A 57671-nucleotide genomic window follows, 5' to 3' on the forward strand; every position below is an offset into this window, starting at 1 on the left:
GTGCCGGTCGTCGCCCAGTACGGAGACGCTCTCGCGGGCAAGGTCATCGTCGACATCAGCAATCCCTTCAATTCCACGTTCGACGGGCTGGCCCACCGCGAGGAGACCTCGATCGCGCGGGAAGTCGCCAAAGCGGCCCCGGCCGGCGCCAGCGTGGTGAAGGCGTTCAACACCATCTTCCGTCATGCCCTGGAGAAGGGCCGGCCCGACGTCTTCATCGCCGGCGATAATGCGCAGGCCAAGGCAAGTGTGGAGACGTTCATCGAAAGCCTCGGGCTACGCCCGCTGGACGTCGGCGGCCTGAAAATGGCGCACTGGCTGGAAGGAGCGGGCGTGGTCACGGTGGGCCTCGCCAACCACGGGGTGGGGAACTTGGACTTCGCCCTCAGCATCACCGAACTTCCCGTCTGAGCCGCTCCGGGAAGCGGATCACCGAAAGGACTCCCCGATGAAGCTTGGTTTCACACTTCCCATAATCGGGCCCGCTATCAGCAGCGCCACCGGCCTGAGCGCGTTCTGCCGCGGGATCGAGGACCTTGGCTACGACACGCTGTGGGTCGGCGATCGCCTGGTCCAGCCGGTCGATATGCATAGCATCTATCCGGGCAAAGAGCAACCGTACCCGCCGCAGATGAAGCGTTACCTCGACCCGGTGCTGCTGTGGACCGTCGCCGCGACGGCGACCAGCCGGGTACGGCTGAATGCCAGCACGCTCAGCACCTTCTACTACGAGCCGCCGCACCTGGCCCGGATGCTGACCACGCTCGACGTGCTCAGCGACGGCCGTCTCGAGGTCGGCGTGGGACTCGGGTGGATGAAGGACGAGCACGACATCTCCCGCAGCGCGGACTGGAGCCGGCGCGGGCGGATGCTCGATGACCTGCTGGCGTTCCTGCACGAGTGGTGGACGGCCAACCCGGTGTCCTGGGACAGCGAGTTCTTCTCGCTGCCGCCGGTCCACGCCGACCTGCGCCCGGTGCAAGCGGGCGGACCGCCCATCTGGATCGGCGGCGCCAGCGAGGCCGCGATGCGCCGGGTCGGCCGCAGCGCCACCGGCTGGCTCGGACTCGACTTTCTGCCGGACGAGGTCGCCGACCGATTGTGGTCGCTCGCGCGCCAGGCGGCGCAGGAGGCCGGCCGCGACCCCGACACGCTGAAGAAGGCCATACGTATCAACCTCGAACCGGGCACGTCCGTTGATTCGCTGGCCGACAAGCTCAAGCGCCTCGCCGAGTCCAGTGCGGACGAGGCGTTCGTGGACGCCTTCGCACTGTTCTCCGACCTTGACCAGATGCTTGACTTCGCCGGCCAGGTGATCGCGCGCACCGGTCGGTTGTGACCACCCAAGAGCCGGACAACCTTGACGCAATGAAGCCATGACCGAGTTCATCCCGCACCGCGCCACCTCTGTTTCTACGAACAAGTTCTGGTACCGACTTCGAACGAGCATTGGTACCAGAACTCGTTCGTGACCATGAACCGCGAATGCCACATTCTCAGCGGCGAGACCCACGCGCGCATCGCATGCCGCGGCACCGCTGCCGCCAGATGAAGGAGCACCATCGCTGACCAGCAAATCCGTACCAGCGCTCGATCCTGCCGCCGCTGAGATAGCAAGGTCCTCGGCCCGGCGGCATGCGAGCGTCAGACGTTGGGCGTGGGCGGGCTTGGCAGCTCAGGCCGCCTTCGTCGCGAGCTGGCTCGTCGCCACTTCCTGGCAGGGCCCGCGCTACAGCTCCCTGGCCCACACCATCAGCGACATGTACGCGGTCACCGCGCCGGGAGGCATGTTCCTGGTGGTCGTCTTCACGTTGTGCGGCGCCGCGACGATCGGGTTCGCGCTGCGCTCCGTATGGCCCACACTGCGTACCGGCGGCTGGGCGGCGGTGGTGGGTTCCGGCCTGCTCGTGCTGTCCATCGTCGGTCTCGGCAATCTGCTGAGCGCCGGCGAACGGCTGGCCTGCCGCATGGCCGACCCGGAATGCACTGCCACCCGGCAGTTGTCCAACACCGGCGGACAGCTCGACAACATCATCAGCTCGGCCGGCGTGCTGCTGCTCATCATCGCTGGATTCTTCCTGGCGGCCGCCATGCGGCGGATACCCGGCTGGCAGGCGTGGTCATGGCCGACGCGCTGGACCACGATCCTGATTCTCGGCTTCGCCGTGGCCACCGTACTCACTCAGCAGGCCGGTCTGGGCGGCCTGTTCGAGCGCTCGATCGCCGTCACCGGCGCCGTAGCCCTCGCCGTATTCGCGGGCGGGATCCTACGGCGCGCGTGAGACGCGCGCCGTGCCCATGCAGGGGGAACGCGGAGCGCTGACGATCTTGTGGCCGTGCTCCTCCTTGTCGATGTGCCGGTGGGCTCTCTGGCCAAGGATGCGCGCTGCCACGGTGCGGCGGCAGGGTCGACAGACCCTTCTCGGCGGGGCCGTACGGCCTCTGTGGGGTGGCCGTGCCGCGTCAGCAGCGCCACTGCCGCGCGTTGGGGACTTCGTACAGGGGGCGGCGTGACACGGCGGGGACCGGCGGGCCGTAGCCCAGCCGCAGCAGCATCTGCACCTGGCCATGTGCCCCGTCCCGCCGACCGCCGAACCGGTCGTCCTCGAGATCCAGCGGCTGGCTGAACATCGACGCCGACACACCGTGGGCGGTGGCGGTGAGCAGCACCCGTTGCAGGGCCTGCCCGGCCACCAGCCAGTCGTGCGGACCATCGCCGCCGGTCAACAGGGCCGCGATCTGCGGATCGTCTTCGAAGACTGCCACCTGCGTGCCCGTCCCGAGGCGGGAGTCGCGCATCGGCAACCCGCCGTCCCAGGGACGCGGGCCGAAGGCATCTCTCGGCACCCCGTCGTCGCGCAGGCCGTCTGCCGTCCAATGGGCCAGCTCGGCACGGTAGGCCTCGTCTCCGGACAGGGTCCGGTCGGCATAGGCGACCAGGGAGAGCACCCGGCGGGTCGCCTGGCCGCGCAGCATGGTGAGGGTCGCCCCCTCCCGGCCGGCCGCGGCGGCGAGGTCGCCGACGACCTCCGCAGGCAGCGCGTGCCCGTCGAAGGGGAAACGGTTGGTGCGCCGGTGCGGGATGGCGGCATGCAGCCGCCGCTCCTCGGGCGACGGCGACTCCCCTTGAGCGGTACGGACGACGGCGAGGAGATCGGGCGCGGAGCGTGGAGCGGGCAACGTCAGGACACGTGCCTCGTATCCGGTCATCCTGATGGCCAGCCTCATGTTGAACAGCGCCGCTCCACAGCTCATGCCGAGGCTACGCCCGAGGGGGTCCGCGACCTTCAGGCGCCGGCGAAGGTCGGCATACACGGACACGCTGTCCCTGAGGTGGTAGAACGGCCACGGCTGGGTGTTGTGCATGGAAGGCGCGGCGATCGCGGCCTCGATGACCCGGCGCACGCCGGACCGGGTGGCGAAGGGCTTGGTCACTCCTCGAGCCTCGTGCCACACTCCCGGGTTGGGCGAAGGTCTTTGGTCCCGAAAGTACGACCATTCGTCACCGGATGACCTGAGACCGGTCGGAGAATCTTCGGGCTCTCCGGTCAGAGTGGTGGCAGACTGTGACGATGCCGCCACCCCTAGCGAGATACTTCAACACCACCGGTCCCTGCGATCCGCGGCTCCACTACATGCTGCCCCCCACACCACGGCTTCCCGAGGCGCGGGCGCTGATCGAGATGGACCGCTACTTCGTGCTGCACGCGCCCCGGCAGACCGGGAAGACGACCACGCTGCGCACCCTGGCCTCCGAACTCACCGCCGAGGGTGACATCGCCGCCCTGATGTTCTCCTGCGAGCGCGCCAAGTCGGCCGGTGACGACCTCGGCTGGGCGGAGTCGCTGCTGCTGGATTCCCTCCGTCAAGCCGCCGCGCGATCGGGATGGCCGGAGGAACTGCTGCCACCGGATCCCTGGCCTCAGGTCACGCCGGGCAGCCGGTTCAACGAGGCGCTGAGCGAGTGGTGCCGCCGCTGCCCGCGCCGGGTGGTGCTGTTCCTCGACGAGATCGACGCCCTGCAGGGCAACAGCATGGTCAGTATCCTCAGCCAGCTCCGCGACGGCCACAACGCGCGGCCAGAAGGCCAGCCGTTCCCCACCTCCATCGTGCTGTGCGGGTTGCGGGATGTGCGTGACTACAAGGCCGCCTCCGGCGGCGACCCCAGCCGATCCAACCCGGCCAGCCCGTTCAACATCATCCGCAAGTCGCTACGCCTGGGCGACTTCACCGCCGACCAGATCGCCGAACTCTACGACCAGCACACACAGGCGACGGGCCAGGAATTCACCAAGGACGCGGTGGAGCGGGTCTTCGAGCTGACACGGGGGCAACCGTGGCTGGTCAACGCCCTCGCCAACGAGGTCGTGGTCGACATGGAGGTGCGCGGCACCATCGACACCGCGCAGGTGGAAGACGCCAAGGAGCGGCTGATCCGGGCCCGCGCCACCCACCTGGACGCCCTGGTGGCCCGCCTGCACGAACCTCGGGTCAAGCGAGTGATCGAACCGATCGTGGCCGGCACGTCTCCAGGCCTGGACATCGCCTTCGACGAGGCCGCCTCCTACGTCCACGACCTGGGCCTCATTCGCGGAACCAGGGACCTGGAGATCGCCAACCCCATCTATCGGGAAGTCCTGCTCCGGGTGCTGGGCGATCGCACGGAACGGTTCGTACGCGCCGATCCGCACACCTTCGTACTGCCGGACGGCCGTTTCGACCTGCCGCGCCTGCTGCAGGAGTTCGTCGTGTTCTGGCGCGAGCACGCAGAGGTCCTCATCAACCAGGAGGGCTACCACGAGGCCGCCTGCCAGATCGTCCTCATGGCCTTCCTGCACCGCCTGGTCAACGGCGGAGGCCACCTCGACCGCGAATACGCCGCCGGCACCAAACGGCTGGATGTCCTGGTCCGCTGGCCCTACGCCGGCCCAGAAGGCGAACGGCTGACGCAGCGGGAAGCCATGGAGCTGAAGGTCTGGCGATCAGGCGAAACTGACCCGACACCCGATGGACTCGCCCAGCTCGACCGGTACCTGGACCGCCTCACCCTCACCACCGGCGTACTGGTGATCTTCGACCGGCGCCCCGAAGCCCCACCCTGGAAGGAACGCGGCGGATTCGAGCAGGCGACCACACCGTCCGGCCGACAGGTAACCGTTCTGCGTGTGTGACGCAAGCTCACCGAGAGCGTCTCCGTCTATGTCGCCGAGGCGGTAGACGCCAGCTGCGGCATCAACTCCTTCGTGCCGAACTGCTGCGTTACCAAGAGGAGCGCTGGGAGACCCGGCCCTCACTCGGCTGCTCTACCAACCGCTGTGCAACGCCCTGTCCAGCCTCGAACACCACCGCTGAGGACACCGACTGGCACCACCCCCAGGCACGGACGAACTCACCGGGCTGCACCTCTGAGCAGCGCCCCCCAGACCCGCTCCGCCTCGGCCGCCATCGTCCACGCCGTCTCGTGGGTCACGCCATCAGTGGAACGCCGGACGAACGTCAGCCAGCCCGCGACGCAGAACTCGTACCAGGGCACGCAACGACTACACGTGTACTGGCGCACCCGAACCCGCCCGCACCGAGCGGCCGGGCTCATCCATGCGAGCTGCTCGTGATCCCTCCGTAGAGGGGCCACGTGGAGGCCGTGATACTCCTCCAGCGGGTCCAGAGCCCTGTTCATCGGCATCGGGCGAACGGCTCCGGCGTCGACCACCATGCAGACCACTTCGACCGAATCGACCCGTAGCACCAACTCGTACGGCGCGTCACCGTACGAAACCGCGTTGGTGACCAGCTCGCTGACCATCAGCACGGCATCCTCCACGAGATCGGCCTGCAGACCTACCAGCAGGAGCGTGCGCCGGACGAGGTTCCGGGCATCACCCACCGCCCGAGCGTCGTCGCGAAGCCGCCAGACCATGCATTGCCCAACAGAGCTTGAGTGCTCTGCCACAGTCGTCTCCGCCATGTTCACTCTCGCTTTCGTCCACACAGGCGCCGCGTAGCCATCGACGGATCGATCGAATCGACGACATCGGTGGCCCAGCGGCAATTCCGGGAATCGGGCCTGTTCAACGTGCTGACAGCACATCTGCAACGCCTCATTTGCTTGCAACGAGCAGCAAAGACCACGGGAGGTGCACCTCGGGACGGGGCTGTAGCACACGGGCTCTACCATCCTCCAGCGACCGCGACCAATCAGCCCTCGCCTCTCCTCGTCCGAGCGCACCCGGGGCCCACCTCGAATTGGCCGCTACGGCTGGATCTTCACGCCCAGTACTTCACCAGCCATGGATTCGCTGTCGCGGACATCGACTATCGAGGGAGTACCGGATACGGACGCGCATAGCGGCTTCAACTGCGCCATCGCTGGGCAGGATCGACGCCACGGACTGCGCCGATGCCGGCCTTCACCTGGCGGCGGCAGGGCTGGCCGACCGCGACCGGACCGCCATTTGGGGCGCCAGCGCGGGTGGATTCACGGTGCTGTCCGCGCTGTCCTCGACAGAGGTGTTCCAAGCCGGAATAGCCAGATCCGCGATCATCGACCCGAATGTCTGGGGCCAGAGTGCGCCCAAATTCCAGGCACATCACGCGGCACCCCTGGCAGGCCACCTCGACGATTTCGCCTCCACGCGCCCGCTGCTCTTGATCCATGGAGATGCGGACGCCGTCACTCCCCTCAATCAGGTCCGCGCACTCTCCGACCGGAACCCGGACATCACACGTTTGATGGTCATTCCGGGGGCCGGCCACTCGTTCCGCCGGGCAAGAGACATTGCGCGCATTCTCGCCGCTGAACTCGACAGCCTGTTTCCCCTGCCGCAACCGGCATTCAGGTCAAGACCGCTATCTAGCCTGCCTTCCGAAGCGGCTGAAGACGAACACTGAGACGCAGGTCGAGACAGCTCGTTCCCTCTCGAGGCGACCCGGCTCAGGTTCACCCAGCTCGTAGACGCCACGCCGACCGATGGTTGCTCGTACGCGTTGGATCTGCCCTGAAGATCAATCCTGGATCAGTCGATGCCGAGACCGACAACGCGCTCTTGCTCAGCGCCGACGGCCGTCAGACCGCTCGGGCGATGCAGATGCGTGCGTTCAGTCGTGGTCCCGCCTCGTAGAACATGTACTCCACACCGTCCTGGGTGCCGAACGACGGCGCCGCCACCCTGCCGTTGTCCGAGGGGATCGGGGAGTGGAAGACGCCGAGGTGCGTCTCCCTGTCGAAGGCGTTGCCGACCTCGGTAATCCGCATTCTGCCGTCGTTGCCGTGATAGGCCACGTAGGTGGTTCCGTTGCGCTTGACGAGGGTGGCGCCGGAGATGTCGGTCACGCCGTCGGGCTCGGGGTTCACCAGCGGGGTCGCGCTGAACTGCCAGCCGTCCCATCCGTTGGGCGACCAGCCGTAGAAGATGCGACGGCCGTTGCGCAGCCCCATGAAGATCATCACGTACTTGTTGTTCCGGCCGGGCAGCTGATGCTCGAAGACCCGCGCGTATGAGGTCTCGGAGGTACCGGGCACCAGGCGGGTGCTCAGGATCGGGGTCTCGTCGGTGAAGGTGACGCCGTCGGTGGAGCGGGCTACGCGGGTGGTGAAGTTCTCGCCGTGGAAGTAGCAGAAGAACTGCCGGGTGGCGGCGTCCCAGGTCACGTGAGGTGAGGACACGTGTGAGACCGTGGTGGTCGGCAGGCGGTTGTCGATGAGCGGGTTGCCCGAGTAGTCGTCGAAGGGGCCTGCCAGGGAGTTGGCGAAGGCCACGCAGATGCCGCCCGGATTCTCGTGAGGGGCGTAGTAGAGGTAGTAGCGCGCTCGGGGATTGCTGAGCTTGTCGTACACCCCTCTGATGCAGGGGAAGATGAACTCCCCCGTCGGGTTGTGGCTGAGCGGCAGGGCCAGTGCGTCGCGCAGGTACCGGTAGGTCGGCATCCCGGCCGGGCCCGCCGCCGCGCTCGCGGCCGGTCCGAGACCCAGGCCCGCGGCCACGCCCAGCAACACGGTCCGCCGTCGGATCAATGGGTGGGGGGTGTCCACTTCGGCTCCTTCACGCTGCGTCTTGGTGCGGATTCACACGCTCGCTCCCAGCGGAAGGCTGCGTCAAGATGCTAATACGAATTACCTCAAGAAGATCCACACTTGACAGCACGCTCGCGTTTCGCCCATTGAGCCCGTTCGCGGTCTTGACGACGCGGGCCATGTGCGAGTCACGGCTTCCTGCCGCCGGAGGCGTAGACGGGGCCGTTAGAGAAGCTGACCTTGTCGGAGGCCGGCCAGGCGGTGAGCTCGGCGACCCTGCCCGTCGATGCGAGCGGCACGCCTGGACCGTGATCAGCTGGGCCGGTTACCCGTCGGAATCACGATCTTGGTTTGTGCCCCCTTGGTGAGGTAGTACGTGGTCCACTTCTTGATCATCTCGTCGAGTAGCCAGGCGGCGGCGGGCACCAGCGGCAGCCCGATCAGACCCTCACGGAACCGCACCAGTAGCGGCCACGCGGTCTTGACCGTCGGGTCCCACAGCGGCTCGCGCCGGACGCCGTTCCAGTCGGCCACCTGGTCGCCGGTGAGGTACCTGGCGAAGGCGTTGACGAGAGACTTGTCGACGCCGCCGGGGCTGGTCAGCTCCGAGAGCATGTCCCGCAGGATGGCGTTGAGCTCCACCCCCTCCGGGGTCGGCCCCATGTTCCTGGGCAGGACCAGATCCGACTGGGTGTAGGAGGAGTCCCACGTGGCGGGGAGGAACTCGTCCCTGATGCCGAGCATGTGCCCCAGCATCTGTACCGAGTGCAGGTACGCCGCGGCCTCGGCGGCGGAGATGCGCACCTGCCATTCCCGCATCCCGCGCATGGAGTAGGTCGCCAGGGTGTGCCACGTGACGAGCATGTCCTCCTGGCTGATCGGGATAGGGCCGGACCAGTGGGGAGACGACTTCAGCAGGTGCCGCACCGCCGCGTGCACCAGTCGGGTCTTCACAGCCTCGACCACGGCCGTGCCGCCGGGACCCCAGGCGTTCTGGGGTCTGACCGCGTACGCCAGGATGTTCGTCTTGGCGATCCGGTCCTTCAGATCCGCACCGCCCGCGGAGTAATAGACAGCGCGTGCCTCCTTGGGGATGGCGGTGGCCAGCATCCCGGCGCCGACGATGGTGAGGACGACGATGTAGTTCCCCTTGAGCGAGTGGAACCGCGCCGCGGCATCCAGCTTGGTGGGGTCGGCCCACGGCGGCAGCTGACGCGCCTGCTCGATGAAGGCCCGCAGATCCTCCGGCAATCCCGCGGGCAGGGGCTGGTCGTTGCGGTTCCAGTCGTACAGCAGCCGGTTGACCTCGGGTATGGCACCGCGGTCGAGCAGGGAGGCGAGGAGCGGGTCGGCCACGTCGTCCCACACCCATCGAGGGTCGGCGCCGCTGCCGGAACCCGCTATCGAACCACTGGCCGGCCAGCCCCAGTCGCCGGACAGGGAATCCGCCTGGGCCGGGGAGGCCATCCCTAACGCGCCGAGCGCTCCCAAGGCGGTGCCCGAGATCAGTACTTCGCGCCTGCTCAACTCTGCCATGCTCCGCACTCCTTCGAGGTGGGGTTCTGCTCAGGGCATGCGAGAAATGGTTGATACTGAGAAACAGGTCATGGATCCGTGTATCATCATCAGAGCACAGTGTGACGAGCATCACAAGAGCGCGTTTGAGGCAGAATCTCTACAGGAGGCGGTCGTGGAATCTGTGGTGTCCGGATTCGTGGCGCCGTCGGACTCTGATTCGTTGCTGGAGCGCGCCTATGTCGATGCCGTCGAGCGCGTCGACGACAGCGACGAGCTACGGGCGCGCATCCTCGACGCGGCGTACGAGCAGTTCTGCCGGATGGGCATCAGACGCTCCACCATGGAGGACGTCGCCCGGCTGGCGAAGGTGTCGCGGATCACGGTCTACCGCCGGTTCGACACCAAGGACACGCTGGTCGAACATGTGGTGCGCCGGGAGTTCCGCCGCTATTTCGACCGGTTCCTCATCGACATAGAACAAGCCGCCACCGCTGCCGACAGGGTGGTGCTGGGCTTCGTGACCTCATTGCGGGCAATTCGCAGCAATCCGCTGATAGGCGGACTCATCGCCACGGAACCGGACCTGCTAGTCCCGTCCATGATGGCCGACGGGGGTCAGACCCTCGCCACCGTGCGGCATTTCGTCGCCGGCCAACTCCGCAGCGAGCAACGCGCCGGCAACGTCTCGAGCAGCCTCGACGTCGACCTCGTGGCCGAGATGATGGTGCGGATCTCCACCTCCTTCCTGACGATCCCCAGCGCCATCATCAACCTGGATGACGACGAGCAACTGGCCGCGGTGGCCTGGCGATTCCTCGTGCCCATGCTGGAGCCACCAGCCTGAGCTTCAAGACCACAGGCCAGAGCCGTTGTGACGGTATTCGACGCGGTCCAGGGCAATCTGTCCAGTGATCGGCACTCTGTCCGATCAGCTGGGGTCATGCCGCTCCGTACCGGCTCACCGTGAGTACAAGCCGCCCTGCGTGAAGGCCGGCTGCGTCTGGATCGGCCGATCCAGACGCAGCCGGTCACGTGACACCAAAAGTCGTTCAGGGCGACGGTGGCGGTGCGGTCGAGCCGCGGACGACGAGCTCGCTGGGGAGCGTCACGTCTGCGGTGTCCGATGCACCCTCGATCCAGGCCATGATCGTGCGAGCGCTGAGCGAGCCCCAGAGCAGGACGTCAGTGTGTACGGCGGTGAGCGCTGGCGTGACGAAAGGGGCAATCGGGTTGTCATCCAGGGCGACGACGGAGATGTCAGCGGGCACGGACACGCCCTGACGTGCGGCCTCTTGCATGCCGGCGATGGCCATGAGGGCGTTGGCGAAGATGATCGCGGTCGGCCGGTGTGACAGTTCGAGGAGGGCGCACATCCCCTCGGCGCCGCTTTGACCGGTGAAGTCGCCGGGGATCACCGTGCCCGCGTACAGGCCGCGCGCGGCCAGCGCGCGGTGGAAGGCCCGCTCGCGTTCCAGGCCGTGCACCAGGGCTCGCGAGCCGGAGACCTGGGCGATGCGCTGGTGGCCCAGGTCGGCGAGGTGGTCGACGGCGCTGGTGACCGACGCGGAGTCGTCGTTGCTGACCGCGGGCCCGTCGATGGCCTGCATCGGACGGCCCACGGCGACGTAGGGCATCCCGAGATCGCGCAGCAGACTGATGCGGGGGTCGATGTCGCGCAGGTCGGTGAGGATCATGCCATCCACGCGGCCCCCGCTGGCGAGGCGGCGGTAGCCTTCCTCCTCTTCGGCCTCGCCGCCCACGATCACCTGGGACAGCAGGGCGTACTTGTGGTGGCTCAACTCGGCCTCCACGCCGGCGATGAACGGTGCGAAGAACGGGTCGGCGCCGATCAACTCGGCGGGGCGGGCGAAGACGAGCCCGATGGCGTAGGTGCGCGAGCTGGACAGGCCGCGTGCCTGCTGGCTGGGCTGCCAGCCGAGCTCGGCCGCGACGGCGAGCACCCGCTCACGGGTCTCCGCGCCGATGCGCCCGCGCCCGGACAGCGCGTACGACACCGCGCTCTTGGAGACCCCGGCCGCCTGCGCCACATCGTTGATGGTCGGACGCCCCTGCATGGACACCTTTCTTCCCCGGATGGCCGAAAACGATCCCTCGCACCATAGCAGAACCGGTTAAACACTCCGCTGGCGTACGTCTGTACCGCTCCCATAAGGACCTTGACCCCCAGGTTTCGCATCTGTACGTTCACGATGCACAACCGGTTCAGCACGGAAGGGACTCCCAGTGTGGATCAATAGAAGGTCCGTCGCGGCGGTGGCCGTCGTGGGCTCGCTCGCCATCGCTGGATGCTCCGCCGAACGGGGCAACGCTCCGGCTGGGCAGTCGGCGGGCGCTCAGACGCTGACCATCTGGGCGCCCGCCGGGACGGAGGGCGACTTCGTGCGCAAGGTCGTCGAGAAGTGGAACGCCGGCCACGCGACCAAGTTCGTCGCGCAGGATCTGCCCGCGGCCACCGCCTCGGAGGACGGCATCGCCGCGGCGGTGGCGGCCAAGAGCACACCGGAACTCCTCATCGGCGCGTCCACGGCGCAGTCGCCGTCTCTGGCGGAGTCCGGGGGCATCCTGAATCTCAGCAAGGAATTCCCCGACGCCGAGAGCTTCGTGACGCAGCGTTCGGGTCAGACGGTCCTGGACGGCTACCGCGCCGCCGACGGCTCGCTCTACGTCGTGCCGTGGCGCACCAACCCGGTCATGGTGTTCTACAACAAGGCCCTGCTGAAGAAGGCCGGGCTCGCCGCGGAAAAGCCGCCCGCCACCTACAGCGAGTATCTGGCGGCCTTCAAGGCGCTCAAGGCCGCCGGCATCGCGCCCATCGCCCAGTCCATCGACCAGACCTGGTGGCACCGGTCCTTCGACTGGTACCCAACCTACCTGGCCGCGGCCAAGCACGGCCTGCTGACCGCGAAGGTCGACGCCTCGGCGTTCAACGAGCAGGCCGGGGTGGAGTCGATGACCTTCTGGCGCGACACATTCGCCAAGGGCTACAACGCACGCAGCAGCGCCGGCCTGGACGAGACCAACCCGTTCAACCAGGGCAAGAGCGCGTTCTACCTCTCCGGCCCGTGGAACATCCCCAGCATGACCAAGCAGGTCGCGGCCGAGGCGGGCGTCAGCACCGTGCCCGTGCCTGACGCCAAGGCCACCGGCACCGTGACCACGTACGGCGACATCAAGCACGTGGTCATCTTCTCCACGGCCAAGAACAAGGCCGCGTCATGGGAATTCGTGAAGTTCTATCTGAACGCCGACAACGACACCGCGTTCCTGTCGGACCTGAAGCAGATCCCGCTGCGTACCTCGCTGGCCGACGACGTCGGTGAGGCGTTCTTCCAGGAGAACCCGCTGCTGGAGCCGTTCGTCAAGCAGGCCGGCAACGTGCTGGACCTGGACCTGTCGACCAAGACCATCGACGTGCTCACGGCCCTGTCGACCGCCTACCAGAGCGCCGCGATCTATGGCAAGCAGCCGGTCGCCGAGGCTCTGAAGCACGCCGCTGACCAGGTCGACCAGCTCGTCAGGAAGTGACCGGCATGTCCACCATGGCCGTGGGCGCCAGGAGAAGCAGGCGGCGGGCCGGCAAGCCGCACAACCGCGGCTCTTGGCTGTACACGCTGCCGTACGCGGTGTTCTTCCTCACTTTCATCGCCTACCCGCTCGGGTTCGCCGTCTACATGTCCCTGCACGAGTGGGGCCTGATCTCCGTCGACAGGCCGTGGGTGGGCCTGGGCAACTTCCTCGCCTTGTTCCAGGATCCGCTGTTCCTCACCTCGCTCGCCAACACCTTCGTTTACCTGGCCGTCAACATCCCGCTGACGCTGGTCTGCGGAATCGCGCTGGCCGTGGCGCTCAACGCGAGCTTCCCCGGCCGGGTGTTCTTCCGCACGGTCTACTTCCTGCCGTATGTGACCTCGACCGTCGTGGTGGCGTTGCTGTGGAAGTGGATGTTGTCCACTGACGACGGGATTCTCAACGGCTTCCTGAAGGCCCTCGGGCTCGATGGGCTGCCGTGGTTGACGAGCACGTGGCTGGCCATGCCCACCATCGCGGTGGTGGTGACGTGGAAATCGCTCGGCTTCTACGTGCTGCTGTTCCTCGGCGGGCTGCAGACCATCCCGAGGTCGCTGGAGGAGGCGGCGGTCACCGACGGCGCCACCTGGTGGCAGCGCTTCCGGCACGTCACGTTGCCCGGCCTGCGGCCGGCGATCGCCCTGGTGATCGCGCTGTCGACGATCACCGGTTTCCAGGTGTTCGCCGAGCCTTACCTGATGACCGGCGGCGGGCCGCTCAACTCCACCATGACTCCCGTCCTCTACCTGTACCAGAAAGGCTTCCAGTCGCTCGACTTCGGCTACGCCGCCGCCATCGGGATCGTGGTCGCCGTCGTGGTCGTCGCGGTGGTCCTGCTACAGCGCCGCTTCCTGGAGGAACGCACGACATGACGCTGGAGAAACGCACACCATGACGCGTATCGTCCGCTACACGATTCTGGCCCTGGGCGGGCTGATCTTCCTGTTCCCGTTCTACTTCATGATCATCACCAGCGTGTCGCCGCCCGGCTCCACGGGTTCCCTCGTGCCTCCGTCCCTGGACTTCAGCACCTGGACGTTCATCTTCGCCAAGTTGCCGATCACCTGGAACCTGCTCAATTCGGCCGTCTACACGCTGGGCGTCGTGTCCATCACGCTCGTGATCGGCTCGCTCACCGGCTACGCGCTGGCCCGGCTCAGCTTCCGCGGCAGGGACGCGCTGTTCGCGGTGATCCTCTTCACGCTCGCGCTTCCGTTCCAACTGCTCATGGTGCCGCTGTTCATCATGGTCAGCGATTGGGGCTGGGCCCGGCCCGGCCCGGGGAACTATCTGGCGCTGATCTTCCCGATGGCCGTCAACGCAACCGCGATCATCATCTTCCGTCAGTTCTTCCGCGGGCTGCCGCAGGAGCTGTTCGACGCTGCTTACCTCGACGGTGCCGGGAACCTGCGCATCTTGTGGAAGATCGCGATCCCCCTCACCAAGCCGGCGTTCCTGATCGCGACGCTGATCACGTTCATCGGGCCGTGGAACGACTTCCTGTGGGGGCTGCTCGTCGTCCGCGACACCTACTGGCAGCCGCTGTCGGTGGCGGTCGGGATCCTCGGCTCCGGCGCCCACGCCACGGCCGGGGGCGGCAACTACTGGGGCACGGTCACGGCAGCGTCGACGCTGCTCGCCGTGCCGGTGATCGTGCTGTTCATCGCTTTCCAACGCTACTTCGTCCGTGGCGTCATCGAAGACGGGATCAAGGGATGACCTTTCCGTACCGCCTCGTCCGCGCCGGTGTGCTCATGGCCCCGGACGAAGGCGAGCCCTTCGAGGCCGAAGGCGTGCTGAACCCCGCCTGCGGCTGGGGGCCGGACGGGCATCTCTACCTGCTCCCCCGGCTCGTCGCCCGGGGCAACGTCTCGCGGATCGGCCTGGCCAGAGTCGAGGTGGTGGACGGGGTTCCGGCCGGGGTCCGGCGAGAGGGAGTGGTGCTGGCTCCCGACCGCGGCTGGGAACGCGGCGCGGGCAGCGCCGGCGTCGAAGATCCGCGGGTCACGCACCTGCCGGTGCTCGGGCTGCACGTGATGACGTACGTCGCTTTCGGGCCGCTCGGCCCACGGCTCGCTCTGGCCACCTCCGCCGACGTGCGGGAGTGGCGGCGGCTCGGACCGGTCCAGTTCGGCTACGACGACGGCCTGGACGTGGATCTCAATCTCTATCCCAACAAGGACGCCGTGTTCTTCCCCGAGCCGGTGCTCGCGCCTGACGGCAGGCCCAGCCTGGCCATGCTGCACCGGCCGATGTGGGACCTGGGCACGATCTGCCCCGGCCAGGGCTCTCCGCTGCCGTCCGGGCTACACGACGACCGGCCGGGAATCTGGATCAGTTACGTGCCACTGGACGAAGTCGTGCTCGACTCCTCGGCTCTGGTGCGGCTGCGCGGTCACCGTCTCGTGGCCCTGCCCGAGTACCCGTACGAGGAGCTGAAGCTCGGTGCGGGACCGGCGCCGATCCGGGTGCCCGAGGGCTGGCTCATGCTGCACCACGGCGCGGCGGGCACCATTGGCGACAACCCGTTCGACCAGCAGCAAGGCGCCGTCTACGCGGCCGGGGCCATGATCCTCGACGCGGACGACCCCGCACGCGTCCTCACCAGGTCCAAGCAACCCCTCCTGAGCCCGGAGACGGACGACGAGGTGTCGGGGACGGTGCCCAACGTCGTCTTCCCCACCACCGTCGCCGACATCGGCGGCATTCTGTACGTCTTCTACGGCATGGCCGACACGAAGATCGGCGTCGCCCGGCTCGAACGCACCCGCTGACGCCTCCCCTGCCTCGTCGCAAGCACGACCAGCCCACCCCTGAGAAGGCACCGATGAGATTTCGCATGCCCGTATTACTCGCCCTCACCCTGCTGCTGCTTCCACTCACAACACCCGCCCAGGCCGCCACCGCGAAGCAGGACGTCTCCGTGGAGCAGGACGTCTCCGTGGAGCAGGACGTCTCCGTGGAGCAGGACGTCTCCGTGGAGCAGGACGTCTCCGTGGAGCAGGACGTCTCCGTGATGACGGCACGCGCCCGCGAATATCTGATTTCCCTCGGCGACGACATCCACATCTGGAACGGCAACGTGATGGCCCGCGCCTCACAGGCGCTCGACTACGTCGCCTCGCTGCGCCCCGACGGGTCGTGGGCGGACGTCGACTACGCCGACCGGACCAACTCCGCCAACGGCGCGACGTGGAAGCCGTCGATCGCGCTCAGCCGCATGAACGCGATCGCGCAGGCCTACCGGACCCCGTCCCATCCGGGTTCGGATGCTCCCGCCCTGCTGGACGCGCTCAACCGGTCTCTCGCGTATTGGGACCAGGTCGACCCCGGCGGCAAGAACTGGTGGGACACCGAGATCGGCGAATCCATGGTGATGGGGCGCGTCTCACTCCTGGCGGGCGACCGGCTCGCCCCGGATGCGCTCGAAGTGGCGTTCAAGCACAACGTCGGCATCGCCGATCCGACCGGGGCGAACGGTTCCTGGCGTACGCAGAATTACCTGCTTGAGGCGGTCAGTAAGCAGGACGCGACCGCCATCAGCACGGGCCTCAGGACCATGGCAAGGGCTCTGGCCGTGGACCACACCGGAACGTCCATCGAGGCCGTCCAGGTGGACGGGAGCTTCTGGGCACACGGCGCGCAGTTGTACAGCGAGGGCTACGGCATGATCCTCTTCAACAGCGTCGCCATCTGGGCGGACCTCGCCCGCGAAACCTCCTTCGCCCTCAATCGGGCCGAGCTCGATGCGGTCGCCGGCTACATACTCGGCGGGACGCGGTGGATGGCACGGCGCGAGTTCGGCCTGCTGTACCTGGGCTACCGGCCGGCCAGGACGGTGCAGGGCATCGCCACCGGGGCTGCGGAGTTCATCGTGCCTCTTCAGGCGATGGTACGGGTCGATGCCCTGAACGCGGCCACCTACCAGCGCATGCTCGACAACATCATGGGCACGGCGGCCTCCAACGGCACGAAGGGCGACAAGTACTTCTGGCGGTCGGAATTCAGCGGCCACGCCCGTCCGGGCTATTCCATCTTCACCAGGCTCAACTCGGCGCGGACCATAGCGGGCGAATACCGATCGACACTCCGGCCCGAGATCGGCAACGAGATCGAGTGGAACTCCGCCGGAGCGACCGCCATCCAGGTCGACGGTGACGAGTACACCGGCGTCTACCCTGCCTTCGACTGGTACCAGTACCCCGGCGTGACCAACCCCTACCAGCTCAAGCTGACCCCTGGGGTCAGCACCAACGCGGGCAGCTTCGTCGGCGGCGTGTCCGACGGCAGGTACGGCGCCACCACGCTCCAACTCGACAAGGGCCAGACCAAGGGGACCAAGAGCTACTTCGCCTTCGACGACGAAATGGTGGCGCTCGGCACCGGCATCTCCTCCTCCGCGACCGGGCCGGTCTACACCACGCTCAACCAGGCGGTCGCCCGCGGCACCACCTCCGTAGACGGCGCCGCGGTGCCGCACGGCACCGATCGCGGCGCCCGGGACGACGCAACCTGGGCCTACAACGACAAAACCGGATACATCCTGCCGAACGGCGGCGCGTTGCGCGTCTCCAACAAGGCACAGACGGGCAGCTGGATCGGCCAGGCGCCGGTGAGCAGGAACGTTTTCACGCTCTACGTGGACCACGGGGTCAAACCCGAAGCCGCCGACTACGCCTACATCGTCCTGCCCAACGCCTCCCCGGCCAGAACCCGCGCCTACGCCCGGCACCCTGCCGTACGCATCCTTCGTAACGACGCCGACGTCCAGGCCGTCACGCACGATCGCCTGGGCCGCACCATGGCCGTGTTCACCCAGCCGGGCACACTTGACCTCGGCCATGGCCGGAGCCTGTCGGTCGACCGGCCGGGCCTGGTGATGCTCGACGGCAAGGGCTCGGATGCGAAGGTGACCGTCTCCGTACCCGACGTACCCGACGCCGCCCTCACCGTCACACTCACCAAAGGGGGCAAGTCCCGGTACGCCGTCTTCAAGCTGGGCTCGGGCACCGAGCTCGGCAAGCCGGTCACTCAGGGGCTCACCGACACTCCGGACGCCCCGGACCGGCGGCTTACCGCCCGCACGGCCGTGACCGCGCCGGCGCTCGCGGGCGACGGCGACCCGACGACGAGCTGGAGCTCGGACGGCGAGGACTTCCAGTGGCTGCGGTACGAGCTTCCCAGGGGATCCCTGCTGACCGGTATCCGGCTCACGTGGGGCGCGCGGGCCGCCACCAGGTACGCCGTTCAGAGCTCTCTCGACGGCGTGACCTGGAAGGACCATGAGTTCGTCACGAACGGCACCGGCGCACAGGTGAACACGTCGGTCGACGGGACGCCGGCCCGGTTCGCACGGGTGCTCATGCTCTCGGGCCCCGGCGGCTACGACGTCGCCGAAATGTCGGCCACCAGCGTTGTCAACCTCGCCCTGGGGCGGCCCGCCATCGCCGATGGCAGCACGGGCGACCGCACACCGGCCATGGCCGTGGACGGCAGCACGACGACCCGATGGCAGGGCCTGGCCACCGACTCGACCTGGCTGCGGGTGGACCTCGGCACCCGAAAGACCCTGCGCACCGTCCGGCTGAGCTGGGAGAGCGCCTTCGCCAGGCAGTACGCGCTGCAGGTCTCGGACGACGGCACGACGTGGACGGACGTCTATCGGACTCCCGCGTCGGGCAGCGACGGCGGGCTTGACATCCTGCCCGTCGAGGCCACCGGCCGCTACCTGCGTGTCCAGACCCTCCAGCGGGACAACGCACAGTACGGGCCGTCACTTTGGGAGATCGAGGCGTTCGCGGAGGAGCAGGTGCCTGGCCCGCCGGCGCCGTCTCGGGAGAACCTGGCAGTGAACCGGCCGGTGACCGCGGACTCCTCCCATGCCGACGCCGTCCGCGCGGCACTGGTCAACGACGGCAACGCCACCACCCGCTGGGCCTCTCAGCGTGAGGACCCGCCCACCACCCCCCGCTGGGTCCAGGTCGACCTGGGCCAGACGCGGCCAGTCAGTCAGGTGAAGATCCTCTGGGAGGCGGCCACCTCCACGGACTACACGATCAAGATCTCGGCTGACGGCGTCCAATGGACGGAGTTCGCCCACGTGCGCAAGCCGCAGACGCAACTGACGGACACGATCGACCGCTCTCCCCTCGATGCCAGGTACGTGCGTGTCGAGGGCGTCCCCGCCACCCGGTATGGGCTGTCGATCTGGGAACTGGAGGTCTACAGCGGCTATGACCTGCGCTGCGAGTCCACCACCCTGGAGACCGGCAAGCCCGGCACCGTCAACGCTCACCTGACCCCGTGGAACGCCACCGACAAGGTGACGGTGGAAGCCCTCGGCCGGAGCGAAGTCTCCGTCTCCGGTCCCGCCCTGGTCGGTGAGGGCGGCCAGATCGAGGTCCCGGTGACCGCCGGCCGGACCGGCTCGGCGGCGCTGCTGCTCACCCATGCCGACGGTCCGGAGTACGCGCTCTGCTACGTCGACGTGAGCGGCCCGACCACCTGACGACACGTGGGGCGGCCGGATTCCCGGCCGCCCCACCCGCGAGAGGTTCCTGGCTCACCCAGGGCTGGGCGGCCTACGCTCCATCCCTTCCGAGAGCCAGCGCCAGCACCCGACGGGGTCGGACAGGCAAGCCAGCTGACCTGCACGAACGACATTATCGGCAGGCGCGAGCACGGCGAAGTGCTCATCCAGCAAGAGGGCTACCACGAGGCCGCCTGCCAGATCATCCTCATGGCCTTCCTGCATCGGCTGGTCAACGGCGGAGGCCAACTCGACCGGGAGTACGCCGCAGGCACCAAACGCCTGGACGTGCTCGTCCGCTGGACCTACACCGGCCCCGAAGGCGAACGGCAGGTGCAACGAGAGGCCATGGAGCTGAAGGTCTGGCGAGCCGGCGAAAACGACCCGACGCCCGACGGCCTCGCACAGCTCGACCGCTACTGCTCTGCCCGGGCATCCGGCGGACGATCTTCGGCCCGAGCCAGCCGCCCAGCAGGAACCCGGCCGCCAGCGGCACCGCCGCCCCCCAGTCCACCGGCCCGAACAGCGTGAACCCCAGCCCGGCCACCGCGTTCGCCAGCCCGGACAGCATGTTCTTCGCCGCGTTCAGCCCGGCCGGCGACTGGTCGAGAAAGCCCGCCAGCACCGCGAGCATCAAGATCCCGCCCGCCGCCCCGAAGTACCCGACGTAGATCGACACGACGAACAGCGCCACCGGCAGCAACGCGCCCGTAGCCCCGCAGTAACGCTGCGCCCCGAGGCCGCGGACGACGCGCTCTTCCACAGCCTGCCCGAGGTGGTGCCCGCCATCGAACACCACGTCGACGCGGTCACCGCCCCGCCGCCCGGGGCCGCCTGGCTATCGAGTACGCCCTGACCCACCGCCCGGAGCGAATCTTCGCCTTCGATGAGTTCGGGCCGCTGGGCATCCGCCCCACGGCTGGGTCGGGGTGGGCTGCGCAAAGCCGACCGGACCGGCTGCCAGCCACCTACCGGCGGGAGAGTGAACGGCGGGCGGCCCGGTCGGGTGCGGTCAGGGTGTGATCAGGGAGCGAGCACGACCGTCTTGCCGGGCAGCCGCCCTGCGCCGGCGTCCTCATGCACGGCGGCCAGCTCGGCCACGGCGCGGTGGGCGGCGACGTGGAGCCGGAGCTTGCCCGCATCCACCTTGGCGACCAGCTCGGCCAGCTGGGCTCCGTCGCTGCGAACCCACAGGCTCGCGCTGCGCACCCCGCGAGCGGGGTCCTCGGGAACCGGGCCGGCTGTGCTAGCCACGACCCCGCCGTCGGCGACGTAGTTCGTCAGCTGCGCGAGCTCCTCCGGGGATACGCGCACATGGTTCACCACGATCTGGAACGGACCGCCCACAGCGACCGGGCCCGCGGCGAGGTCGAGGGGGGCTACGACTCGGTCCGCGCCGTAGCCCCGAAGGCGGTCGGCGTGCTGCGGTGCGTCCACCGCGGTCACGTGCGCTCCCGCGTCGATGGCGAGCTGCACCACGAGGCTGCCCACCGCGCCTCCCGCCCCGTTGATCAGGACGGTCTGACCGGGCTTGAGCTCGGCGAGTTCGAAGGCCGTCTGCCAGGCCGCCAGGCCGGTCAGCGGCAGCGCCGCGGCGTCGACCAGCTCGATTGTCCGGGGCGCCGGGGCCAGGGACTCGGGCGAGGCGAGCACGTACTCGGCGGCGCCGCCGGCGGAGTCGAGGGGCAGCATCGCCACGACCCGGTCGCCGACTTCCAGGCCGGTCACGTCGGCGCCGAATTCAGCGACGGTGCCTGCCAGGTCGATCCCCGGCACGTACGGGAGAGTGATCGGGATCATCTCGGCCAGGACACCGGCGCGGATGTGGTCGTCGACCGGGTTGAACGACGTGGCTGCCACCCGCACCAGCACCTGCCCGGCGCCGGGGGCCGGACGCTCGACGTCCTCGTAGCGCAGAACCTCGCTGCTGCCGAACTCGTGGAAACGCATTGCCTTCATGGCACTTTCCTCCAGTGTGTATTGATGTCGTCGCCCAGGGATGAGGCGATCAGGCGAGAAGGTGAGGCACCTCGAGGTGCTCAGGTCAGCTGCACCGACCGGGTGGAGTTGCCCATCACCATGCGGTCGATGGCGCTCACGGCGCTGCCGGGGTCATCGGCGGCGCCGACGGTGAGCAGCAGCGGGACGAAGTGGTCGGCCGTCGGATGGGCGACCGCGGCGCTGGGTGCCTTGTTGCGGTAGTCGGCGAGGGCGTCGGCGTCGCCCCGGGCGAGGGCGTCAACGGCCCATTCGTCGAAGGCCTTGATGTCGGCGGCGAGCTCCGGCCGGCGGAAGACGGCGAAGCTGTCGCGTCTGTGGCAGAACCCGGGCAAGGAGGTCGTCGTACACCGCGGCTGGCGTGCACGACGGGAAGGGGAAAGTTTGGCCGTTCGGGGAGGCCAGGCTACTCGTGGTGGTCATCGAAATTAGCTCCCTCACTTGCCTAAGCAAGTATTTTCACTTGCCTTGGCAAGTTAAAGGTAGCTCATTAAGAGTTGCCTGGGCAAGTGATGCGAGTTGCTCGGGCAAGTATGATGGCGCTCATGGACACCCAGTCACCCTGGCTCGACGACGACCAGCAGGACCTGTGGCAGGCGCTCCTCACAGTCGTCATCGCCCTCCCGGCTGCCCTTGACCGCCAGTTGCAGCAAAACGCAGGCATCTCCAACTTCGAGTACGGGGTTCTGGCCCAGCTGTCCATGGCCGACGAGGCCACGATGCGGCTCAGCGACCTGGCCCGGGTCTGCGACAGCACCCAGCCCCGCCTGTCGAAGGTGATGGACCGATTCGAAGCCCGCGACTGGGTCGCCCGCCGACCCGACCCCAGCGATGGTCGATACACCCTCGCCACCCTGGCCGACACCGGCCGGCAGAAGCTCGTCGAGAGCGCACCGGAACACGTCGCGCAGGTGAGGCGGCTCGTGTTCGATCCGCTCAGCGCCGCTCAGCGCCGCCACCTCGGGGCCGCACTCACCCGCATCGCCGCTACCGTGCGCCGGGAACTCGAAGGAGGCTGAGCGCCATCCTCAGGCGGGGTCTTCCGTCAGCTCTGCGACGCCAGTGACGCGGTGCATGGGGAAGGTGCGGACCTCGTCGCCGTGTGGCCGCGCTCAGGCAACGTAACCCAGTATTCGAGCGGCACAGAATCAAAAGATCTTGCAGAAGCCGCTTGACGGCCAAAGGAGCATCCCACAGGCTCGACGATCGTCGAGCCGAGCTATAGGCCCAGTTGAGGAGGAGTTCGCCTCAACGAACTGATCGCCGACTTGGCCTCGAAGTGACGTGACCAGACCGGCCGGCACTGCGAACCCCGGCGGATCTGGTTGTCACGTTGCCGCCAGTCGTCCACTACTACTCCAGCCCGGTCCCGACGACGCCTTTGATGTACCACTTCTGAAACGCGACGAAGATGATCAGCACCGGCATCATGCTGATCACTGCCGCGGCCAGGCCGACGCTGGGCGACATCAGGGTGTATTGCCCCTGGGCAAGGGGCGCGAGCGCGACCGTCATCACCTGGTGCTCGCGGTCGGGCGCGACGACCTGCGGCCAGATGTAGGTGTTCCACGCGGTCAGGAAGCTGATCGAGCAATAGGCGGCCAGCGCCGGCCTGGCCAGCGGCAGCGCGATCAGGGTCAGGACGCGTGGCCAGCCCGCGCCGTCCAGCCGGGCCGCCTCGATGAGGCCCGGCGGCAGCCCGGCGAAGAACTGCCGGAACAGCAGCATCGCGAACGCCGTCTGGCCCGCTACTGGCAGGATCATGCCGGCGTAGGTTCCGACCAGGCCGAGCTGATAGGTGATGATGTACAGGGGGATCAGCGTCATGTTGGCGGGCACGAACATCGGCACAAGGATCACGCCGAGGAGCAGGCCCGTCCACCGAAACGGGATCGTCGCCAGAGCGAAACCCGCCGGGATGGAGATCACCAGTTGCACGGCGACGATGCCGATGCTGAAGACGAACGAGTTGACGATGGCCCGTGCGGAGAGGAATTCGTAGGCCTCCACATAGTTGTGCCATACGACGTTCGGCGGCAGCAGGTGGGGCGGGAAGGCACGCGCGTCCTGCGCCGACATCAAAGACGCCGAGAGCAGATAGAACAGCGGCGCCGCCATGAGCAGCCCGCACAGCAGCAGCATCGCGTATCGGACGAGGGTCCGGAGGGTCATGTGGCACTCCTGAGCTTGGCGGCGAGCCGTACCAGACCCACGGCGACGCCGATGAGCACGAGTTGGAAGAGCGCGAGCGCGCTGGCATAGCCCATCTCGCCCTTCTCGAACGCCGTGCGGTAGGCGTACAAGGCCAGGGTCTGGGTGCTGTCGAGAGGGCCGCCGCCGGTCATGATGAGCGCCGTCTCGAACGAGCCGCTGACGAAGTTGATCACTTGCAGGACGGTCACCAGCACCGTCGTCTGCATCACGTTGGGCCAGGTGATGCTCCACAACCGCCGCCACAAGCCAGCGCCGTCCAGCGCCGCCGCAGCGTAGATGTCGTCGGGAATGCGTTGCAGCCCGGCCAGGTACAGCAGCATCACCAGCGGCAGGGCCAGCCAGATCATCATGAGGGACAGCGCGGGCAGCGCCCAGGTGGTGTCGGACAGCCAGGCAGGGCCGTCGATGCCCACCCAGCGCAGCATCGAGTTTGCGATACCGGTCCGTCCGTCGTACAGGTATGCCCACAGCACCGCCGCAACCGCCGAGGAGGCCACCATCGGGGCCAGATACAGCACCCGGAGCGCCTCGACGCCCGGCAGCCTGGTGTTGAGCAGCACGGCGAGCACGAAGCCGACCACGATCGTCGGAACCACTCCCAGGAGCACGAACAGCAGCGTCACCCACAGCGAGCCCCACATCCGGCCGTCGCCGAACAGGCGGGCGAGATTGTCCAGGCCCACCCATTCAGGTGGGGTGAACAGGTCCCAGCTGAAGAAGCTCAGGCCCAGCCCGGCGATCGCGGGCACGATGACGAACACGCCGAAGGCGAGCATGCTCGGCGCCACGAACGCCGTCGCGGCCCACGCGTCTCGCCGTCGCCGGCGTCTGTTGCCATCCTGGCCAGGTACGGGAGGGCTTGTGCCGACCGCTCTGCCGTCGGCTGTACTCGTCACTGTCGCCATCATCGATCTTCCTCCTTGGCCGTGCCCGCGCCGACGTCACCCGCTGGTCGTCGCGAGCGCCTCGTTGACGGCCTTCTCCGCGTCGGCGAAGGCCTCGGCCACCGGCCGCTTCTTCAGTACGACCTCCTGCACCGCCTTGAGGACCTGCTCGTCGAGCACGCCCTGGGCCTTGCCGGGCAGTTGCGTCGCCAGTAGGGCGTTCTTGGCGGCGTCGGCGAAGACGGCGTTGTTGGACGGCGGCGCCTTCAGGTCCTTCCAGATGCCGTTCTCCAGGCCGTCCAGGGTCGGCGGGACGACCTGGCCGGTCTCCTGCGCGATCTTCATCCCGCCGTCGTTGCGGTAGAACCACGCGAGGAACGCCCACGCGGCGTCCTTGTTCTTGCTGGTCTGCGCGATGGACAGGCCGTAGGAGCCGCCACCGACGGTGGTCTTGCCGTTGATGGTCGGCATGACCTCGGCGTCCCAGTCGTCCTTCAGCTGGCTCTTGAGTGTGGGCACCCCAGCGCGGACACTGAAGGACATCGCCACCTGCCCGCGATCGAACTTGGGCTGCGAGGCCGCGTTGGCAGAGTACGCCGGTGACGCGGTGCCGTAGGCCTTGATGAGTTGCGTCCAGGCCTTGATCGCCTCCGGCTGGCCGATTCCCGACTTCTTGGTCTTCGCGTCGTAGACGTAGCCGCCGTAAGCGTGGATCACGGGCGTATAGATGGCGGGCTGGCCGCCGGTGCCAAGCGGAGGCGCCAGGCCGACCACGTCTCCTCCTGACTTGCTCTGGATCTCCGCCGCGACCCGGTACATGTCATCCCACGTCCAGGTGGGCTTCGGCAGCTCGGTCACGCCTGCCTGCTTGAAGGCGGTCCGGTTGTAGAACAGCGTGACCGAGTCGGCGCTCACCGGCAGACCGGTGATCTGATCCGGCTTGGTGATCGGCCGATACTGTCCGACGAACTGCGGGAGGAACTCGCTGCCTTTCAGGCCGTCCTTGCCTTCCCCGAGCCACGGGGCCAGGTCCATGGTGACGTTGCCCGCTGCCAGCCGGTTGGCCGCGTAGTCGACGTTCATCAGGACGTCGGGGAGCTTCTCACCGAGCCGGGCGGTGACGAGCTGCTGGATGTACTGGGTGCCGTCGTCCGGCAACGACTCGACCGTCACCTTCCGCTTCGGGAAGGCCTGCTCGTAGGCCGCGGCGTACTTCTCGAACTGCGGGACCAGGCCGGCCTGCATCGAGAGGGTGATGCTGGTACTGCCGTCGGCGGCGGCCGTTCCGCCCTCTTCACCACCGCCGCATGCGGCGGCCAGGGTAAGCATCGGAACGAGGGCGGCGGCCAGGCCGCGGGTCCTCCATGGTGCGATGCGACTGATCATCTTCAATCTCCTTCTGACAGGAACTCGGCGAGCGGCAAGGCGGTCGGGGGCCGCAGCGGGTTGCGAGCCCGCTCAACAGGTACGTGGCGCACTGGTCCACCCCACATCGCCCATCCGGAACGGCAGGCTGGAGCGGCCCTCCTGTAGGTCGAGCGGAAGCGCCGGCCCTCTGGCCGAATCGGGCCGGTCCAGCCAGGCAACCCCGACGGCCACTTCGACCACCCTCTCCCTGCCAGGCCATCGCGACAGGTCGACGCTGATCCTGTTCCAGCAGACGGGAAGCGGGCGGACGGTGTCCTGAACGCTGCTGCCGTCGGCTCCGGTCAACCGGAGCATCGGCACGATCGTGCGGCCAGGCAGCACCGGGAAGCACAGATCCACCTCCGCGAAGGCGAAGGTCGCGTCACCGAGGTCGTCCCCGCCGGGGAGCGGCAACAGTACCCATCGGGTCTGCCCTGGTGGAAGGGGCGGCCCGTTGACTTCGAAGGTCGGCCCAGGGAAGGTCCCGTGGAAGACCGGCGTGCAGACGAACGTGCCGTGGAGGACGTCGAGCCGGACGCCAGGGCCGGCCGTCCAGCCGGGCGCCCTGACGCCGCGAGACAGCCAGCGAGCGGATCGTCCAGCGCGGACCACCCGGCGGGCGAGCGGCTCGCCGGCGGCGCCGCGGAGGACGACTTCGGCGCAGGATCCGATCGGCGCGCCGGGTGGCGCCTCGATCCGCAGTTCGTGCCCATCGAGGCGGGCCTTCCAGCCCGCGTCGGCGTCCGCGCTCACCGCGGCGCCTCTGAGCACCGCCGCGGTGACCGCCTGGCCCGGCGGCACGGGCGGCGTCCTGCCAATGGCCGGCCACTCTTGAGCGAGGGGTATGCCGGTCGCCACGATGCGGTGCCGGCCGGATTCGTACTCCTGCGCCGGGCGGCCCGGCAGGTCGACCAGGGCGGTGCTGCCCACCGGGACGGTCAGCTCCAGCGTCAGCGTGTCGCCGTCGAGCCTCCAGCCGAGTGCAATCGTGCCGCGGACCGTCTCGACCGTGACATCGATCCTGGTCACCGGCCCGAGCAGGCACGGCGCTACAGCGAAGCGGCGATACCCCTCTGCCAGCGGCCGGATGCCCGCCACGTACGTCCATGCCCAGGCGGCGAACGGCGCGGCGAGACCGATGTGGTCAAGCGAGGCGACACCGGCGTTCTCGTCGTCGATCCACCAGGTTTCCCAGAACGTACCTGGCCCCGTGGTGAGCATCGCGCCGATGCCGGGCTGCTCCGGCTGGCGGACCGCCGCGATCAGCGCCGTGCCGCCGTCGGCCTCCGCCATGGCTCGCACGAGTAACTGGGTGGCCGCGAACCCGGTCGAGACCCTGTCGCCGCGGACGCGCATGTCCACGCGGATCTGGTCGGCCAGAGCACGCCGCTCCGCCTCGTCCGAGGCCAGCCCGGATGCCAGCGCGACGGCAGCGGAACCCTGGCCCGAGTCGGCCCACTCATGGGTGAGCGGATCGTGCAGCACGGCCCTGGCCGTGCTCGCCAGCGCATCGGCCTCGCGCTCGCGCCGCGCAACCTCGCAGCCGTCGCCTGCGACGGCCTCCAGTTCGGCCAGCGCGCGCAGGGAGCGGATGACGGCCGCGGTCTGCAGCATCACCGGCGAGGTGCGCTCGGGGGCGAGCCAGTCCGCACCGTAGCTGATGTCAGCGCCCCTGACGACGCCTCCCGACAGCGTGCCGAGTTGCCAGTCGCACCAGCGGCGCATGGCCGGCAACAGCCGGATGATGAGCGTGTCGTCGCCGGTGTGCCGCCAGTGCTGGAGCGGGATCTCGGTCATCGCCGAGCCCCACACCGGGTCGGCGGGCTGGACGTGACGCGCTCCCAGCAGGTGCGGGGTCAATCCGAGGACGCCGCCGTCGGGGCGCTGGTCGGCCACCACGTCGTCGAGCCAATGCCGATAGAGACCGGCCATGTCGAGGTGGGAGAAGGCGGCCTCCGCCGACACCGACGCGTCACCGGTCCAGCCGCCCTGCTCACGGGTGGGGCAGTCCTCCGGATGGGAGTGAGAGTTGTTGCGCTGAGTCCGTACCGCCATCGCCACGAGCCGGTCCAGCAGCGGCTCGTCGCTCGCGAAAATGCCGGTGAGCGCGACGTCGGAGTGCAGCACCCTGGCAGTCACCTCGACGGCGGCGCCGGCCGGGACGCCGCGCACCTCGACATAGCGAAAGCCGTAGAAGGCGAACCACGCCTCCGCGACGTCGACGCCGCCGGCGCAGGTCCAGACCAGCACCTGCCGCTCCCGGTCCCGGTCGTCGGGCAGCCGGATGTTGAGCGTCCCGACGCGGCCGGCGTCGTCAAGCTTCTCTCCGTGAACGATCTCGATCCTTGTACCGGGGGCGGCGCCGCGTACGACGACCCGGCTGCGCCCGGCCACGTTACAGCCGGCGTCGAAGACGAGGACTCCACCCGCGTCGCCGCATGGGATCGCCGCGATCTCCTCCACCACGGCGAGCGGCGGTCCGGCGTCGGGTGCGAGGGTGGCGACCGGCCGCTCAACCGCGCGCGCCGGCTCCCCTGAGACGCCTGTCCCGGCAGTGCCGGTGAATGTCCTGCGGGCGTCGTGCTCTTCAAGGTAGAAGGGGTCCTCGCGGATGATCGAGGAGGGGCCATGCCGCCAGTGCGGGCCGGTGCCCACCCGTACGACGCTGCCGTTGTCGAGCTCTACCCGCAGCTCGACCAGGGCGCGTGGCTCGGTGAGCACCTGCCCGTAGTGGCCAATGCCGGCCACGACCGCCAGAGTGTGTCGGTTGCCGTCCCGCAGCAGTCCGGTGACGTCATAACTGCGGCTCGCCGCCCGGGATAACGCCGTGCGCGAAGGGTCGCTCGCATCGGGATTGACCGCCTGCCCGTCGACCAGAACCCGTAACAGGCCCTGGCCGGCCAGGTGCAGGCGGGCTCGCCAGGCCCGGCACGCCGGATCCCAGGAGAACTCCTCGCCTGCCGCGTGGGTCGCCGGAATCTCGATCCAGCGTGCCGTCCAGTCGTCCGCGGTCAGCGGCCCGGCGATCAGGTCCGTCGCATGCGCCCATGGCGAGAGCCTCGCATGCTCGTCCCAGACCCTCACGGTCCAGCGCAGTGCCGAGTGCGGTGCGACGGGCGGGCCGCCCCACCGCACGTGCGCGTTCCTGCCGGACTCGATCCGGCCGGAATCCCACACCGTGCCATCCGCTGACGACGCCACGACTTGGTAAGCGGTCTGCCGCTGTCCCTGCCGCACCAGCGGAACCACCCACGACAGGCGGGGGTGAGCCGTCAGCACCACCGGCAACGCCCTGCCCGTGCGCGGGGGCTCCGCAGCGTGGTCCTCCACACGAAGTCGGATCGGGGCGGGGCATGCCGCTTCATGTGGTTCGGTGGACGGGGGTGGCACGGAACCTCCACATCGACGCGAAAGAGGAATTGAAACATTTCAATGCCCGCACAGTAGACGGTGACCTCAGTGAGGTCAACAGGTTCGCGCACCAGATCGACATCTGTACTGGCGATGGAGTGAAACCTTTCAATTTGATATACTGGTCCGACGAGCTGTGAGCTGAAAGGGTTATCTACGGGGTGTCCGATATCGACAGACCGAGCAAGACCTCGACGAGCGGCTCCGACGGAGAGCGCGCCCGGACGCGCCTCAGCATGGTCGACGTGGCCGCGCACGCCGGAGTGTCACTCGGCACCGTCTCCAACGTGCTCAACCGCCCCGAGCTGGTGGCGGAGCGGACCCAGCGACGGGTCCGCTCCTCCATCGCCGCCCTGGGTTTCGTGCCCAACGCGCCGGCGCGGCAGCTGCGCGGAGGCCGTAGCCGCACGGTGGGGGTGGTGGTGCGCGAGATAGGTAGTCCCTACTTCAGCGAGATACTGCCGGGCGTAGAGAGCAAGCTGGCCAAGGAGCAGTTCCTGCTGATGGTATGCAGCTCCGACGACTCTCCCGACAAGGAGGCCTACTACCTGAAGACCCTTGAGGAGCATCGGGTCGCCGGCATCCTCATCTCGCCGGCAGGCGACGACATCGAGCACCTCATCGAACTCCGGCAGCGCGGAGTGGGGGTCGTGCTCCTGGACCGGCTCGGTGTCGGCTCTCAACTGTGCTCGGTGGCCGTGAACAACGTCCAGGGAGGTGACCTGGCCGGTGACCACCTCTTCTCACTCGGCCACCGCCGCATCGGCTTTCTCAACGGGCCCTCCACGGTCAGGCAGTGCGCCGACCGCAGAGAAGGGCTGCACCGCGCGGCGCGCCGGGTGGGGCTCGACCCCGACGAGGCGATCAGCGAGATCACTCTGTCCGTGCTCAACGCCCAAGGGGGCGAGACAGGGCTGGCCCAGCTGCTCGACGACGAACGCAGGCCGTCAGCGATCTTCTGCATCAACGACATGGTCGCCGTCGGTGTCCTGCGTGACCTGGAAAAGCGCGGGATCGCCGCACCCGGCGAGATGAGCGTGGTGGGGTACGACGATGTCGAGTTCGCCGCCCTGCTGTCACCGGCGCTGACCTCGATCCGCATGCCGAAGCAGCAACTCGGCCAGGCCGCCGCCGAGCTCCTGGTCACCGACTTTCGCGCGGACGACGACCACTGGCATCAGGAGATCGTCTTCCAGCCCGAGCTCATCGTCCGCGCATCCACAGCGCCCCCGCCTGCCCCAGGGTAGGTGCACCTCAGCATCGGGTACTGCGGCGCTTGTTGCCGATGCTCGCGGTGCTGCTCGCTCCTACTTGGCCCAGTCCTCCTCGCCCCAGGCGTTTCTCTTGATCCCGGTTCGGAACGCGTACGAGCCGTTGAAACATTTCAAGTATGTGCACCGTAAGCACCCGAGGTCTTCAGCGTCAATTTCTGCGCGCTGAGGGGACACATCAGGGCCATCTAGCTGAAACATTTCAGCGAGATCGGGCATCTCCGCCAGGTGACCAGAAGGGGGCTGTCCGTCGGTGGCCGCTCCTCAAACCGGCCGAACGCCATGAACGGCGATCCTGCCCAGGCCACGCCACAAGCTGCCGACCCCAGGCCAACCCGATCGCCGAGTTCCTCGGTGCGCGTCGTCCGGGAACGCGGGACCTCGCGGGTCGCCGTCATGGGGTTCTCCGCGGCGACGAGAGGGTCCCAGCCGAGAACAGCCTGCTGTTCGCCGCCGCACTCGCCCGCGCAGGAACGCCGTACGAGCTACATGTCTTTCCCGAGGGCGAGCACGGGCTCGGGCTCGCCCAGAGCGGACTGGCCGCATCCGCCTGTCCTGGCCTCTGTGCCACCTGGCTCGCTGCCCATGGCTTCGGCCCGCGCCCATGAGCTTGCCACGTAAGTTCTGATCTGCGCATTTGCCGCTCCCTGGACCGGGCCGGCCTCGTCACGGAACTCGCCGCAGCGTGCCCGGCGTCACGACTTCGATCCGCGTTGCCGCCGGCTCGCCGGTCGGCTATGAGAAATGGCCACATTCGTCACATGGTTGACAGTGCTCGGCCTCGTCTGTGACCCTACTTGAAAGCTTTCAAGTCGAACCGCTAGTTGCCGTTCCGTGCTCGCTCCGACGACGTCATTGCGTGCTTCGAGCTGGGAACACCACTTCCACGATCGAGCGACTGGAGACCTCCGTGGCCACGGACAGCACGCGATTCCGCATGAGTCGGCGCATCTTCCTCCAGGGAGCGGGCAGTGGCCTGCTCCTTGCCGCGACCGGCCTGTGGCGTACCCCCCAGGCCGCCGCGGCAGAGGCCGCGACGTACCAGCTCGAAAACAAGTTCATCAGTCTCTCCGGCGCGTACGGAAAACTCACCCGATTCGCGTGCGATCCGACGGGCTCCGGCCAGTACGAACCCACGGTGTTCGGCTCGGTGTTTCTCGGCGCGACCGACTTCTTCGACGCCGGTTTCAACAACGGCGTCACCTGCACGGCGAGCGACACCGCGCTGAGCCTGGCGGGTATCCAACTGCCGTCGACGATGAACCTTCAACAGCGGCAGCTCAACTCCCCCGTCCCGCTCAGCGCCGGGCAGACGCTCGGCCAGTCGTTCACCGCGACGATGTACCGCTTCTCCCGAGTCGGTGGCCAGTTCCCCACCTGGAGCAGCCAGAACTCGGCGTTGACGATGACGCTCTACGCGGGAACTCCCGAGACCGGTCTCACCGAGATCGTCAGTCGCGATGTGAACCCGGTGCAGGACAACGGATGGGCCTACCTCGACGTGCCGGATCAGCCGGCCGGGGCCTACTACCTGGAGATATCGCACCGTTCGGGAACCCCCGGCTGGTGGAGCCGGCTCGGCGGCACCTCGGTCGACGTGGGCGGGTCGGCATACAACAATCGTCAGGTGCAGGCGGATCGCACGATGACGATCGAGGTCGCGGGTTTCAACGTCGACGGCATCGCGTCGTGGGATCTGAAGCTCTCCGGCCGAAACCTGACGATGACGTACGACATTCAGTGGCAGAACGAACCACGATCCGACCCCGGCCTGACGCTCAACACGTCGTGGCTCCGCGACGGATACTCCGTCGCCGCCGCGGACGGCGTCCTGTTCAACCGCTTCTACGGAGACCGCGGCGACTACATGCCCGCCGAACAACTGAAGCGTCGAGACGCCTGGACGAACCCGGTGTCGGGATCGAAGGCGGTCACGGCGAGCGGCAGCGGCCCGTACGACCTCCGGATCACGGGAACCGAACCAGTCCTCGACGGCACGATGACCGCCGAGTCGATGGCGATGACGCTCAACTCCGGCAGCGCGGACACGGAGCAGGCCATCTCGCGATCGCTCGCGATGGAAGTCCAACCGCATTCCGACGCACTGCCGGAGGTCTTTCCGGTTTTCGTGGCATCCGATCAGCACAGGGCGACGCAGCTGTCCACCTTCTACTGGGAGCGTGCGCTCAGCTATCGCTTCAGCGGGCACGCCATGGACTGGGCCGACTGGGAGGGACGCATCCTGGACTGGACCGCGACGGCGGGCTCCAGGGCACAGGCCGATTCCCTGTTGAGCACGCAACTGGAAGAGGACGGGTACGTCTGGTCATGGCCGGATTCGCCGGCGTGGCCCTTCCCCGACCCGACTCTCTTCGACGCCAGACACTTCACGTCCAATGCCATGTATGTCCTCGGCGCCTGGCGTTACTACTCGTGGACGGGAGACTCCGAATTCCTCGCCGCGATGCTGCCGCGAGTGCGGCGTGCGATGAGCTTCTATCTCGACTCACTCGGCGGAAAGAGTGGGATCGTCACGATCACGTCGCCCGACCACAGCGGACGGGACGGATCGCTGGCCTCCAACTACTGGGATATCACGTCGTTCGGCTATCAAGACGCCTATCTCAACGCCTACTTCTACGGGGCTCTCGAGGCGATGGCTCAGCTCGAGGATCACGTCGGAAACGCGACGATCGCGGACGAGCTGAGGTCCGTGCGCCGGCAAGCCCGGCAGCGCTACAACCAGGTGTTCTGGGACGATGCGGCGGGCAGGTACGTCCAGACCATCGACGCCGACGGCGTCGCTCACGACTACGGCTCGACCTACGTCAATCTCGAAGCGGCGTCCTTCGGCCTCCCCACCGAGAAGCAGGCCGCGCGCATCTTCGACTGGCTCGACAACGGCCACACCGAGCTGCGGGATGCGGTCGTACTGATCGAGAGCGGCGGCCTGGCACCGACGATCGAAGCGGGCCACTCGCTGGGGCAGAGCTTCACGGCGAACGCCGAATTCACGAGCGTCGCCGCGCGATTCCCCACCTACGGCAAGCGCGGTGCCGCGTTCACGATGTCGTTCTACCAGGGGCTGCCGGGCGAGACGTCGGTCAAGATCGCGGAACAGCGGTTCACCGACTGGAGCGACGGCCAGGTAGCGCACATCGATCTGCCGAAGCAGCCACCCGGCGTGTACTACCTGGAGGTCTCACAGGTCACGGGCACGCTCGCGTGGTGGTCGTCGGCGACAACCGTGCCGGGGGCGACGGCATATTCCGATGGGCGTCCCGCACCGGATGCCTCGACCAGGTTCGTCGCAGCACTCGGCGACTACGTCGAGGGACCCGCCGACATCTACTCGAAGTGGGTGTTCGCCCCGAGGTCGACGACGCGCCGCAACAGCTACTGGTTCTTCCTGACCCACCTCACGACTCCCTGGGGAGACGAAGTGCAAGATGGCGGAGCCATCCTCTACACCTCGGGATTCGACGTGATGGCGCGCGCCCGCTATCGATCCGCCGATGATGCCTGGGCGCGGATGACGACGATCCTCGATCGGTGGAGCGAACCCGACCACATCTGCGGCGGCGCTCCCCTGTTCCGCGGCGAGAGCACGGTCGGCAGCCCGGGCGGGAGCTCGGTCGGAACCGATATCCCGTTCCCGGAGAGCGGACTGGCGCCAGCGAGTTTCCTGTACGCCTTCATCGGGGTCGAAGCCGAGCCGGATGCTCTGGTCATCACCCCGAACCTGCCGTCGAAGCTGGCCAATGCCGGCGTACGTCACCTCCGCTGGCGCGGACGCCAGCTCGACCTGCTCGTGACACGCAACACGGTCACCCTCACAGGCAACGGACTGGCGATCAAGCGGCGGTACAAGCCGGGCCATTCGGTGCGCGTGCCGTCAAGTGAGCTGGAGTGAGACGCGGAACGCTGCGCCTGGCCGAGTAGCCGGGGGCATCGCAGCCCCGGCCACTCGGCCAGGCGCAGTGCTCGGCCGGGGCGCGTTCGCTGGCGATCAGTTGATTGACCTGCTTTTGGGCGACGGTGAGGGGCTTGCCCCGGTGGCTTTGTGGCCGGCCGACACCGCGGAGATCCAGCACGTTCCCCGCGGTGTCGGCGAGGGCCAAGAACAGCAGGCCGTACGTTTTGTGCTTGCCCGAGTAGTTTTTCCGCGGCTCGTTCAACAGCGAGCGACATCAACCGAGGATTCTCGCGCTCTCCGGCGCGTCAGCCCACGTACGAGTCGTAGCCGAGTTTGATCGCGACCGCCACCCCGCACGCCGCGGCCAGATAGCGCAGGCTCTGGCCGGGCATCCGGCGGACGATCTTCGGCCCGAGCCAGCCGCCCAGCAGGAACCCGGCCGCCAGCGGCACCGCCGCCCCCCAATCCACCGGCCCGAACAGCGCGAACCCCAGCCCGGCCACCGCGTTCGCCAGCCCGGACAGCATGTTCTTCGCCGCGTTCAGCCGGGCCGGCGACTGGTCGAGAAAACCCGCCAGAACCGCGAGCATCAAGATCCCGCCCGCCGCCCCGAAGTACCCGACATAGATCGACACGACGAACAGCGCCACCCGCAGCAACACCCCGTGCTCACCGCCCGGCTTGACGGTCGGCCGCCGGACCAGCAGCAGCGAGGCTCCCGCGATCAACCACGGAGCGATCAGCTCGAACGTCCGCGCCGGGGTCACCAGCAGCAGCAACGCGCCCGTCGCGCCGCCGAGCGCGGTCACCCAGCCCAGCCGCAGCACCCGGCCGCCCTGCCCCGCCAGCTCCGGCCGCGACCCGACCGCCGCGCCCACACTGGTGAACATCAGCGCGACGGTGTTCGTGACGTTCGCGGTCAGCGGTGGCAGGCCGAAGGCCAGCAGCGCCGGGTAGGAGATGATCGACGCCAGGCTCACCACCGTACTGACCACGCCGGCGGCCACACCTATCCCGAGCAGGCCGAGCACATCACCGACGATCACCTGACCATGCTAGGCCGTGCCCGTTTTGTGGCTACGCGCCGGGTAAGCGCGCGGCGCCGATGCCTGGCGTGCGCCGCACCGCTGTGGTCAGGACTCCTGTGGTCAGGGCGCCGTTTCGCCGTCGCCCAGCCCGAGCAGGTCGACCGACCGCCTGCGCATCTCCACCTTGCGGATCTTCCCGGTGACGGTCATCGGGAAGGCGTCCGCGACGTGGACGTACCGCGGGATCTTGAAGTGCGACAGCCGCCCCGCGCAGAACTCCCTGACCGCCCCGGCCGTCAGCGGCTCGGCACCCTCCCGCATGATGACCCAGGCCATCAGCTCCTCGCCGTACTTCTCGTCGGGCACCCCGATCACCTGCACGTCCGCGACGTCCGGATGCCGGTACAGGAACTCCTCGACCTCTCGCGGGTAGACGTTCTCCCCGCCGCGGATGACCATGTCCTTGATCCGCCCGACCACGTTGACGTAGCCGTCGTCGTCCATGGTGGCCAGGTCACCGGTGTGCATCCAGCGGGCGGCGTCGATGGCCTCGGCGGTCTTGTCCGGCTCGTCCCAGTATCCGAGCATGACCGAATACCCGCGCGTACACAGCTCACCGGGCTCGCCGCGCGCCACGGTCAGCCCGGTCTCCGGGTGCACGATCTTCACCTCGACGTGCGGCAGCACCCGGCCCACGGTCTCGGTCCTGCGGGCCAGGTCGTCGTCGGACCTGGTCATCGTGGACACCGGGGACGTCTCGGTCATGCCGTAGCAGATGGCGACCTCGCGCATGTTCATCTCGCTGACGACGCGCTTCATCACCTCGACCGGGCAGGGCGACCCGGCCATGATGCCGGTCCGGAGCGTGCTCAGGTCATACCCCTTCGCCACCGCCAGCTCGGCGATGAACATGGTCGGCACGCCGTACAGCGACGTGCATCTCTCGTCCTGTACGGCCCGCAGCGTCGCCTCGGGCTCGAAGCTCGGCGCGGGGATCACCACGCAGGCCCCGTGCGAGGTGGCGCCGAGGTTGCCCATGACCATGCCGAAGCAGTGGTAGAACGGCACCGGCAGGCAGACCCGGTCGGCCTCGGTGTAGTGGATCAGCTCACCGACGAAATAGCCGTTGTTGAGAATGTTGTGGTGCGACAGGGTCGCGCCCTTGGGGAAACCGGTGGTGCCGGAGGTGTACTGGATGTTGATCGGGTCGTCGCACGACAACTCCGACATGCGGGCCCGCAGCCGCTCCTCCGCGACGGTCTCGGCCAGGAGCGCGTCCCAGCCCGGGTCGTCCAGGTAGACGGCGTTCGCGAAGCCGATCTCCTCGATCATCGCGCGATAGTCGCTGGTCTTGTGCGTCTGAGCGCTGATCAGCAGCCGCATGCCCGACTGTTTGACGACGTACTCCAGCTCGTGGCTCCGATATGCCGGATTGACATTGACCAGGATCGCGCCGATCTTCGCCGTGGCGTACTGCACGAGCACCCACTCGGCGCGGTTGGGCGCCCAGATGCCCACCCGGTCGCCCTTGGCGATGCCCTTGGCCAGCAGGGCGAGCGCGAGGCGGTTCACGTCGGCGTCGAGCTCGGCGTAGGTCCATCGGCGCCCGGTGGGGACGTCGACCAGGGCCTCCCGATCGCCGAAGGCCGCCACGGTCCGTTCGAGGTTCTCGCCGATCGTCTCGCCCAGGAGGGGGGTCGGCGCGGTGGCGCTGGAGTACGACTGCATGTCCACAGTGTCGGCCTCGTCCCGCCGTACGCACCAGACCCACCCGCGCACCACCACGGCGGCGGTCACGTCGCCGTCGCCGTGGTGGTGCGGCGCTTACCGGTTCAGATGGAGCGGGTTAGCACCTGCGCAGGCCGTACTTGCTGGGGTCGGCGTCGAAGCCGCTCGGTGTGTGCACCACGGAGGCCGGCACGTACCCGAAGGCGCCGAACCTGTCGCCGACGGTTCCGTACCAGGTGGTGTTGCCCCCTGGATGGAGCTCTCCCCGCGTCCAGCAGGTGAACCAGCTCTGCGTGGTGTCGAGGTAGTCCACCGCGTCGACGGGCCGGGGCTCGTGGAAGACGGGGAGTCCGCCCTGGTCGTTGGTGCAGTGCAACCTGCCGTCGTGCGGGTCGACCCCGCAGGCCTCGGCGGAGGCGGCGGGCGAGGCCAGCCCGAACAGCGCGAATGCCGTGGCGATGGTCGTGGCGATGACCTGACGCTTGTTCATCTGTGTGTCTCCTTCGGTGTTGTTCTCGAACATCCGCATTTCTTGGCGGCTCCGGACCTCGGCGGCTTTCTTGGCGGCTCCGGACCTCGGCGGCGTCACGGTCCGATGAGGTCGTAGTCGGCCAAGGTGCACTCGCGCAGGCCCGGCGCGGGGTCATGGGCGGTGGCCACATGGACGGCGGGCAGGAAGCCCCAGCCGCGGTAGGGCGGCACCGCCTTGTCGCCCGCGGCGAGGTACCAGATGCTGTTGCCGCCGGCATGCGGGCCGCCCTCGACCCAGCACTGGAACCAGCTGAAACTGCTCGTCAGTACGCCGGTCTCCGCGGTCTGGTAGGAGGCGTCGTAGGACAGGGTGACGTTCGGGGTGTTGCCGCAGTAGAGCTTGCCGTCGCCCCGGACCCCGCACTCCGCGGCCGCCGCCAGGGCCGGGGTGGCGGCGGCCCCCACCCCCGGGAGGGCACCGAACAGGGCCGCGGTCAGGAGTGCGCCGGCCGCGACATTGCCGATCATCATGGTGGTCTGCCTTTCTGCTCCGTCAGGTGCGGCGGGTTCGCCGCGTTGAGAGCCAGCGAAGCCGAACAGCCCAGGTGTCCAACAGGAGCTCGGACGGACTCGGACGGACTCGAGCCACCCGATGGCCAGGCCCGGACGGCAGGTCGCCGCTGCCGCCATCCCTCGGACACGCTGGGTGATCGCTCGTACACTTTGCGACATGGAGGAGCCGAAGGCCGACTGGCCGGGCAGGGAGGGCAGGGGTTCGAGGCGATGAGCGAGGGTGGCGAGGAGTCCCGGATCGTCAGGCAGGCGTCCCGATCGGGGGTGGAGTCGGTGACCTGCCACGCGGATCTGGTGAGGTTGCTGGCCGAGCAGTTCGCGCGGGCCGATACGTCCCTGCGGGAGCTGCAGTTGCGGGCGGACAAGGCGGGTGGGACCCGGCTGCCACGGGCGACCTGTGCGGACATGCTGGCCGGCCGGCGCTTCCCCAAGAAGGCGTTGATGATGGCCTTCCTGCGGGCGTGCCGGGTGCCCGAGCATCAGCTCCCGGCGTGGGAAAGGGCATGGGAGCGGGTACGAGTCGCCCGGCTGCCCGCCGGGACGGAGCCGGATCGCAACCCCGGCGGCGCGATGCCCGCCAGCCGGACAGCGGGGCCGGACGAGACAGGGCCGGCCCCTGTCCCCCGCCGAAGCTGGCGCCAAGCCGCCGTGTCCGCCGCGTTGGCCGCACTGGCGACCGCAGGCGCCCTCAGCGTCATCTTCGATCAGCGGGGAGCGTCACAAGGCATCGCGTCCGACGGTTCCGGCAGCCCCGTGGGTCCCGGCCGCATCGTCAGCGATGACGGCCGCGCGTACAGCGCCGGCGGGTCGAGCCGGTTCACCGCGGCCGTCGATCCCGCCAACAGCGGAGTGCGGCTGATCCGCCGCCTGGATGCGGGCGTCGCCCGGCAATACGCCACCATCACCGTCAACGGGAATCCGGCCGGGTCGTGGCGGCAACTGCCCGGCGACAGCACCTACAAATGGCGGGAGCAGATCGTCGAGATCCCGCGAACCCTGACCGCGGGTCGCCGCTCTCTCACCATCGTCAACACCTTCGTGTCCTCCTCCCTGGGCTACAACGAGTTCCTCTACGTCATCGAGCAGAAGATCAACGGGGCCTGGGCGACCGCCGACACGGTCGACATCGGCCCTGACCACACCGCCAGTGAAGCCGCGCACGACTATCACATCGTCGCCGAGGGCTGGGCTGGTACCCAGACCTTCACCTATCCACCGCGCGAGGAGGATTGGCGAGTCGAGTGAAGTCCGGGTTATCGGAGGGCGTCGGTGATGGCGAGGGCGGTGGTGCGCCAGATCGGGGCCTGCGGGTCGATCACCGCGAAGTGGTCGCCGGACATTTCCAGATACGTCACGTCATCTCCGGCCTCCTGGGCGGCCCTGGCGTAGCGGCGCGCGAAGTCCACCAGGTCCAGCTCGTCCCCGGACCCTTGGACGATCAGCTGGCGGACCCGCAACGGCAACCTGAGCACCGGACTCGCCGTACCGACCTCGAGGCCGGAACCGGCGGCTGTGCCGAGGGCGGCGGCGACCGCGCCGGAGCCGAGCCAGCGCCTGTCGCCCTCGACGAGGTCGAGCACCCCCGCCAGCGAGACGACCAGCGAAACCCGCGCCCCGTCGGCCACCGCGCGGAAGGCCAGCTGCGCCCCCGCGGAGTGACCGACGACGGCGACCCGGTCGAGGTCGATCGGCGCGTCCACGGTCGACAACGCGGCCAGCCCGGCGGCCACGTCCGCGGCGGTCGCCCGCCACCCGTGCAGGTCGGGACGCCGGTATTCGAGGTTCCACACGGCGAGCCCCCGGCCGAGGAGGTCGAGGCAGAGCGCGTCCATGAGATCGGCCGCCCAGTTCGACCGCCAGTTCCCGCCATGAACGAGCGCCACGACAGCCGGCCTGTCCCCCTCGGCCTGGCAGGTGGCGGACCTGGGCAGTAACCCCTCGGGAAGGTACAACTCACCCCACTGATCGCGATGCGTCCCGTACGCGATCCGCGTCCGCGGATACCGCAGACGGTGTACGGCATGCCGAATCGCCCAGATCAACCCCTCGACGCCACGCCCGTGAATGTGCGTGGCCCCCTCTCCCACCTCAGCCCCGTCCACCCGGGCGAGATCCAGCCACACGAGAGGCCCGAGGCACTGTCCCATGAGCCGTCGCACCTCATCCACCGGCCCCGGAACCACCACGACGGCCGCGGCGGAGAACTCACCGTCACCGGCCGCCGTACACGCCATGACTTCGGCCGCGTCACGAGCGTGCACGAGCTCGCCGGAGACGCCGAGGGCGGCGAACTCGCGTTCGGCGGTCTCACTGAGCAACGCGGCGTCGGCGACCAGCCCTGGGCCGACGACCACCAGGACATCCCTCACGATTCTCGACACTACAGAACATCTCATCGCTGAGCCTCGTCACGACACCCGGAAGTAGACGGGCATAGGTTGAGTCATGTGCGTGTGAACCAGCTTCACTCCTGGCCAACGAGTACCGCGGAGGCAGAGGCGATCCAGGAGCGCCTCCGGCTTCACGTCGAGCTGACCGGCCCGTCCGCGTTCACCTCGGTGGCGGGACTTGACGTGCACTACCACGGCGAGGACGACGTAGCCGCCGCCGTGGTGGTGCTCTCCACAACCGCCGCCACGGGCGATGACCTCGTGGTGCTGGAGCAAGTGGTGGTTCGTGGCAAGGCGCGGTTTCCGTACGTGCCGGGGCTCTTCGCCTTTCGCGAGTTGCCCGCGCTGGTGGAGGCGCTCGAGCGGCTCACCGTCACCCCCGACCTGCTGGTCTGCGACGGGTACGGCCTGGCGCACCCGCGCGGGTTCGGCCTGGCCTGCCACCTGGGCGTACTCACCGGACTGCCCGCGATCGGCGTGGGCAAGACCCATTTCGTCGGCACCCATGACGCCCCGGACCCCGCTCGGGGCGCATGGACGCCGATCGAGCTGGACGGCTCGACCGTGGGCCGAGCCCTGCGTACGCAGTCGAACGTCAAGCCGGTGTACGTGTCCCAGGGCCACCGCATCACCCTCGACACGGCCTGCGCCGAGGTCCTGCGGCTCTCGCCGTACCACCGCCTGCCGGAGCCCATCCGCAAGGCCGACCACCTGGCCAGACACGGCGACAACCGTTAACCGGCGACCGTCACCAGCGGTCCGGGCAACGGCATCCAGGCAACGGCTTCCCGATCGGCGGCTTCCCGGTCAACGGTTACCCGGTCAGCGGCGCCAAGCCCAGACCAGCAGCCATACACTCAGCCCGAAGACCGCCATCCCGAGCGGCACGTGCACGGTGAGCACACCCGCCCCGCCCATCGCCGACTGCACGAACCCGAGCAGCAGGATCGCCAGCCCGACCAGCGCCGGCCATCCCGCCCCACGCCCCGGCCGCCAGACCAGCACGGCCACGACGAGCTGCGCCAGTCCGAGCACATGTACGGCCCCCGCCCCTATATCGTGCGGCCCCGCCGACGCCCCGCTGAGCAGCTGGCCGGCCGTCACGGCCTGGAAGAGCACCGCCAGCGTGTTCAGCGCGGTAAGGATCTTGAACTCGGTCAGATATCCGGTCCCCTTGGCGGTCTGAGTCACCACTCGCTTCTCCTTTGACCTCGTGAGGTCTCAAGGATCTTGCCGCCACGACATCGCGGCATCCGACGCCCGTCGTCATCCTCTGTACACCAGGAGGCGTACACGGAGAGGCCTTCGCTGATCTCCCGTTGGCAGGCGGACCCAGCGGATGCGGATGGGCGGATCACAGCGTGACCGCTCGTACCGCTGACCCGGGGCTCGTTACCCAACCGACTCTTGATCAACTTGGCGGCGGCTCGTTAGGGTTGGGCGCTTCGCTCCTCGCTCCGTCCCTCAGGAGTACCCTCATGCGCCGCCACCGTTTCGGCCGGATCGCGGCCGCCCTCGCCATGGTCTACCTGGCCGCCGTGGTCACCCTCGCCGTCGTCGCATGGGCCACCGGCGACGTCACTCCCCTCTGGGTGGTCGTCGCGGACCGGAGTGGCTTCGGGACCGACGACCTCCAGCCGTGGTGGGGGCTCGTGGTCCTGCTGGTCCTGATCGCGATGGTGCAGGCCTGGGCGTACTGGCAGGTACTGCGGGGTCGCGAGCGCGGCGAGCCGGTGCGGCACGGCAGGGACGTCCGCCTGCTCCGGGCCGTGCTCTATGTCAGTGTCGGTTACGGCCTGCTCCTGCCACTCCCCATCCCGTACGCCTGGTGGCTGCCGCTGATCTCCGGACTGATCCAGCTGGTCACGGCCGGGCTGTTCTTCCGCGTGCTGCGCGGCACCACTTCCCGATGGTTGCGGCTCATCATCCTCGTGACGGGGATGATGAGCGCAGCGAACGACCTGCCCACCGCCGTTATAGGGGGCCTGGGCGTCGGCCCGTCCGCCGGGATCGCCGACCTGTTCGGAGTAGGGGAACTCGTCTGGCCGGCGTGGATGATCTCGGTACTGGTGGCGCAGGCGCGGGATCCGCGCTGGAGCGGCACGACCGTGAGGACCGGCATGGTCGCGGTGGTCATGTCGCTCCTCCAGCCCCGCTCGCTGGTGACGTTCAGCGAGTCAGGCGAGGTGCCCTGGGAGCAGCTGATCTACGAGCTCGTCGGCGCGCTGTCCGTCTTCGGGCTGGTCTGGTGGGCTCGATCCGCGCACGACCTAGGCAGTCTCATGCCGCCGACGCCCCGGCCGCGCTCCGTGCGAGCACCCGCCAGTCGATGGCCGCTCCCCGTAGTGGCGACCGTGCTCCCGCTGCTCCCGGCGGCCGTCAATCTCGCGCACGGAATGCCGTTCTGGCTCGGGCCGACGAACGCGTTATGGAACGTCGTTCAACAGAACGGCAGCTCCGAGCTCCTCATCACCTGGTACGCACTCGACCTCCTCGTAGGCGTCGGCGTCCCATCACTGCTCATCCTGGCCGCCGTCTGGCGCCGTACCCACCGCCTCCTGCGGGCCACGACGTTGTCGCTGTTCTCGCTGGCCGTCGTCGCCACCGCTAGCGCGTTCACCGAGACGGCCTCCGACCCTGTCTCAGGGGAGCTGCCGCTCTACCCCGACAACCTGTTCGTCAAGGGCGGCGCGCTCGTCTCCACCGGTATCTCCCCGCTGTGGTACGGCCTCGCGATCACCGCGTCCGCCCTCATCCTGACGTTCCTGTACGCCGCTCCGCCCGCTCACCGCAGCCGACGCCACCTGCTCGTGGCAGGCATCGCCTCGGCTGCGGCGCTCTGCCTTCTCCCCACGGCGGACCAGGCCCGCGGACCCGCCACCACGGCCAAGGAGTGCGATCCGCCCCCGCCCTGGGAACAGCAACGACCGGAGCCGCCCCCTGAGCTGACCGCCGGGCAGCAGTTCGTCTGCGCCCTCCGTAAGGAGGGCACCGGCCTGGCGCGGTTCACCGCCACCACGCCCGACCAGGTCGTGCTCGCCTACGGACGCCGGCTGTGCGACCTCCACACGCGTAACGACCCGCACGAGCTGGCCCGCTGGAAGATCGACCGCCGTGCCCTGACGTACCCGCTCGCCGGCATCTGCCCCAGCGCCGCCGCCGTCGTCAAGGCCGCGCGCGCCAAGCAGGACCAGGGGATCGCGCAGATGCGGGCGCAGGCCCAGCGCATGTGCGACGCGACGCCACACCACCAGCCGCGCATCAAGCCGGCCATGGCCATCCGGGTCAAGGAGCCCCAGATGACCGACTACGGCGTCCTGCAGACGTACGAAGGTGAGGAGGCGGGTCCGAACCTGGACCCCGGCAACGGGCTGGTCTCGTCCGAACCCGGAATCCTAGCCGTCATCACGGACCCCGACTTCGACCTCTGCGTCACCGTCGAGACCTACCCGCGCCGCCCACCCGTGGAGACCAAGGGCTGGGACACGGTCGTCGAGGTCGGCTACCACAGCCCCACGGGAGAGATCGTGCTCTCGGACAGTATCAGCGGCACCGAACTGCCCGACCTGTCGCTCAACGGCCGCGCGGGCCACTATCGGATCCGGGTGCACTACGCCTGGTTCCCCTGGAAGGGCGAAGAACAGGGCGGCCAGCGACTGCTGATCATGGCGTACCCGGCTCCCGGCGACAAGGAGGTCGTCTACCGCAAGTGAAACCCGGCCGTAAGAGTCGCTCTGGTGGTCGATGGTCAACATCCGGACAACCGGGTCACAAGCCTCGTCAGGCGTACAACCGTTCCAGGACCGCGGCCACCCCGTGGTCGTCGTTGGACAGCGTGCGCCGCTCGACGGCCGCCATCACCATGTGGTGCGCGTTGGCCATCGCGTACCCCGCCCCGGCGAAGGCGAGGACCGCGAGGTCGTTGGGCATGTCGCCGAACGCCACCACCTCGGCCGCGTCCACCCCCCGCTCCTGGCACAGCCGGGCCAGCGTGCCGGCCTTCGTCACCCCGGGAGCGCTGATCTCCAGCAGTCCGCTGCCGCCCGAGTGCGTCACCTCGGCCTGGCCCTCGACGGCCGCGACGGCGGCGGTGAACATCTCGTCCACCACGTGCGTCGGTGACCAGGCCAGCAGCTTGACGACCGGCTCACCCTCCTCACAGGCGTCCGTGACCTCGCGGGTGAAGGCCAGGTCCGGGAGGATGCGCCTGGTGTAGGCGGGCTCGACCAGGATCTGCCGGCCCGTCTCCACCGCGAAGGCGACACCGGGCAGCGCCTCGCGGAGCGTGTGCATCAGTTTCCTCGCGGCGGCGAGGTCGAGCGTGTACGTGCCGGTGATCTCGCGGGTGTTCAGGTCGTAGACGACGGCCCCGTTGCTGCAGACCGCGGTGCCGGTGACGTCCGCCATCGCGGCGATCGGGTCCACGCCGCGTGGCGGCCGGGCGGTGACGAACACGATGTCCGCTCCGGCGTCGCGGGCGCGCCCCAGGGCGCGGCGGGTGCGTGAGGACACGGAGCCGGTGGAGTCGAGGAGGGTGCCGTCAAGGTCTGTTGCCACGATACGGGGTGGGATCACCTCACCATTAAATCCGGTGCGGCTGAGCGCCCGTTTGGGGATATGCCGGGCGTTTCAGAGGCGCATCTCTGACGGCATCGTCGTGGTCGCGTTGAGCAGTTCCACGCCGAGCAGCTCTCCCGACTCCGCGTAGTCGAGCACGACATCCTCCGACAGGGTCTGCCGCACCGCCTCTCCTGGCACTATTTCGTGCTTCATCGCGATATAGGCGACGTCGTGCTCCTTCTCCCACCGGACGTACACCGTGTGCTCGCGTCCGTCGGTGGGCTCCTCGTCCCAGCTCAGCAACCCTTCCTTGGCCTCGTGCGAGCCGGCGAGCGCGGCCCGCACCATGGTCATGGCGCGTTCGAGCGCCTGGAGCGAGTCGACGCCGGTGACTTTGCGATCGTGCTCCCACCCGGCGAGCCCGTCGATTCGGTAAGGGCACGACCACTCCCCCGTCGGCTCCTCGATCGGCAGCCCGATCGTGACGACGGCCTCGCGTAGCGGCTCGGTGCGCAGCGTCAGCGTGCGGTGGGCGATCTCGTACATGTCAGCTGATCTACCCCGGAGGCGAACTCTGGAAGACTGGAGGCGAGAAGAGGCAGCCCATATCGCCATGGTCGAAAACCTTTCCCGCATGAGACCGGCGCCGTTAGTCTGCGTACGTCGCGAGGGGAGTCCAGTGGTGAATGAGTCGTTCGGGACACGGCTGCGGTCCAGGCTCGACAAGTACGGCCCACTCTGCGTAGGCATCGACCCCAGCCCCGCGCTGCTCAACGCGTGGCGGCTCGACGACTCCCCGGCCGGGCTGGAGCGGTTCAGCCGTACCGTGGTCGACGCGATCGGCGACGTGGCGGCGGTGGTCAAGCCGCAGTCCGCCTTCTACGAGCGCTGGGGCAGCCGGGGCATCGCCGTGCTGGAGAGCGTCATCGCCGACCTGCGTGAGGCGGGCACGGTGGTGATCCTCGACGTCAAGCGGGGCGACATCGGCAGCACGATGGCCGCCTACGCCGAGGCCTACCTCGACCGGGGCAGCCCGCTGGCGGTCGACGCCGTGACGCTCAGCCCCTACCTCGGGTTCGGTTCGCTGGAGGGCGCGATCACCTCGGCGATCGCCAACGACGCCGGCGTCTTCGTCCTGGCGCGCACCTCCAACCCGGAGGCCGTCGCGCTGCAGACGGCGGTCGCGGGTGAGATCTTCGCGGGCGCCGCGGCGGCGAACGCGGGCCGCGCCCCGCTGGGCCCGGTCGGCGTCGTGATCGGCGCCACCCTCCCGTCGCTGGAGCATCCGCTGGAGCAGCTCAACGGCCCCATCCTGGCGCCGGGCCTGGGCGCGCAGGGCGCCGCTCCGGCCGACCTGGCCCGGCTGTTCGGTCCTGTCCGGCAGGCGGTCGTGCCGTCGGTGTCGCGGGCCGTGCTCGCCGACCCGGAGCGGATCCGCGAGCTGGTGCAGCGCTACCGCGACGACTGCGCCCGCCACCTGTCCTCCTGACGGGCGCGCTCCCGGACCACGGACATCCCTAGGTGCCGCCCGCGTGGCTCAGGCAGGTCCTACCGCTCGGTTGGCGGCGGCGAGCAGGGCGCGGACGGAGGCGGTCAGCACGGAGGTGTCGCGGCCCGCTCCCCACCGGACCGTCTCGCCCACGCGCGCCTCCACGTAGGCGACGGCCTGGCTGTCCTGGCCCGGCCCGGTGGCGTGCTGCGCGTAGTGGAGGATGTCCACCCCGCCCAGCGCGCCGGCCAGCGCCGACAGCGGACCGTTGCCGGTCCCCCGCAGCTCGCCGCCGCCGTCGCTCCTGGTGCCGGCGAACTCGTGGGCTCCCGGCCCGGTCTCGGCGGTGCTCCAGTCGGCGAGCGCGTACGGCCCGTCGTCCGCCGGATCCAGGTAGGCGGCCTGGAAGAGCCGCCACAGCTCCTCGGCCGTCATCTCGGCGCCGCTGCCGTCCGTGGCCCGCTGGACGACCGCCGAGAAGTCGATCTGCAGCCGTCGCGGCAGGTCAAGCCCTTGGTGAGTGTTGAGCAGGTAGGCGATGCCGCCCTTGCCCGACTGGCTGTTGACGCGGATCACGGCCTGGTAGTCGCGGCCCACGTCGGCGGGGTCGATCGGCAGGTACGGCACCTCCCAGGGCGCCTGCTCCACGGGCACGCCCAGCTCTGCGGCCCGTTTGGCATGGTGGGCCAGGCCCTTGCCGATGGCGTCCTGGTGGGTGCCGGAGAAGGCGGTGTAGACCAGGTCACCGGCGTACGGGTGGCGGTCGGGCACGGGCAGCCGGTTGCAGTGCTCGACCGTACGGCGGATGGCGTCGATGTCGGAGAGGTCCAGCATCGGGTCCACGCCCTGTGAGTGCAGGTTGAGCGCGAGCGTGACCAGGTCGACGTTGCCGGTGCGCTCGCCGTTGCCGAACAGGCAGCCCTCGACCCGCTGCGCCCCGGCCAGCAGCGCCAGTTCCGCGCAGGCGACGCCGGTGCCGCGGTCGTTGTGCGGGTGCACCGAGAGGATCACCGAGTCGCGGCGGGCCAGGTGGCGGTGCATGTACTCGATCTGGTCGGCGTAGACGTTCGGGGTGGCGGTCTCGACCGTGGCGGGCAGGTTGTGGATGACCGGGCGGTCCGGGCTCGCCTCCCACAGGGCCGTCAGGTCGTCGCACACCTCCAGCACGTAGTCGGGCTCGGTGAGGTTGAACACCTCCGGCGAGAACTCGTACCTGATCGGCGGCCCCGGACGGGCGTCGGCCAGGCGGGCGACGTGCCCGGCCGCGTCCTTGATGAGGGCGCGCAAGGCCTCCCTGTCGTGGCCGAGCACCACGTCACGCCAGACGGGAGCGGTCGCCGTGTAGAGGTGGACGACGACGCGCGGCAGTCCCTCGACGGAGGCGAAGGTCCGCTCGATCAGGTCGCGCCTGGCGGCCGTGAACACGACGATCGTCACGTCCTCCGGCACCGCCCCCGGCACGGCCAGGTCGCGGACGAAGTCGAAGTCCGTCTGGCTGGCCGACGGGTAGCCGACCTCGATCTCCTTGAAGCCCATGGCCACCAGCAGCTCGAACATCCGCCGCTTGCGCGCCGGGTCCATCGGCTCGGCCAGCGCCTGGTTGCCGTCGCGCAGGTCCACGGGCACCCAGAGCGGCGCCCGCTCGATGCGCCGCGCGGGCCAGCCGCGCTCGGTCAGCGGCACCTCGACGCGCCGGTGGGCGGGCTGGTAGCGGTGGTACGGCATGGCGCTGGGGCGTTGCGGGTTCCAGTCGTGCACGGGGTTTCCTTCCCGGTCGTTCTTCTGGGGTTCGACCGGCACTGCGGAGCCACCGCGGCGGGGTGCCGGTCGTTCAGGCCCCGCCGCGGCGGCCGAGAAGGAGACCACGTGACGTCATGCCGGGTACACTAACCACAACACAGGTCCTCAGACAACCTGAGAGGTTAACCCGCGATGCCGCTCGGCACCCTCCGTCCCAGCCCCCTGGTCGAACAGGCCACCGAGCACCTGCGCGAGCAGATCACCGGCGGACACTGGCCGATCGGCACCCGGCTCCCCGGCGAGAACGCCCTGGCCAAGACCCTCGGCGTCGGCCGCTCCACCGTCCGCGAGGCGCTGCGCGCCCTGGCGGGCGCCGGGCTGGTGCAGGCCCGCCAGGGCAGCGGCGTGTTCGTCATCGCCACCGAACCGGCCGCCGACTGGCCCACCCGCCTGCGCCGGGCCGCGATCACGGACGTCTACGAGGTGCGGATGATGGTCGAGACCCAGGCCGCCCGCCTGGCCGCGGCCCGCCGTACCGACGAGGACCTCGCCTCACTGGAGGCGGCCCTGCGGGCGCGGCGGACGGCGGCCGGGGGCGACGACGCGGGTTTCGTGGACGCGGACATCGCGCTGCACGCGGCGGTCGTGGCGGCGGCGCGCAACCCGGTGCTCGACGACCTGTTCGCCGAGTTCGCCCCGGCACTGCGGGGCCGGCTGGTGGACGTGGTGCAGCTGCTCGGCCTGCGGGACACCGAGCCCAATCCCGGCGACGACGCGCACGCCGGGCTGGTGGACGCCATCCGGCAGGGGGATGGGGAGGCGGCGAGCCGCATCCTGCAGACGGAGCTGGAACAGACGCTGGCGTTGCTGCATCGCAACGAGGCCTGACCGGTAAGCGCCTGGCCGGTGATCGAACAACTTCATCGCCACCGTCCTGACCGTGGACCACGTCGATCCGGGGCGCCCGCCCCTGATACGCCCGCGCGGGCGCTACGGCTCGACGGTCGCGTCCCAGCGGCGGGGCCCGGTCTGCCCGGACCCCGCCGGCGGCGTACGGCCGCTCAGCCGGAGAAGATCGCGCTGTGCAGGTCCACCGGGTTGGCGGCATCGCTGGTGGAGACGCCGTACACGGCCGTGAAGGCGTTGCCGACCGAGACGAGGCCGGTGTAGTCACCGAGCAGGCGTCCCACGCTCGTCAAGGGGACCTTCCGCGTGTCGAACGGCCCCTCGATGTGCTGCTCACGCCACGCCCCCGACTTCGCGCAGCCGCTCGAGCAGGTCACCGCCCACAGGTCAGTGGGCAGGGTGGCCGGGTCGGAGGTGTTGTTGCGGAAGTCGTAGTACGTGACCGCCACGGTGCCCGTCTTGGACACGGCGACGACCGGTACGGCGGCGGAACCGGTGGGCGACTTGTCCAGGCGGATCGGGGCGGACCACGTCTTCCCGCCGTCCGCCGAGCGCGAGTAGGCCACGTGGAAGGTGCCGTCGGCCTCCTGGCTCTGCCAGACGGCGTTGACCACCTGGGTGCCCGGTTGGGCGGCCAGCTGCGGCAGGGCGGCGTTGCGTACCGGGTCGCCCGAGTTGTCCGGGTCCGGGATACGGGGACCCACCGCGAGCGGGGCCGGGACGTTCAGCGTCGGCGCCGACCAGGTCGTGCCGCCGTCGGTCGAGCGGATGACCTGGGTGGAGCCGTCGGTGATCGTCTCATGGTGCATGCCGATCAGCAGCGTCCCGTCCGGCAGCGGCACCAGTTGGGTGCCGATGACGCCGCTGTTGGTGGGCACGTCGTACACCTTGCGTGTGGTCCAGGTGCGTCCGTCGTCGGTCGACTTGGCCAGGTAGACCGGCTGTACCCAGTTCGGCGTGGTGCTGGTCGACTGGTCGTCGATGCGGTCCCACACCGCGTAGACCACGCCCGGGTGATACGGGTCCGCGGTCACCGACGGGCGGTCGTTGAAGAAGCGCGGGTTGTCGTCCCGCTGCAGGGTGACCGGCGCGTCCCAGGTCCGGCCGCCGTCGCCGGAGCGGGCCACCAGGATGGCGGTCACGTCGCCGGCGCGCGACATCGACAACGACGCGGCCACCGCGGCACCCGATGGCGTGACGGTGACCCAGTTGTCCGTCGTGACGGCGTAGTCTCCGCCGTTGGCACTCGTGCCGCCGTTGCACTGGGAGAAGGCGGGCAGGTTCTGGGACTTCTGCCAGGTCAGGCCGTAGTCGTCCGACACGGCGGTGACTGCGCCGTTGCTGCCGTACCGGTTCCAGCGATCCTGCTGGTACACCGTGACGAGGTGTTGCGGACGGTTCGGGTCCCGCGCCAGCATGGGCAGGACTTCGGTGTTGGGGTTCAGGGTGTAGCCGTCGGCCGGGGGAAGTCCGCAGCCTGCGGGCAGCGGGCTGGTACCCGAGACCGGCCGTACGATGGCGGACCCGCCCGTCGCGGCGTCGTCCGCGGTAGCGGGCTGCGCGACGGTGCCGGCCAGCAGGATGGCCGCTGCGGGTAACAGAGCCCTGAAGCGTCGGATCACGAGCATTCCTCATCTTCGTTGTGTTGATGAAGACGTCACCGGCTCGCCGGGGGAATGTGGCATTTCCCCGGCGTCCGGCGAACGACGCAGGGAAGATTACCGGCACAAGATCAGTTTCGTCTGCCGAATGATCACCGCCGAACGATCGCAAGCCCCAAGCCGCCTCCGGCGAAGGGCGCATCGGCGATTCCCGCGCTGCCGCGGTGCGGCGGGCTGTTCGCGCTGCGCCGTCGCGACTTCGGTTAGGCCTGTTCATCGGCGCTTCAACAAGTGGACGTTTGACGTCAATAGGGTCAGGACGCTCGTATTCGCTGGGGTGAAAGGCCGTACCATGTTCCGTCCCGTACTCGTGGGTCTGGCGCTCGTCGTCGGCCCGGCGGTCGCCGCCGCCACGACCGTCGCTCCCTCCTCGGCCGAGGCCGCGCCGCGGCCCGTGGTGGTCAAGGACGTGAGCATCCCGCCCGTACCCCTCGGTGATCTGCAGCCGTCCATCGCCGATGATCGCGGGGTCAAGCTGGGTGGGGTCGGCAGCGGATTGTTCCCGGCCGGGCGGCGCGGGGACTACTGGATGGTCACCGACCGCGGCCCCAACGGGCAGGTGGGTGCGGACAAGCGGCGCACGTTCCCCATCCCGGAATTCGGCCCCGCGATCGTGCGGGTGGCCACCCGGTTCGGCGTCGAGATCAAGAAGTACCTCCCCCTGGTCGGCACCTCCGGCAAGCCGATCACCGGGCTCAGCAACCAGCCCGGCCACGACGAGGTGCCCTACACCTGGGACGGCCAGACCGCGCTGACGTACAACCCGAGCGGGGTGGACACCGAGGACCTGGTGCGGACCCCGCGCGGCGACTTCTGGCTGGTCGACGAGTACGGGCCGTCGCTGCTGCACGTCTCCGAGCGGGGGCAGGTGCTGGCCCGGCACGTCCCCGAGGGGCTCAACCTCACCGGCGCCGACTACCCGGTCAAGGAGACGCTGCCGGCCATCCTCGCCTCCCGCCAGCAGAACCGCGGGTTCGAAGGGCTGGCGATCGACGGCGACACCTTGTACCTCGCGGTGCAGAGCCCGCTGGCCAATCCAGACAAGAAGACCGGCAAGTCCTCCCGCATCGGCCGGATCCTCACGTTCGGCATCCGCGCGGCGCGGGTGACCGGAGAGTACGCCTACCGCTTCGAGGACGTCACGACCTTCGACCCCAAGGCGAACGGCGACCAGAGCGAAATGAAGCTCTCCGGTCTGGCGTACGTGGGCGGCCGCCGGCTGCTGGTGGACGAGCGGACCGACAACGTCGCCCGGATCTACCAGATCGACCTGGCCAAGGCCACGAACCTGCTGGGCGGGCGGTATGACGACCCGGCCACCGCGCCGTCACTGGAGGCGCTCGCCGACCTGGGGAATGTCAAGGTCCCGGCCAAGTCGCTCGTCGCCGACCTGTCCGAGGTCGCCCCCACTCTGCCTGGCAAGGTCGAGGGCATCGCCCTGCTCGACCCGCGGACGCTCGTGGTCGCCAATGACAACGACTTCGGGCTCGGCGAGTTCGGGGCGGACGGGCGACTGGTGGACAGCGGCGTCACCAGCCGGATCCTCACCATCCGCTTGGCGCGCCCGATTGGCTGAAGGACGTGCGGGCAGGTGGAGGCCCCCGCGATTACCGGGGCCTCCACCTGGGAAGTCAGATGTCGAACTCCCCCAGTTTCGCGCCGCCCACGAAGGCGCGGAACGCGACAGGTCAGAGCCGCGCCGCGGTCCAGCAGTCCGGTGCGCCGGGCTTGCCGCACCCCGCCAGCGCGTCGAGGGCCTTGCCCAGGTCGGCGGTCCTGGCGTTGTCGGGGTCGTTGGACTCCTGCTTCGGGTCCGTCACCGTGTTGTAGTACTCGGGCTTGGCGTGGCCCTCGTACTCGACGTACAGGTCCCCGGCGGTGCGCACGGCGGCGTAGCTGGGCGGCTGGGAGTTCCCCGCCTGAAGTGGCTCGGCGTCGGGGTCCGGCTCGCCGCCCGGCGCGGCCGGGTTCGGCTTGACGTGCTCGATCAGCGCCGCCTCGCGCCAGTCCTTCACCTTGCGCCCCTGAATGAGGGGCAGCAGGCTGCGCCCGTCGCGGCTGTCGCGCGTGGCCGCGCCGACCCCGGCCATGTCGAGGAAGGTCGCGAACAGGTCGACGTTCTGGGCGATGGCGCCGGTCACCAGGTTGCCCTGCCGTCCCGCCGTCGGCCGCTTGACCAGCAGCGGCACCCGTACGTCGTGGTCGTAGGCGGTGGACTTGCCGCGTACGAGACGGTGCTGGCCGAGGTGGAAGCCGTTGTCGCTGGTGAACACCACGTACGTATTGCGCTTTTCGGCGTCCGTCAGCGTGCCCATGACGCGCGCCACCATGTCGTCGACCGACTGCACCATGCGGATCCGGTCGCGGAAGTCCTTGCGCAGCTGCTTGACCAGGGCGGGGGCGAGCGGCTCGCGGCGTACCCAGGAGGGCTTGTCGGCGGTGTCCTCGTCGAACGAGGGCAGCGCGGCCACGTCGATGCCGTTGCAGTCGGGCCCGCCGCAGTCGCCGTGCGGGAACTCCCCGGCCGGGAACTGGGTCTTGGGCCGGTCGCGGCGCGCGGGCGGGAAGCGCGGCTCCTTGTCGCCCGCCTTGACGCCGAGCCTGGAGTGCGGCGCGAACGGCGACACCTGCAGGAAGAACGGCTGCCCCGGGGCCCGCTCGCGCGAACGGGCGATGAAGTCCGTCGCCCGCTGCCCCAGCTCGTCGACCAGGTACGTGCCGTCGGAGTCGTCCAGGGCGGGCGTCTCCCCCTTGACGTAGCGGGTGAGCTGGTACCTGAACTCGTTGTAGCCGCCGCCGGCTGCCACGTGCCACTCGTCCCAGCCCGGCGGCACGTGGTAGTCGGCGCCCACCGGGTACTCGTTGATGTACTTGCCGAGGTAGCCGGTACGGTATCCGGCCTGCTCGAGCGAGACGGCGTACGTCCTGGGCTCGTGCGGCGCGAACGCCTTGTAGCCGCCGCGGTCGGTGTTCAGGTTCGTGGCCACGCCGGTGTTGTGCGGGAACTGGCCGGTGAACATCGAGGCCCGCGACGGGCAGCACAGCGAGTTGGACACGTAGTAACTGGTGAACGTGGTGCCGTTGTCGGCCAAGCCGCGGACCGTGTCCATGTACGGAAGCAGATCGGCGGACAGGTCGTCGACGAGGAAGAAGATGATGTTCGGCCGTTTGGGCCCGGTGGCCGCGCTCGTGCCCGTGCCGGCCAGCGACACCAGGCTCAGGCTCAGGATGATGGCGGATATCGCCGCTAAGACCCTGCGAATATGTCGGGTCATCGCCATGACTGCCTCTTTTACAAGCTGGGGAGATGAGGGAAAAATTCAGGCTAATGGCGCCCGATGGGGCCGATCAACCGGTTGATCCTCAAGGCTTCCTGGCAAGAGTGAGCCGAGTGTGCATCACGGCATACTCGCCGTGGTGCACACTCGGCTGTACTCGCGTGGACGGACCACCGCCCCGTCATCCAGTAGGACCCGCCTCGGGTCGTACCTCCTTTTCGCCGCCGTCGCCCGCCTCTTCTCCGGTGCCGGCGCGCCTGTCGGCGTCAGTTGCGGCAGCGGTGTCACCGTCGGTGTCGGTATCGGGGCCGTTGATTTCGGGGGTGGGGATCGCGGGGTTCGTGTCGGTGTCGGGCCAGTCGGCGGGTACGGGGCGGCGCGCCTTCGGGGTGTCGGCCCCTGACCGCTCCGCCACCACGTCGCTCTCGCCACCATCCCGGTTCACCGCATCAGGCAGATCTTCGTTCATCACCCCCACCTGCCCGCCGAACTCCTCTCCAACAGTCCGCAGGGACAATCTTCAGACGCGACTTTGAAGCCGAGGTGGGGCGACCGTTCCAGCGCCAGGTGGGGGCTCGCCTCAGGCAGATCGACCCTTACCTTGCGGACACGCCCTTGTGTCGATCTTTGCCTGTACATTCGGATGCCAGCGATGGCGCTGCGGCTGGCGGTAGAGGGGTGTCCGTGTTGGAACGGTCCAGGCTAGGTGGCAGTTCTACACCACCCCTGCTGGGGCTGAAGTCGTCAGCAAAGAGATCCACGATGTTCTCCAGGGCAAGCCTCCCCTCCTCGAACTGAGCCACTTGATGTGGCGGATCGAGCACGGCAGCGTCCTGGACCGAGATGTGCGCCATCTGGGCGGAGGACTCAGCGAGGCCCGGCTGAGTTACGGAGGTGACGAGTATCGCCTGTACTACACGGTGCTCACCGACGGGGACCACCTTCTACTCGGTCTCAAGTTTCACAAGAAGGGCAGCAACGGCGCACAGGAACGAGCGATCGAGAGAGCGAGGAATCGACTGGCCGAATGGCAGCACAGAATATAAGGTAGAACCGATAAGTGGAGGTAGACGTGGACCGCGACATCGCCGCACTGCTCGGTATCGACCCGGATGATCCCGAGGTTCAGCGTGAGAACGCAGCCATCGAGCGAGACGTGCGCCTCATCGAGACCCTGGTCGGAGCCCGCAAGCAACTTGGGCTGACGCAGGCTGACGTAGCCGACAAGATGAATCGCAGCCAGCCCGCCGTGTCGGACTTCGAGCGCCTCGGCGGAGACCCCCGCTTGTCCACCATCCGTCGCTACGCGCTCGCGATAGGTGCTGATGTCTTCCATGTCGTGAAGACGCCCGGCACTACCTATGGCACAACATCGACATCAGCGCGCGTGGTGATCGAGGGCCTCACTGGCACTGTGTCCCCACCCCCCACGCGTGCCGCAGGGGCACTCGAATTGAAGAGAGCTGTCCAGTAAATGCAGGGCTTCCTAGTCCTAGGCGACGCAGCCAGCACCGATGGGGCCACCGGAAAGATCAACCTGCTCGGAGCAGGCTGGTCTGTGACAGGGCCTATGGTCTCGATGTCCGCTGTCGCAGGTTTTTTGCGCGTCCCGCGGGAGGATCTGAGGGCGAAGATCCGCTTCGCCTTGCATCTTCTGGACGAAGAGGGGCAACCTGTCCGCCCGTTCGCGGACAGCGACGGAACGCTCTCCTTCACCGGCGAGATCACGCCGGACGCTGAACGGTTGGAGCCGATGGCGACGCGAGTCCCCTACAATCTCAGCTTCGCCATCCCGATTCCACCTCTGCCGCTGGTAGCGGGTCATGTCTATGAGTGGGTCATGGAAGCGGACGAGACCAGGGTCGCTTCCGTGCAATTCGCGGTCAGAGCCGAACTGCCGGTGAATGGTGCACAGGCAGAGACGTCAGAAGCGGCGCGGAAGTCGGGTTCCCGAGTCGAGTGACGCACGGCCCTGTTGGCATTCCCGCCGCAGGGCATCACCCCCACCTGCCCAGCATCAGGCGAGCAAGTCGTCGATCTCCGCGCGGCTGGGCATCGATGTGCTCGCGCCCTCTCGCTGCACCGACAGCGCCGCCGCTACCGAGGCGAAGCGGAGTGCGGCGGCGGCGGGGAGGCCCTCGGCGCGGGCGACCGCGAGCGCGCCGACGAAGGTGTCGCCCGCCGCCGTGGTGTCCACCGCCTTCACCTGTACGGCGGGTACGCGCAGCCGTTCGCCCGACCGTGAGCCGTACAGCGCCCCCTCGGAGCCCAGCGTGATGACAGCCTCCGGGACCCGTTCGAGCAGCTCCTCCAATGCCGTCTCGGCGGAGTCGGCGCCGGTGATGTCGGCGGCCTCGTGTTCGTTCGGGACGATCAGCGTGATGGCGTCGAGCAGCGCGTCCGGCAGCGGCTGGGCGGGCGCGGGGGTGAGGATCACCGGTACGTCCGACACCTGGCCGGCCTGGGCGGCGGCGATCACCGCGTCCATCGGCAGCTCCAGCTGCAGCAGCAGCGCCCGTGAGCCGGCGATCACCGCGACGTCGTCCTCGGTGGGCCCGGTGACGGTGCCGTTGGCGCCGGGCACCACGATGATCGAGTTGCCGCCTTCGTCGTCCACCACGATGTGCGCGATGCCGCTCGGACCGGGCACCTGCCGCAGCTGGGCGACCTCGACTCCGGCCGCGGCCAGGGTGGTGCGCATCTCGGCGCCGAAGCCGTCGTCGCCCACCGCGCCCAGGAACGCCACCACGGCGCCCGCACGGGCCGCCGCGATCGCCTGGTTCGCGCCCTTGCCGCCGGGAATGGTACGGAATCCGCGCCCGGTGACCGTCTCGCCCCGCTTGGGGGCCTGCGACACGTAGGCGACGAGGTCCATGTTCGCGCTGCCGAAGACCGAGATCATGTCCTCATCATCTCCTGTGTACGGCGGGCCAAATCGCCCAGCCCCACCCCATCGAAGCCGGTCAGGCTGCTGGCCAGAGCGTCACGCATCCTCCAGCGCTCCGGGACTCCGCCGTTCAGCGCGCCCGCGACGGACCCGGCCGTGGCGCCGGCCGAGTCGGTGTCCCAGCCGCCGGCGACCGCTCCGGCGATGGTGGCG

The 57671-nt window shown here is 68.7% G+C and carries 48 protein-coding genes and 2 pseudogenes (1 of these 50 running past the window's edge); 24 read left to right on the forward strand and 26 right to left on the reverse strand.

What is annotated here, in order from left to right; genetic code table 11:
* The 3 genes and pseudogenes from AB0H88_RS48615 to AB0H88_RS48625 all read left to right on the forward strand — a co-directional run.
* Positions 1-411 (forward strand): annotated as a pseudogene (locus AB0H88_RS48615) (NADP oxidoreductase); the annotation flags it as partial.
* 37 nt (positions 412-448) lie between these two features.
* Complete coding sequence (locus AB0H88_RS48620; protein WP_357656489.1) at positions 449-1339, forward strand: TIGR03619 family F420-dependent LLM class oxidoreductase; 891 nt, start codon at positions 449-451, stop codon at positions 1337-1339.
* 328 nt (positions 1340-1667) lie between these two features.
* Positions 1668-2282: a DUF998 domain-containing protein gene (locus tag AB0H88_RS48625; protein WP_357656491.1), complete on the forward strand. Its 615-nt coding sequence runs from the start codon at positions 1668-1670 to the stop codon at positions 2280-2282.
* Between the two features lie 181 nt (positions 2283-2463).
* Here the strand turns inward: AB0H88_RS48625 and AB0H88_RS48630 are convergent, their stop codons facing one another.
* Positions 2464-3435, reverse strand: coding sequence for a hypothetical protein (locus tag AB0H88_RS48630; RefSeq protein WP_357656492.1), 972 nt, complete (start codon positions 3433-3435; stop codon positions 2464-2466).
* Between the two features lie 137 nt (positions 3436-3572).
* Here AB0H88_RS48630 and AB0H88_RS48635 point away from each other — a divergent pair, with 137 nt between their 5' ends.
* Entirely contained in the window at positions 3573-5171 is a 1599-nt protein-coding gene (locus tag AB0H88_RS48635) for an ATP-binding protein (RefSeq protein ID WP_357656494.1), read from the forward strand.
* A 218-nt stretch (positions 5172-5389) separates the two neighbouring features.
* Here the strand turns inward: AB0H88_RS48635 and AB0H88_RS48640 are convergent, their stop codons facing one another.
* On the reverse strand, positions 5390-5884 hold the full coding sequence (locus AB0H88_RS48640) for a hypothetical protein (protein WP_357656496.1): 495 nt from the start codon (positions 5882-5884) through the stop codon (positions 5390-5392).
* Between the two features lie 359 nt (positions 5885-6243).
* Here AB0H88_RS48640 and AB0H88_RS48645 point away from each other — a divergent pair, with 359 nt between their 5' ends.
* Positions 6244-6888 carry a prolyl oligopeptidase family serine peptidase gene (locus AB0H88_RS48645; protein WP_357656497.1) on the forward strand — a complete coding sequence of 215 codons (645 nt, stop codon included), beginning with the start codon at positions 6244-6246 and terminating at the stop codon, positions 6886-6888.
* A 175-nt stretch (positions 6889-7063) separates the two neighbouring features.
* Here the strand turns inward: AB0H88_RS48645 and AB0H88_RS48650 are convergent, their stop codons facing one another.
* Positions 7064-8029: a hypothetical protein gene (locus AB0H88_RS48650; protein WP_357656499.1), complete on the reverse strand. Its 966-nt coding sequence runs from the start codon at positions 8027-8029 to the stop codon at positions 7064-7066.
* Between the two features lie 294 nt (positions 8030-8323).
* Positions 8324-9547, reverse strand: a complete 1224-nt coding sequence (locus tag AB0H88_RS48655; RefSeq protein WP_357656500.1) for an oxygenase MpaB family protein — start codon at positions 9545-9547, stop codon at positions 8324-8326.
* A gap of 37 nt (positions 9548-9584) precedes the next feature.
* Here AB0H88_RS48655 and AB0H88_RS48660 point away from each other — a divergent pair, with 37 nt between their 5' ends.
* A complete protein-coding gene (locus tag AB0H88_RS48660; protein WP_357656502.1) occupies positions 9585-10373 on the forward strand; it encodes a helix-turn-helix domain-containing protein in 789 nt (262 codons plus the stop codon).
* Positions 10374-10578: 205 nt separating this feature from the next.
* Here AB0H88_RS48660 and AB0H88_RS48665 read toward each other — a convergent pair whose 3' ends face one another.
* On the reverse strand, positions 10579-11604 hold the full coding sequence (locus tag AB0H88_RS48665) for a LacI family DNA-binding transcriptional regulator (protein WP_357656504.1): 1026 nt from the start codon (positions 11602-11604) through the stop codon (positions 10579-10581).
* 169 nt (positions 11605-11773) lie between these two features.
* Here AB0H88_RS48665 and AB0H88_RS48670 point away from each other — a divergent pair, with 169 nt between their 5' ends.
* From AB0H88_RS48670 to AB0H88_RS48690, 5 genes are all read left to right on the forward strand, one after another.
* A complete protein-coding gene (locus AB0H88_RS48670) occupies positions 11774-13075 on the forward strand; it encodes an extracellular solute-binding protein (protein WP_357656506.1) in 1302 nt (433 codons plus the stop codon).
* 5 nt (positions 13076-13080) lie between these two features.
* Positions 13081-13989, forward strand: coding sequence for a sugar ABC transporter permease (locus tag AB0H88_RS48675; protein ID WP_357656508.1), 909 nt, complete (start codon positions 13081-13083; stop codon positions 13987-13989).
* Between the two features lie 19 nt (positions 13990-14008).
* Positions 14009-14836, forward strand: a complete 828-nt coding sequence (locus tag AB0H88_RS48680; RefSeq protein WP_357656510.1) for a carbohydrate ABC transporter permease — start codon at positions 14009-14011, stop codon at positions 14834-14836.
* Complete coding sequence (locus AB0H88_RS48685) at positions 14833-15891, forward strand: hypothetical protein (protein WP_357656512.1); 1059 nt, start codon at positions 14833-14835, stop codon at positions 15889-15891. The genes AB0H88_RS48680 and AB0H88_RS48685 overlap by 4 nt, the downstream gene beginning before the upstream one ends.
* A gap of 65 nt (positions 15892-15956) precedes the next feature.
* On the forward strand, positions 15957-19625 hold the full coding sequence (locus AB0H88_RS48690) for a polysaccharide lyase family 8 super-sandwich domain-containing protein (RefSeq protein WP_357656514.1): 3669 nt from the start codon (positions 15957-15959) through the stop codon (positions 19623-19625).
* Between the two features lie 253 nt (positions 19626-19878).
* On the opposite strand, the gene AB0H88_RS48695 is transcribed toward AB0H88_RS48690, so the two are convergent.
* Complete coding sequence (locus AB0H88_RS48695) at positions 19879-20445, reverse strand: sulfite exporter TauE/SafE family protein (protein ID WP_357656516.1); 567 nt, start codon at positions 20443-20445, stop codon at positions 19879-19881.
* A gap of 65 nt (positions 20446-20510) precedes the next feature.
* On the opposite strand from AB0H88_RS48695, the pseudogene AB0H88_RS48700 reads away from it, so the two are divergent.
* Positions 20511-20624 (forward strand): annotated as a pseudogene (locus AB0H88_RS48700) (IS630 family transposase); the annotation flags it as partial.
* Positions 20625-20669: 45 nt separating this feature from the next.
* Here AB0H88_RS48700 and AB0H88_RS48705 read toward each other — a convergent pair.
* A complete protein-coding gene (locus AB0H88_RS48705) occupies positions 20670-21605 on the reverse strand; it encodes an NADP-dependent oxidoreductase (RefSeq protein ID WP_357656517.1) in 936 nt (311 codons plus the stop codon).
* 80 nt (positions 21606-21685) lie between these two features.
* Positions 21686-21979 carry a hypothetical protein gene (locus AB0H88_RS48710; protein WP_357656519.1) on the reverse strand — a complete coding sequence of 98 codons (294 nt, stop codon included), beginning with the start codon at positions 21977-21979 and terminating at the stop codon, positions 21686-21688.
* A 210-nt stretch (positions 21980-22189) separates the two neighbouring features.
* Here AB0H88_RS48710 and AB0H88_RS48715 point away from each other — a divergent pair, with 210 nt between their 5' ends.
* A complete protein-coding gene (locus AB0H88_RS48715) occupies positions 22190-22663 on the forward strand; it encodes a MarR family transcriptional regulator (protein WP_357656521.1) in 474 nt (157 codons plus the stop codon).
* Between the two features lie 334 nt (positions 22664-22997).
* Here the strand turns inward: AB0H88_RS48715 and AB0H88_RS48720 are convergent, their stop codons facing one another.
* From AB0H88_RS48720 to AB0H88_RS48735, 4 genes are all read right to left on the reverse strand, one after another.
* Entirely contained in the window at positions 22998-23786 is a 789-nt protein-coding gene (locus AB0H88_RS48720) for a carbohydrate ABC transporter permease (protein WP_357656523.1), read from the reverse strand.
* A 26-nt stretch (positions 23787-23812) separates the two neighbouring features.
* Positions 23813-24766 (reverse strand): sugar ABC transporter permease, encoded by a 954-nt coding sequence (locus tag AB0H88_RS48725; protein WP_357656525.1) that lies wholly within the window; start codon positions 24764-24766, stop codon positions 23813-23815.
* 33 nt (positions 24767-24799) lie between these two features.
* The gene (locus AB0H88_RS48730; protein ID WP_357656527.1) at positions 24800-26128 is read right to left on the reverse strand and encodes an extracellular solute-binding protein; all 1329 of its coding nucleotides are present in this window, start codon (positions 26126-26128) and stop codon (positions 24800-24802) included.
* Between the two features lie 72 nt (positions 26129-26200).
* Positions 26201-29479, reverse strand: coding sequence for a family 78 glycoside hydrolase catalytic domain (locus tag AB0H88_RS48735; protein WP_357656528.1), 3279 nt, complete (start codon positions 29477-29479; stop codon positions 26201-26203).
* 242 nt (positions 29480-29721) lie between these two features.
* On the opposite strand from AB0H88_RS48735, the gene AB0H88_RS48740 reads away from it, so the two are divergent.
* From AB0H88_RS48740 to AB0H88_RS48750, 3 genes are all read left to right on the forward strand, one after another.
* Positions 29722-30807: a LacI family DNA-binding transcriptional regulator gene (locus AB0H88_RS48740; RefSeq protein ID WP_357656530.1), complete on the forward strand. Its 1086-nt coding sequence runs from the start codon at positions 29722-29724 to the stop codon at positions 30805-30807.
* Between the two features lie 143 nt (positions 30808-30950).
* On the forward strand, positions 30951-31439 hold the full coding sequence (locus AB0H88_RS48745; RefSeq protein WP_357656532.1) for a prolyl oligopeptidase family serine peptidase: 489 nt from the start codon (positions 30951-30953) through the stop codon (positions 31437-31439).
* Between the two features lie 329 nt (positions 31440-31768).
* On the forward strand, positions 31769-34744 hold the full coding sequence (locus AB0H88_RS48750) for a GH116 family glycosyl hydrolase (RefSeq protein ID WP_357656534.1): 2976 nt from the start codon (positions 31769-31771) through the stop codon (positions 34742-34744).
* A 308-nt stretch (positions 34745-35052) separates the two neighbouring features.
* Here AB0H88_RS48750 and AB0H88_RS48755 read toward each other — a convergent pair whose 3' ends face one another.
* The 4 genes from AB0H88_RS48755 to AB0H88_RS48770 all read right to left on the reverse strand — a co-directional run bounded on the left by AB0H88_RS48755 (position 35053) and on the right by AB0H88_RS48770 (position 38505).
* Positions 35053-35793, reverse strand: coding sequence for a sulfite exporter TauE/SafE family protein (locus tag AB0H88_RS48755; protein WP_357656535.1), 741 nt, complete (start codon positions 35791-35793; stop codon positions 35053-35055).
* A gap of 102 nt (positions 35794-35895) precedes the next feature.
* Complete coding sequence (locus AB0H88_RS48760) at positions 35896-37503, reverse strand: AMP-binding protein (RefSeq protein WP_357656607.1); 1608 nt, start codon at positions 37501-37503, stop codon at positions 35896-35898.
* A gap of 118 nt (positions 37504-37621) precedes the next feature.
* A complete protein-coding gene (locus tag AB0H88_RS48765) occupies positions 37622-37993 on the reverse strand; it encodes a hypothetical protein (protein WP_357656536.1) in 372 nt (123 codons plus the stop codon).
* Positions 37994-38088: 95 nt separating this feature from the next.
* Positions 38089-38505 carry a hypothetical protein gene (locus tag AB0H88_RS48770; protein WP_357656538.1) on the reverse strand — a complete coding sequence of 139 codons (417 nt, stop codon included), beginning with the start codon at positions 38503-38505 and terminating at the stop codon, positions 38089-38091.
* A gap of 252 nt (positions 38506-38757) precedes the next feature.
* Between AB0H88_RS48770 and AB0H88_RS48775 the strand changes: the two genes are divergently transcribed.
* Entirely contained in the window at positions 38758-39792 is a 1035-nt protein-coding gene (locus tag AB0H88_RS48775; RefSeq protein WP_357656540.1) for a hypothetical protein, read from the forward strand.
* Positions 39793-39800: 8 nt separating this feature from the next.
* Here AB0H88_RS48775 and AB0H88_RS48780 read toward each other — a convergent pair whose 3' ends face one another.
* Positions 39801-40916: an alpha/beta hydrolase fold domain-containing protein gene (locus AB0H88_RS48780; protein WP_357656542.1), complete on the reverse strand. Its 1116-nt coding sequence runs from the start codon at positions 40914-40916 to the stop codon at positions 39801-39803.
* 78 nt (positions 40917-40994) lie between these two features.
* Here AB0H88_RS48780 and AB0H88_RS48785 point away from each other — a divergent pair, with 78 nt between their 5' ends.
* On the forward strand, positions 40995-41675 hold the full coding sequence (locus AB0H88_RS48785; protein ID WP_357656543.1) for an endonuclease V: 681 nt from the start codon (positions 40995-40997) through the stop codon (positions 41673-41675).
* 84 nt (positions 41676-41759) lie between these two features.
* Here AB0H88_RS48785 and AB0H88_RS48790 read toward each other — a convergent pair whose 3' ends face one another.
* On the reverse strand, positions 41760-42131 hold the full coding sequence (locus tag AB0H88_RS48790; RefSeq protein WP_357656544.1) for a hypothetical protein: 372 nt from the start codon (positions 42129-42131) through the stop codon (positions 41760-41762).
* Positions 42132-42415: 284 nt separating this feature from the next.
* On the opposite strand from AB0H88_RS48790, the gene AB0H88_RS48795 reads away from it, so the two are divergent.
* Complete coding sequence (locus AB0H88_RS48795; RefSeq protein ID WP_357656546.1) at positions 42416-44650, forward strand: hypothetical protein; 2235 nt, start codon at positions 42416-42418, stop codon at positions 44648-44650.
* 67 nt (positions 44651-44717) lie between these two features.
* On the opposite strand, the gene AB0H88_RS48800 is transcribed toward AB0H88_RS48795, so the two are convergent.
* A complete protein-coding gene (locus tag AB0H88_RS48800; RefSeq protein ID WP_357656548.1) occupies positions 44718-45512 on the reverse strand; it encodes an HAD-IIB family hydrolase in 795 nt (264 codons plus the stop codon).
* Between the two features lie 54 nt (positions 45513-45566).
* Positions 45567-46043 (reverse strand): DUF2283 domain-containing protein, encoded by a 477-nt coding sequence (locus AB0H88_RS48805; RefSeq protein WP_357656549.1) that lies wholly within the window; start codon positions 46041-46043, stop codon positions 45567-45569.
* Positions 46044-46179: 136 nt separating this feature from the next.
* On the opposite strand from AB0H88_RS48805, the gene pyrF reads away from it, so the two are divergent.
* Positions 46180-46986, forward strand: a complete 807-nt coding sequence (pyrF, locus tag AB0H88_RS48810) for an orotidine-5'-phosphate decarboxylase (protein WP_357656550.1) — start codon at positions 46180-46182, stop codon at positions 46984-46986.
* 48 nt (positions 46987-47034) lie between these two features.
* Here the strand turns inward: pyrF and leuA are convergent, their stop codons facing one another.
* A complete protein-coding gene (gene leuA / locus AB0H88_RS48815) occupies positions 47035-48711 on the reverse strand; it encodes a 2-isopropylmalate synthase (protein WP_357656608.1) in 1677 nt (558 codons plus the stop codon).
* Between the two features lie 207 nt (positions 48712-48918).
* On the opposite strand from leuA, the gene AB0H88_RS48820 reads away from it, so the two are divergent.
* Positions 48919-49614 (forward strand): FCD domain-containing protein, encoded by a 696-nt coding sequence (locus AB0H88_RS48820; RefSeq protein WP_357656552.1) that lies wholly within the window; start codon positions 48919-48921, stop codon positions 49612-49614.
* A 173-nt stretch (positions 49615-49787) separates the two neighbouring features.
* Here the strand turns inward: AB0H88_RS48820 and AB0H88_RS48825 are convergent, their stop codons facing one another.
* Positions 49788-51254 carry a sialidase family protein gene (locus AB0H88_RS48825; RefSeq protein ID WP_357656553.1) on the reverse strand — a complete coding sequence of 489 codons (1467 nt, stop codon included), beginning with the start codon at positions 51252-51254 and terminating at the stop codon, positions 49788-49790.
* A 331-nt stretch (positions 51255-51585) separates the two neighbouring features.
* On the opposite strand from AB0H88_RS48825, the gene AB0H88_RS48830 reads away from it, so the two are divergent.
* Positions 51586-52869, forward strand: coding sequence for an esterase-like activity of phytase family protein (locus AB0H88_RS48830; RefSeq protein WP_357656555.1), 1284 nt, complete (start codon positions 51586-51588; stop codon positions 52867-52869).
* A gap of 112 nt (positions 52870-52981) precedes the next feature.
* On the opposite strand, the gene AB0H88_RS48835 is transcribed toward AB0H88_RS48830, so the two are convergent.
* Together AB0H88_RS48835 and AB0H88_RS48840 are read right to left on the reverse strand one after the other, a co-directional pair.
* On the reverse strand, positions 52982-54574 hold the full coding sequence (locus tag AB0H88_RS48835; RefSeq protein WP_357656557.1) for a sulfatase: 1593 nt from the start codon (positions 54572-54574) through the stop codon (positions 52982-52984).
* Positions 54575-54752: 178 nt separating this feature from the next.
* Complete coding sequence (locus AB0H88_RS48840; protein WP_357656559.1) at positions 54753-55040, reverse strand: hypothetical protein; 288 nt, start codon at positions 55038-55040, stop codon at positions 54753-54755.
* Positions 55041-55643: 603 nt separating this feature from the next.
* Between AB0H88_RS48840 and AB0H88_RS48845 the strand changes: the two genes are divergently transcribed.
* Both AB0H88_RS48845 and AB0H88_RS48850 read left to right on the forward strand, forming a co-directional pair.
* Complete coding sequence (locus AB0H88_RS48845; RefSeq protein ID WP_357656561.1) at positions 55644-56045, forward strand: helix-turn-helix transcriptional regulator; 402 nt, start codon at positions 55644-55646, stop codon at positions 56043-56045.
* Between the two features lie 105 nt (positions 56046-56150).
* Positions 56151-56534, forward strand: coding sequence for a hypothetical protein (locus AB0H88_RS48850; protein ID WP_357656562.1), 384 nt, complete (start codon positions 56151-56153; stop codon positions 56532-56534).
* A 54-nt stretch (positions 56535-56588) separates the two neighbouring features.
* Here AB0H88_RS48850 and rbsK read toward each other — a convergent pair whose 3' ends face one another.
* Together rbsK and AB0H88_RS48860 are read right to left on the reverse strand one after the other, a co-directional pair.
* Positions 56589-57473 carry a ribokinase gene (rbsK, locus tag AB0H88_RS48855; protein ID WP_357656564.1) on the reverse strand — a complete coding sequence of 295 codons (885 nt, stop codon included), beginning with the start codon at positions 57471-57473 and terminating at the stop codon, positions 56589-56591.
* A protein-coding gene (locus AB0H88_RS48860; RefSeq protein ID WP_357656566.1) for an ADP-ribosylglycohydrolase family protein crosses the window boundary here: on the reverse strand, positions 57470-57671 show its end. It continues 1151 nt past the right edge of the window; 202 of the gene's 1353 nt are visible here — the last part of the coding sequence; its start codon lies off the right edge, out of view — the gene reads right to left on this strand; the stop codon is at positions 57470-57472. The genes rbsK and AB0H88_RS48860 overlap by 4 nt, the downstream gene beginning before the upstream one ends.

Origin of the sequence: Nonomuraea sp. NPDC050680 (assembly GCF_040654555.1) — a bacterium.
Lineage (GTDB): Bacteria > Actinomycetota > Actinomycetes > Streptosporangiales > Streptosporangiaceae > Nonomuraea.

What these genes read in the sequence shown, in the direction of transcription:
- rbsK (WP_357656564.1), bottom strand. Translation starts at nt 57,473, where the DNA reads ATGATCTCGGTCTTCGGCAGCGCGAACATGGACCTCGTCGCCTACGTG.
- AB0H88_RS48715 (WP_357656521.1), top strand. Translation starts at nt 22,190, where the DNA reads ATGGACACCCAGTCACCCTGGCTCGACGACGACCAGCAGGACCTGTGG.
- AB0H88_RS48675 (WP_357656508.1), top strand. Translation starts at nt 13,081, where the DNA reads ATGTCCACCATGGCCGTGGGCGCCAGGAGAAGCAGGCGGCGGGCCGGC.
- AB0H88_RS48830 (WP_357656555.1), top strand. Translation starts at nt 51,586, where the DNA reads ATGTTCCGTCCCGTACTCGTGGGTCTGGCGCTCGTCGTCGGCCCGGCG.
- AB0H88_RS48850 (WP_357656562.1), top strand. Translation starts at nt 56,151, where the DNA reads ATGTCCGCTGTCGCAGGTTTTTTGCGCGTCCCGCGGGAGGATCTGAGG.
- AB0H88_RS48685 (WP_357656512.1), top strand. Translation starts at nt 14,833, where the DNA reads ATGACCTTTCCGTACCGCCTCGTCCGCGCCGGTGTGCTCATGGCCCCG.
- leuA (WP_357656608.1), bottom strand. Translation starts at nt 48,711, where the DNA reads ATGCCGTACCACCGCTACCAGCCCGCCCACCGGCGCGTCGAGGTGCCG.
- AB0H88_RS48730 (WP_357656527.1), bottom strand. Translation starts at nt 26,128, where the DNA reads ATGATCAGTCGCATCGCACCATGGAGGACCCGCGGCCTGGCCGCCGCC.
- AB0H88_RS48680 (WP_357656510.1), top strand. Translation starts at nt 14,009, where the DNA reads ATGACGCGTATCGTCCGCTACACGATTCTGGCCCTGGGCGGGCTGATC.
- AB0H88_RS48795 (WP_357656546.1), top strand. Translation starts at nt 42,416, where the DNA reads ATGCGCCGCCACCGTTTCGGCCGGATCGCGGCCGCCCTCGCCATGGTC.
- AB0H88_RS48775 (WP_357656540.1), top strand. Translation starts at nt 38,758, where the DNA reads ATGAGCGAGGGTGGCGAGGAGTCCCGGATCGTCAGGCAGGCGTCCCGA.
- AB0H88_RS48820 (WP_357656552.1), top strand. Translation starts at nt 48,919, where the DNA reads ATGCCGCTCGGCACCCTCCGTCCCAGCCCCCTGGTCGAACAGGCCACC.
- AB0H88_RS48770 (WP_357656538.1), bottom strand. Translation starts at nt 38,505, where the DNA reads ATGATGATCGGCAATGTCGCGGCCGGCGCACTCCTGACCGCGGCCCTG.
- AB0H88_RS48835 (WP_357656557.1), bottom strand. Translation starts at nt 54,574, where the DNA reads ATGGCGATGACCCGACATATTCGCAGGGTCTTAGCGGCGATATCCGCC.
- AB0H88_RS48745 (WP_357656532.1), top strand. Translation starts at nt 30,951, where the DNA reads ATGTGCACCGTAAGCACCCGAGGTCTTCAGCGTCAATTTCTGCGCGCT.
- AB0H88_RS48665 (WP_357656504.1), bottom strand. Translation starts at nt 11,604, where the DNA reads ATGCAGGGGCGTCCGACCATCAACGATGTGGCGCAGGCGGCCGGGGTC.
- AB0H88_RS48705 (WP_357656517.1), bottom strand. Translation starts at nt 21,605, where the DNA reads ATGAAGGCAATGCGTTTCCACGAGTTCGGCAGCAGCGAGGTTCTGCGC.
- AB0H88_RS48725 (WP_357656525.1), bottom strand. Translation starts at nt 24,766, where the DNA reads ATGATGGCGACAGTGACGAGTACAGCCGACGGCAGAGCGGTCGGCACA.
- AB0H88_RS48805 (WP_357656549.1), bottom strand. Translation starts at nt 46,043, where the DNA reads ATGTACGAGATCGCCCACCGCACGCTGACGCTGCGCACCGAGCCGCTA.
- AB0H88_RS48765 (WP_357656536.1), bottom strand. Translation starts at nt 37,993, where the DNA reads ATGAACAAGCGTCAGGTCATCGCCACGACCATCGCCACGGCATTCGCG.
- AB0H88_RS48750 (WP_357656534.1), top strand. Translation starts at nt 31,769, where the DNA reads ATGAGTCGGCGCATCTTCCTCCAGGGAGCGGGCAGTGGCCTGCTCCTT.
- AB0H88_RS48620 (WP_357656489.1), top strand. Translation starts at nt 449, where the DNA reads ATGAAGCTTGGTTTCACACTTCCCATAATCGGGCCCGCTATCAGCAGC.
- AB0H88_RS48660 (WP_357656502.1), top strand. Translation starts at nt 9,585, where the DNA reads ATGCGAGAAATGGTTGATACTGAGAAACAGGTCATGGATCCGTGTATC.
- AB0H88_RS48760 (WP_357656607.1), bottom strand. Translation starts at nt 37,503, where the DNA reads ATGCAGTCGTACTCCAGCGCCACCGCGCCGACCCCCCTCCTGGGCGAG.
- AB0H88_RS48635 (WP_357656494.1), top strand. Translation starts at nt 3,573, where the DNA reads ATGCCGCCACCCCTAGCGAGATACTTCAACACCACCGGTCCCTGCGAT.
- AB0H88_RS48840 (WP_357656559.1), bottom strand. Translation starts at nt 55,040, where the DNA reads ATGAACGAAGATCTGCCTGATGCGGTGAACCGGGATGGTGGCGAGAGC.
- AB0H88_RS48720 (WP_357656523.1), bottom strand. Translation starts at nt 23,786, where the DNA reads ATGCTGCTGCTGTGCGGGCTGCTCATGGCGGCGCCGCTGTTCTATCTG.
- AB0H88_RS48655 (WP_357656500.1), bottom strand. Translation starts at nt 9,547, where the DNA reads ATGGCAGAGTTGAGCAGGCGCGAAGTACTGATCTCGGGCACCGCCTTG.
- AB0H88_RS48690 (WP_357656514.1), top strand. Translation starts at nt 15,957, where the DNA reads ATGCCCGTATTACTCGCCCTCACCCTGCTGCTGCTTCCACTCACAACA.